Genomic DNA, 41702 nt, shown 5'->3' with positions numbered 1-41702 from the left:
GAGAGGCCGACATAAGAAAGATACAGCCGCTGGCGGGCCGACAGGATGGCTTCCAGAAACAGGTAGCGGTCGTCAAAGCGGCGCGAACGGTCGCCCCGGCGCGGGTGGCGCGCCACCAGGTCGAAGCTGACCGGGCGCTCGTCACGTGGATAAGCCCCGTCATTCATGCCGATCAGGCACAGCACCTTGAAGGGGATGGAACGCATCGGCACCATGGCGCAGAAGGTGACGCCGCCGGACAAGAAGCCCAGCGGCGAGGCCATGGTGAGCTTGCGTTGCAGCCAGTCGCGCAATACCGGCAGGCTGAAGGCCTGGGTAAAACCGGCCATGGCGGCATCGTCCACCAGTTCCTGCAGCGCATCGCGTACCACGCCCAGCGCGGCTTCGCCTTCGTCATCCACGGCAAACAGCCGGTCTATGCCTTCCAGCAGACGCAACGCCCAGTCGGCGGCATTGGCTGGCGTGGCCCAGCTGACCGCCAGCTCATCCAGCACGGCATAACAGTTGGCAAAGCGGGCCAGCACCTCAGAGAGCTGCCCGCCCGCGCCCCCCTGGGGCAGCAAGTCGGCAAACAGGCCGCTGTCATCCCCGGCCATGGCCGGTGGCAGGATGCTGCCCAACAGCAGACGGTCCAGCCCCCAGCGCCAGGTAAACAGCGGGTCGGCCGGCAGGCCCAGTGCCGCCTTGTGCGCGGCATCGCGGCCCCAGCGGATGCCGCTCTGCCGCACCCAGTCCTGGATGAAGGGCAGGTCTTCGGCTTGCAGGCCAAAGCGTTGCAACAGTGCCGGGCTGTCCAGCAAGGCCAGCACCTGATCGGCAGCAAAGCGCGAATCCAGCAACTGCAACAGCGTGCCGATGGCGGCCAGCAAAGGCTCTTCGCGCTCCACCTGACGGTCGGCAATGGCATAGGGCAGGCTGGGTGCATCGTCGCGCTTGCCAAACACCGCGTCGATATACGGGGCATAGCTGTTGATGTCCGGTGTCAGCACGGCAATGTCGGCGCTGCTCAGCGAGGGGTCTTCCGCCAGCATGGCCAGCAGGCGGTCTTTCAGCACTTCCAGTTCGCGCATGGGGCCGTGGGTGGCATGCAACTCCACCGAGCCGTCATCCGCCGCCAGCCACTGGCCATCCTCGCCCGGCATCTGCAATTGCAGGATGTCGCGCTGCAAGCGCGCCAGCAGGCTGTCACCGGCCGGTTCGGCAAACAGGGGCCGGGCGTCCAGCTCGGCATCGGCGGCAATCAGCTCGAAAAAGTCACGCCCCTGCTTGCCCAGCGAAGCCAGCAAGGGGTGACCTTCGGTGGCGAACAGATCGCCCTTTTCACGCAGCTTGAGCTTGCGCCGGTTATCGACAATATCGCCCCAGTAGGCTTCACAGGGATTGAGGGTGAACAGGCAGACATCGGTCAGCTCGGCCAGCCGCTTGATCAGCGCCAGATACATCGGCGCCAGGCTGGCAATGCCGAACAGGGTGATGCGCTCCGGCAGGTGTTCCGGTCGCAAGGCAGCAAAGAATTCATCCAGCATGCGTACACGGTGACGTCCCGGGTCCTGCAAGGCCAATTGCTGCCATAGCGCGGCCTGCCAGGCTTCGTCATCACCCAGGTCCAGCCGTTCTCCTGCTTCCCAGGAGCGGATCCAGTCCGGGCGGAACACCAGGTACTGGTCGAAAATATCAGCCACCTTGCCAGCCAGCTCAAACGCAGCGGCCTCGCCACCGGCAGCATAGCGCTGCAAGGGGGCAAACACCTCGCCTTGCAGGGTGGGCAGCAGTTCCATCAGGCGCCAGCTCAGCACTTCCGGGCTGAACGATGACTTGCGCGGCAAACCGGGAATGGCCTGTTGCATCAGCCGCCAGGCAAAGGCAGCCGGCAAGACAAAGTCGGTATTGGCGGCAATGCCGCATTGCTGCGCCAGGTCCAGCGTCATCCAGCGCCCCATGCCCCGGCTTTGCACGATCACCGTTTCGGCAGCAAACGGGTCGCTCAGCGGCTGTGCCTGCAACATGGCGGCATAAAGCTGGCCCAATTGCTCCAGACGATTGGACTGATAGAGAAAAAGCATGGTCGGGAACGCTGATGAAACGAAGGCTTCAGTGTACCATCAGCCTTTGGCCCCCATCACCCAATGCATAAGGCATAAATGGCAGACACAGGCATGAACACTTACCAGATTCTCAAACACGCCCACATGGGCATGGCCTATCTCACCATCACCCTGTTCGCGCTGCGTGGCGGGCTGATGCTGGCCGACAAACAGCAAATCCTGGCCAGCAAGCTGCTGCGCATCCTGCCGCACGTGATTGATACCGCGCTGCTGGCACTGGGCATCACCCTGGTGGTGGTGGGCGGCTGGCCGCTGCTGCAAACGCCATGGTTGCTGGCCAAGATAGCCGGCCTGCTGGCTTATGTGGCGCTGGGTACCATTGCGCTGAAACGCGGCCGCACCAAGCAGATACGCAGCATCGCCCTGCTCTGTGCGCTGCTGGTGGTGGCGTATATCGTGCTGGTGGCCAAGACCAAGCTGGTGCTGCCGTTCTGACCCGGCCACCCGGATGAGGGATGGCCTGTGCCATCCCGGCCACTCCCCACTCCCCACTCCCCATCCAGCCGCTTGACCCAGAACAAGTCCCGCGCTGCAACGCTCTGCTAATGTCTGGCGGTTTCAATTGCCGACATTTTGCCATCATGCCTGCCACACGCCCCCTGCCGGAGCTGGTTTGTCCGGCGGGCAGCCTGCCTGCCCTCAAGGCAGCCGTGGATAACGGTGCCGACACCGTCTACCTCGGCCTGAAAAACGATACCAATGCCCGTAACTTTGCCGGGCTGAATTTTGACGACCGCACCGCCCGCGAAGGCATCCACTACGCGCACCAGCATGGCCGCAAGGTGCTGCTGGCCATCAACACCTATGCCCAGGGCGGCGACATCAGCCGCTGGCATCGCGCCATCGACGAAGGGGCGGCACTGGGCGTGGACGCCATCATCCTGGCCGACATCGGCCTGATGAAATACGCGCGCGACCGTTACCCGGACCTGCGCCTGCACATGTCGGTGCAAAGCTCCGCCACCAATTACGAAGCCATCAAGCTGGCCCAGGACATGTTCGACATCCGCCGCGCTGTCCTGCCGCGCGTGCTGACGCTGGATCAGGTCAAGCAGGTGATCGACCACACCAATGTGGAAATCGAAGTATTCGGCTTTGGCAGCCTGTGCGTGATGGTGGAAGGCCGCTGCCTGCTGTCCAGCTATGCCACCGGCGAATCACCCAACAGCCATGGCGTGTGCTCGCCAGCCAAGTTCGTGCGCTGGGAACATGGCCAGCAAGCACTGGGAGCAAGGCTGAACGGCATCCTGATTGACGAATACCAGCAGGGCGAACCGGCGGGCTACCCCACCTTGTGCAAAGGCCGCTTTGAAGTGGAAGGCGATACCTATTACGCCCTGGAAGAACCCACCAGCCTGAACGTGATGAGCATGCTGCCGCAGATCATCGACATCGGCGTGGCTGCCATCAAGGTGGAAGGCCGCCAGCGCAGCCCGGCCTACGTGGCCCAGGTCACCCGCACCCTGCGCGAGGCGCTGGATGCAGCAGGCCGGGACAAGCAGCGCTTTGCCGTCAAGCCCGCCTGGACCCAGGCCCTGTCCAAGCTGGCGGAAGGCCAGCAGCAGACGCTGGGTGCCTACAACCGGCCCTGGAAATGACATACCGTGTGCCGGCGGGCAAGCTGCCATGCCGGCCTCACAAGCAGGCCTGATATGAAAAAATTGCAACTGACACTGGGCCCGGTACTGTTTTACTGGTCCCGCGACGATATCCTGCGCTTTTACAGCGAGGCCGCCGACTGGCCGCTGGAAACCATTTATCTGGGCGAGGCGGTCTGTTCGCGCCGCCAGCAATTGCGCGGCCAGGACTGGATCAGCCTGGGACACGAACTGGCCCAGAGCGGACGCCAGGTGGTGCTGTCCAGCCAGGCGCTGATTGAAAGCGAATCCGACTTGCGCCGCCTGCGCAAGCTGGTGGAAAACGGCGAACTGCAGCTGGAAGCCAATGATCTGGGCGCAGCCCGTCTGGCACAACAACAAGGCCAGCCCTTTGTTGCCGGTCATCACCTCAACATCTACAACGCCGACACCCTGGCCTTGATCCGCTCACTGGGCGCGCGGCGCTGGATTCCACCGGTGGAAATGGACCGCGACACCCTGTCTGCCGTGCTGGGCCAGGCGGCGTTCAATGGCGTGCAGATCGAAACCGAGTTGTTTGCCTGGGGCAGGCTGCCACTGGCACTCTCCGCGCGCTGCTTCACCGCGCGGCATTACAACCTGTCCAAGGACGACTGCCAGTTCCGCTGCATGGAGCACCCGGACGGCCTGCGCCTGAACACGCGCGAACAACAGGCCTTCCTCACCATCAACGGCATCCAGACCATGTCCGACGGCTGCCAGTCCCTGCTGCCACACCTGGCCGACATCAGCGCCATGGGCATTACCGCCCTGCGCATCAGCCCGCAGTGGCAACACACGGCCCAGGTAGTACAGGGCTACCAGCAGGCTGTTGCTGCCATCGAATCACGCACTACCAGCGAAGTGGACCTCAGCCCGTATTCCGACAGCCTGCTGGTGGACGGTTACTGGCGCGGCAGTGCCGGCATTAGCGCCATAGGAGAAACCCGCCATGCACATTCCTGACCTGACCCTGCCGGCAAAGCTGGCCAGCATACTGGGCAAACTGCCCAGCACACCGCCCTGCTGGGCGCTGGTCACCACGCTGAACCAACTGAAAAAGCGCGACATCCTGCCGGTAGACATGAGCCTGCTGGCCGGGCACAGCTTTGAAGTCCATATCCTGGATGCCGACATGCGCCTGCGCTTCACCGCAGACGACGCGCGTTTCAGCGTGGACAGCAGCCCATCAGAACCCGACCTGCGCCTGGCGGCCAACCTGGCCGACTTTGCCCGCATGATGCTGCGCGAAGAAGACCCGGACACCCTGTTCTTCAACCGCAAACTGGTGATTGAAGGGGATACCGAGCTGGGGCTGATCGTGAAGAACCTGCTGGACAGCGTGGACTGGAGCGCCACACCGCTGCAACGCTTCATGGCTGTGTAGACGGGTCTGACAGACAAACAGCAAAAAGCCCGGCATATGCCGGGCTTTGTTTATTAGCAAACAGACTGGCATCAGCCCATGAGCTGCGCTGCTGCCTTGCGTTTGGCGGACAAATCCAGCCCCGGCAGATCCGCCATGATATCCGGATGATCCGCCAGCTTCTCCACCACGAAGTCCACAAAGACGCGGGTACGCGGCGCGATGTGGTCGCGATGCGGGAAGCAGATGTAAATGGAACGCTCCAGCGACACCACGTCGGTCAGTACCGGCTCCAGCTCACCGCTGCGGATCAGGTGCACCACCTCGTGCCCAGGCAGCTGTGCCACACCCATGCCCAGACGGGCCAGCTCACACACGGCTTCCATCTCGTTCAGGGTATAAGTACCCGTCACTTCCAGCGGAATGCGCTCACCGCGGCGGTCGAACTCCCACTTGTACAGGCGGCCTGAGGTAGGAAACTGGAAGTTGATGCAATCATGATTGCTCAGTTCTTCGGTGGTTTCCGGGCGGCCATGCTTGTCCCAATACTCGGGTGAAGCCACCACATACTGCGGAATCTGCGCCAGGTTACGCGCCACCATGCGGCTATCCGGCATCATGCCGATACGCACGCCGACATCATAACCATCTTCGATCAAATCGCTGAAATGGTCGTCCAGGCCAAAAAACACCCGCACCTTGGGATAGCGTTCGCAAAATTCGCCCATGATGGGAAGAATGAAACGACGGCCAAAGGAGTTGGGCATGCTCACGCGCAGATGGCCGGCCGGCTCGTCACGACTGGCCTTGAGCTGGTTGATGGCCGAATCCAGATTGTTCACCGGTCCACGGCACTGGGCGTAGAAACGACGACCATCCTCGGTCAGCGTCAACTGCCTGGTGGTCCGGTTGAACAGACGCACCTCCAGCTCCTGCTCCAGTCGGGCAATGCTTTGACTGATAGCCGCCGGCGATACGCCGAGTTTTCTTGCAGCATCCGAGAAACTGCCGTTCTCGGCGGTGGTCATGAAGACCATCAAAGCTTTTAAAGTATCCATAGCAGAAACGTTCCCTGAGCGGCATTAAACCCATACGGCTGCTTTGATGAAGACCATCCCCGCCCCAGCCACATGATTTGCCAGCTTCATTATTAAGTAGTTCTTCTTTAAAAAGCGTACACCAGTTCCAGTGAATAATGAAGTTTGACTTTCCTTTCCGCGCTGAAATACCAGTAATCTGTTTCAAATTTCACAAACCGGTTCGGTCTGCCCATGCAGGCAGCGCAGAATCAGGCTTCACTTTCAAAAATAAACACTCAGTTTCACGTCAAATTTCCAAGCGTACCCATCAAGTGATAGCAGGGAAAACGGGCTTGGCAACAGCCTTTTGATCAAGATTGTGCAATCAGTTACCCAACCCTCTCTCTACGCAATCCTTGATCATGTCATGACTGCGTACCGGCATCTTGCACTCGTCAGCCCTCCACTCACCATGCTTTTGATCAAGAGCGATGCGGGTAGCATTCACCCCCGTGACGCAGGCTGCACGGAAAGAGATGCGACAAGCCATCCAGGAATCGACTTGATTGCCGGAAATTCCGTTCAAAACAGCCAGAAATTTCCTCCAAATCCCAGCAAGTACAGAGAAATTACTTATTCAGCATGCCGATCGCTCTACTTGGCATTCTGCCCACTGGTTTCACTTGCCAAGTGCTTAATACACTCCAGATCAACCAGCAACCATCGCAATGGAGCCAGGCACGATGTCACGGAGCCACCTCTTGATGATTAACGCTGGAACGTTAGAAGCGGACCACCGTCCTGACCACCCGACAATGAAGGTCACGTCATCATGCACAGCAAGCTTCCGTTCACGCAGCCGCTACCGGCCAACCTGACCCCATCCAGCCAGAAAACCCTGCTGGAGTGGATACACGATGCAGGGCAGATAGAAACCGAAAACGAATTCAAACTCTATCTGGACCACCTGCAGACCCAACTGCCCACCAAGCACATGGTGATTACCCTTGGGCGCATCAACCAGCACCAGCAGTTGCAGCGGGTGGAAAAGGTGGTCAATGTCAGTTTTCCCGAAGACTGGGTATCCCATTACATGGATCACAACTACATCAGTTGCGACCCCATCCTGCGCTCGGTCATGGGTCAGGGGCCCATTCACTGGGCGGACAAGTTTTCCCGCGCCAAGGGACAGCAGGAAAAGCAGTTCATCCAGGAACTCAATTCCATCGGCATGGGCAACGGGGTAAGTTTCAGCGCACTGTCCGAGCGCCAGAACCTCGTTTGCGTACTGTCGGTTTCCGGCAGTGAAATCGGCAAGGACAGCCAACTGACAGAAATGCTGAATGCCTTGTTGCTGCATTTGCGCCAGGCAGCAGGCCGGGTGGCCAATCTGGCCCCGGCAGCACCGGCCACCATGCCGCTGTCCCAGCGTGAATTCGACATTTTCCACTGGATGAGCCATGGCAAGACCAACTGGGAAATTGCCACCATTCTGGGCATCAGCGAGCGTACGGTGAAATTCCACGTCGCCAATATCATCCGCAAGCTCAATGCCAACAACCGGACCCACGCCATCGTGATTGGCCTGCAACTTGGCCTGACCTCGGTTGCCGGTGTGACATGAGCATCTGGCAAGTAGGCAGATACCGTCTAAAAGCCAGTAAACATCGCAGCAACTGCTGAGTAGAATCGCCAGACCGATTGCAGTCATGCGCTTGTACAAGCCGGGTGATTGCAGGAGGTGTTTCTATCTGCAAGTCTCTTTTGATTGACCCATGCACTCACCTGAAAGATTCGGCCCCGTCCCCACGGGGCCTTTTTTTGTCTGGATGCATGTGGCGGCGTCCCCTCCCCCGGCCCGCTTGCGCAGTCTGCACTGCAACGCGCAAACATGACAAAACCCTGTCACAAGCCAGGGCGATTTGTTACAGTCCCAGCTCTTGCTGATTCCTTTGCCTGCCGGCCATGAATGCCTTTACCAGCTGTAACCCCGCCACCGCAGAAGTGGTATTTACCCGTCCGGGCTGGAGCCGGGACCAACTCGACCATACCCTGGATCGCCTGAAAGCCGCCCAATCGCGCTGGGCATCGCTCCCGGTGGCGCAACGCGCCGAACACCTGCTGCAGCTGGCAACCCAGCTGGAAGCACATCGCGAGCAACTGGCGGCACTGGTTACACTGGAAGTCGGCAAGCGCACGGCAGAGTGCCTGGCGGAAATCGACAAATCGGCCCAGCTGATCCGCTATTACGCCGAACTGGCGCCCACCCTGCTGGCACCGCAAGCCATTCCTACCCAGGCCAGCCAGAGCGGCGTGGCATTTGAACCCTTGGGCTGTGTGCTGGCCGTGATGCCGTGGAATTATCCGATCTGGCAACTACTGCGTTTTGCCGTGCCGGCCCTGATGGCGGGTAACACCTGCCTGGTCAAACCGGCCCCTTCGGTGCCGCAATGCACACAGTTGCTGCTGGAACTGGTCCGGGCAGCCGGGCTGGATTGCCTGGATATTGCCTGGATCGATCACGAGCTGGTTGAAGAAGCCATCCGGCGCAGCGATGCAGTGGCCTTTACCGGCTCCACCCATACCGGACGCATCATTGCCAGTCTGGCCGGCAAGCATCTGAAAAAAACGGTGCTGGAACTGGGCGGCAGCAATCCTTTCATCGTGCTGGCCGATGCCGATGTGGAAGCCGCGGCGCAAGATGCCGTCAACTCGCGCTTTCGCGATGCCGGGCAAAGCTGCAACGCGGCCAAACGCATGATTGTGGTACCGGAAATTGCTGAAGCCTTTGTCTCCGCCTTTGTCGAGGCTGCCAGCCAGTTGCGCCCCGGCGACCCGCGCCATCCGGCCACTACGCTGTCCCCCCTCACCCGCGGTGACCTGCGCGAAGCCCTGCATGCGCAGGTGATGGATGCCTGTCATCAGGGTGCCAGCCTGTTGCTGGGAGGACAGCTGCCACCTCCGCCGGGCTTTTTCTACCCGGCCACGGTGCTGGACCATGTCAATGCGTCCTGCCGCGTGTATCACGAAGAAGTATTCGGCCCGGTGGCCAGCATCCTGCGTGCACGGGATGAGGCCGATGCCATCCGGCTGGCCAATGACACGCCTTTTGGCCTGGGCGCTTCCATCTACACCGCCGATACCGCCCATGGCTGGGAGCTGGCGCGCCAGCTGGAAGTGGGCAGTGTGTTCATCAACCGCCATACCAGTTCCGATTTGCGCCTGCCATTTGGTGGTGTGAAGGCGTCTGGCTATGGCCGTGAATTGTCCGAATTCGGCCTGTACGAATTCGTCAATGTCAAAACCTACTGGCAAAAATAGTTTCGGCCAGCCGCAGCCCGCTGGCTCGCCGCTGCGTTCAGCTTGTGCGATATCGTTCATGATGAAGTCTTGCATTCTCCGTCCCGGCAGCCTGGCCGTACTGATACTGCTGTGTTGTCTGGGCTACTTTCTGCTCATCGCCTGCGCCCCCGGTCTGTTAGTGGGCAGTGTGGCGGGCTGGCCGCGCAGCATCTTGCTGGCCCTGCTGCTGTTTGCACTGTTTCTGGCCATTACCGTATGGCAGGTTGGTGTCAGCGACCGGAAGCAATCCGAATGACGGCAGCCAGTATGTTTTTTCTGCTGTTTGTCGCCTCCAGCCTGTTGTTGACCCTGTTTGCGGCCAGACGCACCCACTCTTCCGGTGATTTCTATACCGCCGGCGGGCAGCTACCTGCCTGGCAAAACGGTTTGGCACTGGCAGGAGACTATCTGTCGGCCGCCGCCTTTCTGGGTGCCATCGGCATGTATGTGGGCCAGGGCTACGATTCACTGGTTTATGCCGTGGGTACGCTGGCCGGCTGGCCCCTCTTGATGCTGTTGCTGGCCGACAAGCTGCGCGCACTGGGACGTTACAGCGTGGCGGAAGTACTCAACAGCCGCTTTGACGACCCGCGCGTACGCCTGCTGGGCATCATCAGCTCGCTGACAGTGACGGTGTGCTATCTGATCGTGCAACTGGTTGGCGCAGGCAAATTGCTGCAATTGCTGTTTGGCCTGCCCTATCTGTTTTCCGTGGGGCTGGTCATCGTGCTGATGGTGCTGCAGGTGGCGCTGGGCGGCATGCTGGCCACCAGCTGGATCCAGATGGTCAAGGCCGTGCTGATGTTGCTGTGTGCGCTGGTGCTGGCCGGAGGTGTCTTGTCCCGCTTCGGTTTCAGTGCGTCTGCCTTGTTTGCCCGCGTCGCGCAAATCGACCACGGCCAGTTGCTGCTGCCAGGCAAATCACTGGCCAATCCGGTGGAGGCGCTATCGCTGGGGCTGGGGCTCAGCCTCGGCCTGCTGGGGCTGCCGCATGTGCTGATGCGCTTTTTCACCGTAGCCGACAGCAGGGCCGCACGTCGTTCGGCTGGCTGGGCGACCTGCCTGATCGGCCTGTTCTTCTGCCTCAACATCATCATTGGCTATGGTGCGCTGGTCCTGCTGGCTCCGGAAAGCCGCTTTCACGACGCGGCAGGCAAACTGCTGGGCGGCGGCAATATGGCGGCGCTGCATCTGGCCAGCCTGCTGGGTGGCAACTGGTTGCAAGCGCTGATTGCAGGGGTGGCCTTTGCCACCATTCTGGCAGTGGTGGCCGGCCTGGCCATCAGCGGTGCCAGTACCATCAGCCACGACCTGTACGCGCTGTGGCTATGCCATGGCAAGGCCGATCCCAAGCGCGAATGGCAGCTGTCGCGGCTGGCCAGTGTAGTGCTTGGCGTGGTGGCACTGCTGCTGTCCAGCAGCTTCCAGAACCTGAACATTGCCTTTCTGGTAGGGCTGGCCTTTGCCATCGCCGCGTCCAGCAATTTCCCGGTACTGTTGCTGGGCCTGTACTGGCCTGGGCTGCGCGTGGCCGGCGTGCTGGCTGGCGGCTATGGTGGCATGCTGGCCGCCCTGCTTTGCATCCTGACCGGACCTGCAGTCTGGGTGGGCATGCTGGGCCATGCACACCCGCTGTTCCCTTATGCCAATCCGGCCTTGTTTTGCGTCCCTTTCGCCTTTGTTGCCGCTTGGCTGGCCTCCGCAGGCTGGCGGTGGGTGAAGCCCGTTGACGGCAATGGCACAGGCGCAGACACTGCATCTGGCCACGGCAACTGAACAAGCATCATCAACATCACAACAAGACCTCACGACATGACCACTCTTACCCTGTACGGCAACTGTTTTTCCGGACACAGCTACAAAGTCCGCCTGGCGCTGATGCTGGCCGATGTTTCCCATGACTACGTGCATGTGGACCTGGCCTTGCCACGTGCCGAGCGGCCGGAAGACTTCCGCGCCGCCAGCCGCTTCGGCGAAGTACCGGTACTGGTGGCCGATGGCACACCGATGTGCCAGTCCAATGCCATCCTGCAATGGCTGGCCGATAGCTATGGTCGACTGGATGGTGCGCCGGGCGAGCGCCAGCTGGTGCGCGAATGGCTGTGCTGGGAAAGCAACCGCATCGGCTTTTCCCTGCCTAACCTGCGCCTGGCGCGCAAGTTCTTCCCGCAACCGGCCGAGGTCACCACCTGGCTGGAACAAAGGGTGAAGGCAGACCTGAACGAGCTGGAAAGCACGCTGAGCCATCATGCCTACCTGATTGGCAGCACGCTGACCATTGCCGACCTGTCCGCCAGCGCCTATCTGTGGTGGCTGGGCGATGCCGGGCTGGATATCGCAGCCTGGCCGCACGTGGCTGCCTGGCTGGAACGCATCTGCCAGTTGCCCGGCTGGCAGCATCCGGACGAGCTGATGGCCGCGGAAATTCCGGACTGAGACGCACAACACACCATGGCCCACTCCTTGTTTCTTGCTGATGTCAGCGCCATTGTCGGTGCCGCCCATGTACTGACCCGGCCTGAAGATACCGCACCCTACACGCTGGACTACCGTCGCCGCTATCAGGGCCAGCCCCTGGCCGTGGTGTTGCCGGGCAGTACCGCCGAAGTGGCGACCCTGTTGCAGCTGTGCCAGCGCCAGCAGGTAGCCGTGGTGCCGCAAGGCGGCAACACCTCGACTTGCGGTGCGGCCACGCCGGATGGTTCCGGACAGCAACTGGTGGTGGCCATGCAGCGCCTCAACCGCCTGCGCGCCATCGACACCGCCAACAACAGCATCACGGTGGAAGCCGGCATGACGCTGGCCACGCTGCAACAACTGGCCGCCGATGCCGACCGGCTGTTTCCACTGTCGCTGGCCAGTGAGGGCAGCTGCCAGATTGGCGGCAACCTGTCGACCAATGCCGGCGGGCTGGCGGTGCTGCGCTACGGCACCATGCGCGAATTGACGCTGGGGCTGGAAGTGGTGCTGCCCGATGGCCGCGTGCTGCACCAGCTGTCCGGCCTGCGCAAGGACACCAGCGGGCTGGACGTGAAGCAGCTGTTCATCGGCGCAGAAGGTCAGCTGGGGCTGATTACTGCCGCCACGCTCAAGCTGTTCCCTCGGCCCACTGCCCACGCCACCGCCTGGCTGGGCGTGGATGGCAGCCAGGCTGCCATCGACCTGCTGTCCGCCTTGCGCCAGGCCTTTGGCGACCGGCTGACCACCTTTGAAATCATGTCGCAGCCCTGCCAGCAGCTGCTGGAAAAATACCATCCGGGCCAGTTGCCCTTCATCCAGCCGTGGGCGGTGTTAATGGAGCTGTCCGACAGTGGCGACAGTCATCCGCTGCAACAGCAGCTGGTGGAATGGCTGAGCACGCAACAGCTGGTCGATGGCGTACTGGCGCACAGCGAAGCCGAGCGTCAGCAACTGTGGCAGCTGCGCGAAGCCATGTCGGAAACCCAGAAGCGCGACGGTGCCAGCATCAAGCACGATATCGGCGTGCCCAGTTCCGCCATTCCGGCCTTCCTGGCCGAATGCGAAGCGGCACTGCGCGCAGCGTTTCCGGGCGTGCGCATCATCGCCTTTGGCCATGCCGGTGACGGCAACCTGCACTACAACATCAGCTACACCCGGCCTGACAACGCAGAACTGTTCGCCGACGAAGCCAGCGTCAATGCCATTGTTTACGATCTGGTCTACCGCCATCAGGGCACACTGGCAGCAGAGCACGGCGTGGGCCAGCTCAAGGGCCACTGGCTGCAACGCTATCAGGACCCGGTGGCCTTGCAGCTGATGCAAGGGGTCAAGCAGCTGCTGGACCCGCAGGGGCTGATGAACCCGGGCAAGTGGCTGTCGCCCGCCCGTCGCTGAGACATCAGGCTGCAGGCTGTGCCAGCTCGGCAGCAAGACGGCTGATCAGCCCGGCCCAATCCCCTGCAGCCTGCTGACGGCGCAGGCGCATGGCGGGATACCAGACACTGGTTTCGCCCTGCCAGCCCCAGCGCCAGTCGGTGTGGTGCCAGGACAAGAGCAGCCAGGTAGGCAAGCCCAGACTGGCGGCCAGATGCGCCATGGCGGTATCCACCGTCACCAGGCCATCCAGCCCGCTCAGTACCGCCGCGGTGGCGGCCAGATCATGCAGCCCGTTTTCCCCTGCCTGCCAGTTGGCAAACCCCGCCAGCCATTGCTGCTCGGCGGCCTGCACCGGCAATTGCAGGCTGGTCCATTCCACAGCGGGCAAGGTCAGCAAGGGTTCCAGCAGTCGCACATCGGGCAGTGAACGGTGATGGTCGAACGGATGACGGGCATGCCCGCGCCATACCAGACCCAGCTTGCGTGGCCGCGTAGCCGGCTGCGCCCTGCCGGCTGACGGCATCACAAAACGGGCTGGCACCACAGCCGCCGGGTCGGCAGCCAGCCAGTGCGGCAGGCTCATGGCAAATACATGGCAGTCATGCACGGGCAAGTCCATGTCCAGTCGCTGCATGGCTAGCCAGTCCACCGGGTAGTCCAGCTGCAGGGTTTGCAGCAGGCGTAACAATTCGGGACGGCATACCACGGTCAAACGGGCGGGCTGCAGCAAGGGCAGATAGCGACAGAATTGCAGCGCATCACCCAGCCCTTGTTCGAACCACAACAGCAGGTGTTTCCCCGTCAGTGCCTCACCCTGCCAGCGCGGCGAAGCTATCTGCGGCACACCGGCGCTGCCCGGCGTACGTTGCAAGCGGGCTTCCAGCAGCGGCCAGCCTTCGTCCCAGCGTTGTTGCGACAGCAGCAGATAGCCCAGGTTTTGCCGGAAGCGCGGCTGCTGCGGGGCCAGTTGCACTGCCGTACGCAAGGCTTGCTCTGCAGCATTGGCCAGGCGTAATTCGCTGCAGGCCATGCCCAAAGCGTCGTGCAAGGACGCCGCTGCCGGATGGTGTGCAATACCCTGCTGCAGCAGCACATGCGCGGCCTCTGCCTTGCCCTGCAGCAACAGGCCATTGGCCTGATTCAGCCAGATTTCCGCCGGTGGGTCTGGCTGTTGCAAGGCCTGCTGTAGCAGGCTGTCAGCCTGGGGCCAACGGTGTTGCTGCTGGTACAGCAGCGCCAGGTTGTTGAGGGCAACCAGGTGATGCGGGTCTTGCTGCAGCAACTGCTCCCAGCAGGCCTCGGCAGCGGCAGGGTTGCCCAGCTGCTGATGACACTGCGCCAGCCCGGTCAGAGCAGCGCTATCGTGTGGCTGCACGCGCAGCAATGCTTCCCAGCAAGCTTGCGCTGCGTCCGGCCTGCCGCCATCGGCCAGCAGACTGGCCAGATTGCCGAGGCTTGCCGGGTGGTCTGGCTGACGCTGCAATTCGGCGCGGTAATGCTGTTCGGCCCGTTCCGGCTGACCGGTTTCCGCGTACAGGCAGCCCAGGTTGTAATGGGCATCGGCCACGCGGGCATCCAGCTGCAAAGCCTGCTGCCAGCATTGTTCGGCCAGTTCGCCCTGCCCCAGCCGGGCCGCGCAGACACCCAGCAGGTTCCACACCGGTGCATTGTCCGGCTCGGCCTGCAAACAGGCCTGAGCCGCCTGCAAGGCAGCGGGCAGATTGTGTTCCGCCAGCAAGGTGGCGGCCCGCAAGGCCAGCGGGGACAAGTTCATGGCAGCGCTCCTGATCGATGCTGCCATGCATCCGGCACATCAGCAGCCCCGCCATTGTAAAAGCCTACAAGTGGAATTTGGCAAACTGGCCATTCATTTGTCCGGCCTTGTCGGCCAGCCCCTGCAAGGTATGGCTGGCTTGTTGCAGCATGTCATCGTTCTCCAGCACCCGGCTGTTGATCTGCTCGGAGCTTTGCGCAATCAGCGTACTGGCATTGTGCTGCTCCTGGGTGGAATGGGAGATTTCCGACATCTTGCTCACCACGTCCTGCATGGAATGGCGGATGGACTGGATATTGGCCACCGCATCACGCGTCAGTTGCACGCCATCATTCACCACATGCACCGTGCGCTGGACGTCGTCCACCGCCTTGCCGGTTTCGGTACGGATGGCGCTGACCATGCCGGCAATTTCCACCGTGGCCTGGGCGGTGCGTTCCGCCAGTTTGCGCACTTCGTCGGCCACCACGGCAAAGCCACGACCTTGTTCACCGGCACGGGCGGCCTCGATGGCAGCATTGAGCGCCAAAAGATTGGTTTGATCGGCAATATCGCGAATCACCTCGGTAATGCCGGAAATCTGCTGCGAGCGCTGCTCCAGCGCAGCCAGCATGCCTTCCAGCGCGCACACCGACTGGCCGGTGCTTTCCATGCCGCTGGCCAGCTGATGCATGCCGTTGGCCCCGGCATCCAGGCCCTGGCCGGTACGGGTGGCCAGCACCGCGGCTTCACGCGCGTGGTCGGCAATCTGGGCAATGCTGACCGTAATCTGCTCCAGCGTGGCCGCACTGCTGGAGGACATATCGGAAATACCACGCGCCCGCTCGGCCACCTCGCCCACCTGTCCGGATACCTGGCTCACGCCCACCACCACCCCACCCGCATCGTCGCGCAGCCCGCGGAACAGCCTGCCCAGCTGCTCGACAAACTGGTTGAAAGCCGTCGCCGTGGCGGCAATTTCATCCTGACCTGTTATTTTCAGCCGCAGGGTCAGGTCACCTTCGCCGTGGGCAATATCCTGCATGGCCTGTTGCAATGCCACCAGCCCGCCCAGCATGCGTCCCAGCAGCACCCCGGCCAATGGAATCAACAGCACGAAGATCAGCGCACTCAAGCCGGCTACGGTCAGCAACAGGGTATTGAGCGGCGCCAGAATGTCAGCGCGGTGCGTGGCGAGGCCAATCAGCCAGTCACTTCCCGGGATGCGCTGTATCGATAACAGCATGTCCTGACCATCCAGCTCCACCTGCTGCAGGCTTTGGCTGCCCGCCAGCTCGGCCAGCCGGGCAGCATTCAGCGTTGGTGCCAGCGTGCTGATGGGCTTGAGCGTAAGCCCGGCCTGCGGATGCGCCAGGATGGTGCCCTTGCCGTCGGTGATGAAGGCATAGCCATTGCCCCTGACTTTCAAGGACAGTACCGACTGCACCAGGCTATCGACAAACACATCACCACCGGCCACCCCGACTGGCTTGCCCCCTTGCAGGATGGGCGCCGCCACCGTGATGGTGAGCTTCTTGCTGGCTTCATCCACGTAGGGTTCGGTCACCACCGGCTTGCCTGCGGACAATGCCTGCTGATACCAGTCGCGCGTGGTGACCTTGTAGTCGGCAGGTGCCTGCCAGTCATCGGAAAACACCGAGCGGCCATCGGCAAAACCCGCGTAATTGACATTGAAGCCAGCGCGCGCACCTACCTTGAGAAAGCGCAGGGCATCGGCCTGTGTGGCCACCTCGGCCTGGGCGGCGATTTCCTGTTTCTTTTCATCCAGCCAGGTTTTCACCACGCTGCCCTGCCCTTTCAGCGCGGAGTCGAATTCATGGTTCAGGCCATTGAGGATTTCGCCGCGCATCTGGATGAATACGATCAGCACCAGCACCAGCCCGAACACCGCCATCAGCAAGGCATTGAATACAATAAGTTTACTGCGCAAGGATTTCATTTTTTCCCCCTGGCGAAAATGGTGATGCCCCAAGCATGAACGCAAGCGCTTTGTGGCAACGGACACCTGTCTGCCAACAATCTTGACATTAAATTATGAAATACTTATTTACATTTTGATCCAGAACAGCAAAGCGGCTTTGCAGCAGGCGTGCAGAACGCAAGAAAGAGGGGCAGGGAGAACGACAGGCAAAAAAAATCCCCTGAGGGTTCTCAGGGGCCAACACGAGGAAGAAACATCTGGCTGGGGTTGCCAGCTTGATGCTTCGAGGGGCTAACACCACAAAAGGTCTTGCGACCTTCAGTGCGATGCACAATTTAGCGCAAATGCTCTATTCTGTCCATTCAATTCAGCAGCTTAGACCCGCTAACAAAACCTCCGCTCCTGCGTTGCGCCTCCTTGCCGTACTTTTTGTACTGTCTGCGTCGGCGCGCCTGGGCCCGGGTTCTCTACGCGCTTTTGTCAGCAGCTGTCAGCACTCAAGCCCACTGGTAATCCTTGAACATTTCACGCAGTTTCATCTTTTGCAATTTGCCGGTGGCGGTGTGCGGCAGCTCATCCAGGAACACCACATCGTCCGGCGTCCACCACTTGGCGATCTTGCCTTCATAAAAGCCGATCAACTCTTCGCGGGTCGCGCTGGCACCGGGCTTGAGCACCACCACCATCAGCGGGCGTTCGTCCCACTTGGGATGCACCACGCCGATGGCGGCGGCCTCGGCCACCGCCGGGTGTCCCACCAGGATGTTTTCCAGTTCGATGGAGCTGATCCATTCACCGCCGGACTTGATCACGTCCTTGGTGCGGTCGGTAATCTTCATGTAGCCGTCACGGTCGATGGTGACCACGTCGCCGGTATTGAACCAGCCGTCCTCGGTATGGGAATCGTCCAGTTCGCGCTTGAAGTAGCGCGACAGCACCCAGGAACCCTTCACCTGCAAATTGCCGAAGGCCACACCATCGTTGGGCAGCGGCTTGCCTTCGTCATCGACAATGCGGATGGCCACGCCGTAAATGGGACGGCCCTGCTTGGTTTGCAGTGCACGTAGTGTCGGTGTGTCGCAGCCGTTGTGCTTGAATTTGGGCGTACTGGTGGTGCCACAGGGCGACAATTCAGTCATGCCCCACAGCTGGCGCAGTTCGGCACCATGTTCGGCCAGTTGGTCCACCATGCTTTCCGGCGCAGCCGAACCGCCGACAATCACCCGCTTGAGGCTGTGAATCTTGAGGTGGTTCTTCTGGCAGTGCTGCAACAGCATCATCCAGATGGTGGGCACGCCTGCCGCCATGGTGACGCCTTCGGTCTCGATCAGCTCGTACAGATTGACGCCGTCCATCTTGGGGCCGGGCAACACCAGCTTGGCCCCGTTCATGGTGCAGCTGTAGGGCAGGCCCCAGCCATTGACGTGGAACATCGGTACCACCGGCATGATGGCACCCTGGGCCGAGATATCCAGACTGTCCGGCAGCGAACTGGCAAAGGCATGCAGCACGGTGGAGCGGTGCGAATACAGCACACCCTTGGGATTGCCGGTAGTGCCCGAGGTGTAACACAGGCTGGAAGCGGTGTTTTCGTCGAAGTCCGGCCACTGGTAGTGGTCGCTATGGCTGTTGACCAGGTCTTCGTAGCACAACAGGTTGTCCAGTGTGGACTCGCGCGGCATGTGGGCGCGGTCGGTCAGCAGGACAAAGTGCTGCACGGTGGTCAGTTCGGCGGCAATCTGCTCCACCACCGACAGAAAGCTCAGGTCGAACATCAGTACCTTGTCTTCGCCGTGATTGATGATGTAGCTGATCTGCTCGGCAAACAGGCGCGGATTGACCGTGTGACAAATGGCCCCGGAACCGGAGGTGGCAAAGTAGATTTCGTAGTGGCGGTAGCCGTTCCACGCCAGCGTGCCCACGGTATCGCCATGCCCTACTCCAAGGCCAGCCAGCGCATTGGCCAGTTGCCGGCTGCGGCGTGCTGCCTCGCGGTAGGTGTAGCGGTGAATCGGGCCTTCCACGGTACGCGACACGATTTCACTGTCGCCATGATAGGTTTCGGCATGTTGCAGCAAGGCGGAGATCAGCAGCGGCTGCTCCATCATTTGTCCACGCATCTTGTTCCCCTCTATTGTCGTGGTTTGTGAGTCCATCAAAAGACCATATGCATTTCATGGCGAGGGCTCCAATCATTTTTTCTGATGCAATCCGGAAAGAGCTGCTGATGAAAACGGATGTTTCCATTCATGACATTTGAAACATCCGAGCGCTTGCTTGGTTCGTCAATGGAGGAGATGCCGGACAGTAGCGGCATTGCGGCGAATGTGCAGCACAGGACGCGTGCTGCTTGCAGGACTGGCGCAAAGCCAGCTGGAAAGCTTGTTTCCAGCTGGCAGATTTTCAGCTGTCATTTACATGCAACAGCTGATGCGTTTTAGCTTTTCACTGGCCGCTTGGCCAGCATGCGTTGCAAGGTGCGTCGGTGCATGCCCATGGAGCGGGCAGTAGCGGAAATATTGCCATCATGTTCGTTCAGCACCCGTTGCAGATGCTCCCAGGTGACACGACGCAGCGACATGGGCTGCGGGGATAATGGCAACTCCGGGTTGGCTGCCACTTGCTGGAAAGCCGCCAGGATATCCTCCACGCTGGCCGGCTTGGCCAGATACTGCACCGCGCCCAGCTTGGTGGCTTCCACCGCAGTGGCAATGCTGGCATAACCGGTGAGCACCACCACCGCAGCCTGCGGGTAGCGCTGGCGCAAGTCCGGCAACAAGCGCAAGCCGCTTTCCCCTTCCAGATTCAGGTCCAGCACGATGCGCAGCGGCGGCTCATCGCGCAGCTGCAAGGCTTGCGCGCCGTCCGCCGCACATTCCACCCGGAAGCCGCGCCGGCCCAGCGAACGCGCCAGCACGCTGCTGAAGGCCTCGTCATCATCCACCAGCAAAAAATCCAGAGCCATGCTCATTCCTCCAGCCGCAAGGGCAGGCGTACACAGGCGTGCACGCCACCCTCCGGTCGGTTATCCAAGGTCAGCGTACCGTTCAGCCGCGCCAGCGTGGCATGGCTGAGCATCACGCCCAGCCCCATTCCCGCCGGTTTGTCGGATGTCAGCGGTGCCAGGCCGGCGCGTTGCAACTGCGCGGCAGACAGACAGCCAACCGGATTGATGATGTCCAGTTGCAGCCAGTTGCCGGACAGCGCGGCCGTCACCGTCAAGGCACCGCCGCCGGCTTCGGCTGCATTATTGATGAGGTTGAAAAACGCCGGCCAGAACGCGGCATCCAGCCGTACCAGCGGGTCCGGCCCGGCAGCAGCCTGCCATTGCAGCTGGACATCCGGCCGCAAGCTGCGCCAGCCGGACAGCTGCTGGGCCAGCGTGGCAAACAGCGGCTGGGCGTTATCGCTCTGGGCAATACCCTGCTTCAAGCGGCTGAGTGCCTGGGCACAACTGCCCAGCTGGGCGCGCATCAGGCGCAGATCCTCTTGCAGGTTCGCATCCGCCGCATATTGTTGCAGCATGTCATCCACCAGCAGGCTGAGGGTGTTGATGGGGGTGGACAGGGAGTGGGCGGCACCGGCCGCCTGCATGCCCACTGCCAGCAGTTGTTCATCGCGCAACTGGGTTTCCCGTGCAGCGGCCAGCGCGGCCTCCCGTACTGCCAGTTGACGGGCCAGCCAGGACACAAAGCTGGTGATCAGCAGCGCTGACAGGGCAAAAGTCAGCCACATCCCCACCAGATGCAGGGAAAAGGCATAGGCGGCATCACTGCCCTGCAAGGGCCAGGGCAAATGCCAGGCAAACAGCAAGGCATAGGCCAGCATGCTGAGCAGTGACAGTCCCCAGGCAAACAGCCCCGGCGACAACAAGGCGGCAAACAGCACCGGCGGCAAATACAGGGAGGCCAGCGGATTGGCCGCACCGCCGCTGAAGGCCAGACACTCGGTCAGCGCCAGCACGTCGGCCAGCAGGCCCAGGCGCAGCATCAGCAAGGGCGAGCCATGACGCGTCACATTGCGGCCAAGGATGAAGTTGAACCCTGCCAGGGTGGCCAGCGCCTGCAACAGCAGCAGCCAGGGCAAACTCAGGCCGCTGGCCGCGCACAGCAGCAGCAAGACAAGGCCGGCAGCCAGCATCAGCCAGCGCAAACGGGCAATCAGGCGCACCGCATCGGGCAGGTCGGCCACCAGGCGCGCAGAAGAAGATAATAATTGGGCCAGCATGGCCGACACTTTAGCATTCCGCCGCCGGATTGGTGGCTGCGACATAATGCCGCACCACCGTCTGCGCATGGCTCGTCGCCATCGCGACAGTCTGCTAGTCTTGCAACACTTTTTGTCGAACGCGTGCGGATGAAACATTTGAAACTTGCAGGCTGCGGCCTGACCCTGTTTATTGCGCTGGGGCCGCTGGTGGGCTTGCTGGCGACCGGCGTCATGCCCATGCTCGCCTACATGCTGGGTGCCTTACCCGCGGCCTTGGCCGGTGTGTTACTGGTGCTGTTGCGACTGTCGCTGGAGGCCAGCATCAGCCAGTGGCAAACGCGCTGGCCGCGCTGGCGTCTGCTGTTGCTGGCTGCATTGCCCGGCGCACTGATAGGCGGGGTCATCACCCTGTATTACAGCCGCTGGCTGCAACCTGCCTTGTACGACCCGGTGTTCAACTATTATGTTGGCGCAGTGGCCGGCGCGGTGTGCAATGCACTGTACTGGCACTTGCCTGCCACCAGCACGGGTGGCAAGCCTGCCTGAACAACTGGCTGCGACAAAAAGAAAGCCCGCCTGGTCGGGGCGGGCCATCACACCTTGGAGTGTGCCGTTGCAGGGGGCAAAACCTGTCATCCGGCATTGCTTGCTACCTTAAAGCCCTTGACGGCCCATGACAATGCGACAGATTGTCGCAGCGACTCACCCCTGCTGCCGCAGCGTGACACGCAATCCGCCCTCATCCCGGTTGCTCAGTTGCATGTGCAGCCCGTGCAAGCTGGCAATGCGCTCGACAATCGACAAACCCAGCCCGCTACCGGGCATTTCCTGCCCCGGCGGGCGGAAAAAACGCTCGTGCACCCGTGAAAGCCACTGGGCTTCAATACCCGGTCCATTGTCCTGCACCACCACTTCATCCGCCGACAGCAGCAGTTCGACCCGGCTGCCCGCCGGGCAGTAGCGCACTGCATTGTCCAGCAGATTGCGCAATAACAGCGTCAGCAAGGTGGCATCGCCGCTCAATGGCAATACCGCTTCCGGGCGTGTCTGCCAGTGGGTTTCCAGCACCGTGTCTTTTGTGGCAGCCGCAGCAGTCACGTCGCTTAGCGCATCACGGCTGACTTGCTGCCAGTCCACCGGCTGACGGCTTGGCAATCCCTGCATGGGGTCCAGCCGGGAGAGTGCCAGCAGCTGCGCCAGCAGGCGGGTGGCGCGCTGTATGCCCAGCTGCAATTGCTGCAGGGCATGTTGTCGTCCGGCTTCGTCCGGCATCAGTGCCATCACCTCGGCCTGCACCTGCAGGGCAGCCAGCGGGGTACGCAACTCATGGGCGGCATCGGCGGTGAAACGCCGTTCATGCTCCATGGCCTCGGCAATGCGGGCAAACAGGGCATTGAGTGCCTGCACCATGGGCAGCACTTCACCGGGCACGTTTTCCGACAATGGCGTGCTGTCCAGCGCACTGCGCCGGCCCAGTTCGCCTGCCACCTGCTGCAAGGGCCGCAAGCCTTTGCGCACCGCCCACAAAATCAGCAACAACAGCACCGGCAGCCCAAGCAACCAGGGCAGAAGCTGCCCTTCTATTACCTTGATGACCACCTCGTGGCGCAGCTTCTGCCGCTGACCGACGGCTACCAGTCGCGTGCCATCCGGCGCAGGCAGATAAAACAGACGCCATTCATCCTTGCCGTCATCACCGCGCACGCTGTAAAAGCCACGCCGGCCGGCATCAAAGGTAAAGCGCCGCCCCTTGCCATCGCTCAGCAGCAGGTTGCCGTCGGCATTCCACACGGCAAGGCCGATGTCGTCGTCCTCGGCTTCACCGCGATCACCGCCACGGATCAGCTTTTTGGTTTTGGGCAGCAAGGGCAGGTCGTCACCATGCTCGCCCATGTTCACGATCAGCAACTGACGAGCAAACAAGGTCAGTTGCGTGTCGTACAGTTCGTCCACTTCGTGGTGCGCCACATAGGCCGCCACCCCGGTGGACACCAGCCAGATCAGGGGCACGGTCACCAGCAGCAGAATGGCCAGGCGCCGTTGCAAGGTAGGCTGGCGTGTCATGCCGGTTCACCCAGTGCATAACCCACCCCGCGCTGGGTGCGGATGAATGCCGCGCCCAGTTTCTTGCGCAGGTGGTGCACATACACTTCCACCGCATTGCTTTCCAGCTCCTGCCCCCAGCCATACAGTTTTTCTTCGATCAGCTCGCGTGGCAGCACCCGGTCCTTGCTGGACAGCAGCAGCTCCAGCAAGGCCAGCTCACGGGCGGTCAGCTCCAATGGCACCTCGCCCAGCCAGGCCGTGCGCGCCACCGGGTCCATGCTCACCCGGCCATGACTCAGGCGATTGCTGGTCTGGCCGTGGCGGCGGCGGATCAAGGCGCGCAGCCGGGCAGCCACTTCACTGAGCGCAAAGGGTTTGACCAGATAGTCATCGGCACCGGCATCCAGCCCCTTGAGCCGGTCGTCCAGCGCATCACGCGCCGTCAATACCAGCACCGGCACGTCCTGCCCGGCCTTGCGCCAGGTGGTCAGGATATCCATGCCGTCCATGCCCGGCAGGCCCAGGTCCAGCACCACGGCATCAAACGGCGCAGCCGTCAGCGCCGCCAGTCCGTCACGCCCCTGACGAAACCAGTCCACTGCGAAGCCCAGCTGGCTCAGTCCCATTTTCAGGCCATCGCCAATCAGCGGGTCATCTTCCACCACCAGTATGCGCATGTTGATTTCCTTGTCTCTAACGCCACCACAGCCGACTGGCTGCCCTATTGCAACACGATCCCCGCCCCCAAAACCATGGCGCTGATCAAGCGAGCCCCAGCCAGGCTTGCGCCAGTAAAGCACAACTGCCTTAAACCCGACTTAAACCGCCTGCGTCATGCAGCCGTCACCAAAGCCTCATCGCCCCGTCATCTGTCCCATGCAGCATGGCGCTGTACACCACGGTAGAACGGACCCGATATGCAGCCCGCCACCGACACTGTCAAACCGCGCCACTACCGCGCCATCTGGATTTCCGACGTCCATCTGGGCACTGCCGGCTGTCGCGCCGACCATCTGCTGGACTTTCTCAAGCACAACGAATCCGACCACCTCTATCTGGTGGGCGATATCGTTGACGGCTGGCAGCTGAAGAAATCCTGGTACTGGAAGCAAAGCCACAACGATGTGGTGCAGAAAGTACTACGCAAGGCGCGCAAGGGCTGTCAGGTGGTATACGTACCGGGCAACCATGACGAAGCCGCCCGTCATTACACCGGGCTGGATTTCGGCGGCATTGCCATCCGGCGCGAAGCAGAGCACATCACCGCCGACGGCAAACGTCTGCTCATCATCCACGGCGACGAATTCGATGGCGTCATCCAGCACATCAAGTGGCTGGCCTATGTGGGCGACTCGCTCTACACCGTCATCCTGCAACTGAATCGCGGCTTCAACTGGCTGCGCAAACAGCTGGATCTGCCTTACTGGTCGCTGTCGCAATACCTCAAGCACAAGGTGAAGAACGCGGTGAACTTCATCAGTGACTTTGAAAAAATCCTGGCCGGAGAAGCACGCCGCCGCCATTACGACGGGGTGATCTGCGGTCACATCCACAAGGCAGAAATCCGCGACATCGACGGGGTACTGTACGGCAACAGTGGCGACTGGGTGGAAAGCCTGTCAGCCCTGGTTGAACATGCCGATGGCCGACTGGAAGTGGTGTACTGGACCACACTGCTGAGCCAGCCGGAGAAAACCAGCCGGAAAGCACGCGCGTCCCAGAACGAACCACACAGCGGCATTGAACACACACCGCCAGGCCAGCCCGGCATTCCCGCACCGCAACCTGTGCAATACCACGGCAACACCTCTTCCCATTCCGACCCCAGCCAGGAGACCCCATGCGCATCCTGATCGTGACCGACGCCTGGCAGCCCCAGGTCAACGGCGTAGTCCGCACCCTGACCGAAACCTGCCGCGAACTGACTGCCTTCGGGCATCAGGTTGAAATGATCACCCCGCTGGAATTCCACACTCTGCCCTGCCCCACCTACCCGGACATCCGGCTGTCCATATTGCCTTACCGCCAGGTGGCACAACGCATCGCCGCACTGGCGCCGCATGCCATCCACATCGCCACGGAAGGCCCGCTTGGTCTGGCCGCCCGCCGTTACTGCCTGCGCCACAAGCTACAGTTCACCACGGCTTATCACACCCGTTTTCCGGAATACATCGCCGCCCGCACCCGCCTGCCGCTATCCATCAGCTATGCCTGGATGCGTCGCTTCCACAATGCAGGCGCTGCCACCATGGTGCCCACCCAGTCCATTGCCGACGACCTGCGTGCCCGCGGCTTTGACAAGGTAGTGCTGTGGAGCCGCGGCGTGGACATCGGCATGTTCAGTCCGGGTGAACGTGACCGGCTGGAAGAAAGCCGTGCGCCGCGCTTTGTCTATATCGGGCGCGTGGCGGTGGAAAAAAACATCGAGGCTTTCCTGAAACTGGACCTGCCCGGCAGCAAATGGGTGGTGGGGGATGGCCCGCTGCTGTCCCGGCTGCAACGCGAATACCCGGAAGTCCACTTTGCCGGTGTGTTTCCCCAGCCCGAGCTGGCACGCTTCTACCGCGCCGCGGATGTCTTTGTTTTCCCCAGCCTGACCGACACCTTTGGCTTGGTACTGCTGGAAGCCATGGCCTGTGGCACACCGGTAGCCGCTTATCCGGTAGCCGGACCGCGCGATGTGGTGGGCCACAGCGGAGCTGGCGTATTGCACGACGATCTGCGTCATGCTTGCCTGGAAGCGCTCAAACTGGACCGTGAGCATGTGCGGACCGTGGCCGAGCGATATTCCTGGGCTGCCGCCACCCGTCAGTTCGAGCGACACCTGCATCCCAATCAGCCAGCACAAGTGGCCAGGCTGGAAGCGCAGACCGGCTGAGTCGCCAGCCTGGCCTGCGTTGCAAAATCGCAGCGCTGGCCAAGCCTTCACTGGCAAACTGCCAGAACAATGGCATAGAAAAAACAACGCCGGGGCCGAAAAAAAACTTGAGTCCGCCAATGTCAGGCCTATACTGAAATCATTCAGTAACAGGGAGGGTTTGGGATGAGTCATTGGCCGGATTCCGACAACCTTGTTCACACCGGCGTTCAGAACCCATCACCTTTTCAGGTTTGATGGCGGGCAGTTCAAGCTTGCCCGGGAGCGCAGCAAGCGTCCATTGCGGATGCATCAGACGACAGGTAGTCGGTACGCCAGACACGAAACAACAGACTTTGCTAAAGCATGATGAGTAAACCGGGAAGAAATTCCCCTCTGCGCCGCCGTAACAGGTAGCGAGCATGATGTTACCGCCCAGACGAAACCGGGCAGCACTACCGTAACATCAGTTGTTTGAGGCTTATCTTGTGCTGTGCATACAGCCTGTTCTTTGGTAGACCTGCAAGGCTGCAGTCAAGAGCATCGTTGGCAGACATGTTCGGGGCCAGGCAGGGTGAAGACTTGTATGTGATGTTTGCGTTATCCCGCAAATCCTTCTTTTCAAGCATGCAGTGACACACCACAGAGGGCGGCCGGTCAAGCCGCCCTCTTTCTATTCCTGCTTCTCTATCCCTGCGCCTGCTTCAACCTGTCGATCACCGCCCGCGCCAGATGCTGCGTACTCACCCCCGGCGAAATCACATCCGGTGTGGCAATACCATCCTGCAAGGTCGCCAGAACCGCCTGTTCCACTCTCATGGCCAAGTCGGCACGCTGCCACCAGATGCGCAGCAGCATGGCAGCACTGAGAATGGCCGCCAGCGGATTGGCAATGCCCTGTCCGGCAATATCCGGGGCAGAACCATGCACCGGCTCGGCAATGGCGGCCGTCACGCCCAGATTCAGCGATGGTGCCAGCCCCAAACCACCGGCAAAAGCGGCGACCAGGTCTGACAGGATATCGCCGTACAGATTGGGAGCCAGCAGCATGTCAAAACTTTCCGGAGACTGCGCCAGACGCATGGCCGCGGTATCCACCAGCATTTCATCCACGACAATTTCCGGATATTCCCGCGCCACCTCGCGGGCACAGTCGCGAAACAAGCCATCGGTGCGTGGCAGGATGTTCGCCTTGTGGATGATGGTGATGCGCTGACGGCCGGCATGTCTGGCCAGTTCAAACGCACTTCTGGCAACACGGAGTGATGCAGTACGCGTGATGCGCTTGATGGCAACCGCCACTTCGCCATCGGACTGCTCGTCCCCAACGTAAAGGTCTTCGGTATTTTCCCGGACGATGATCAGGTCGATTCCCTGCCGGCACACCGTCAGCGGCAGGCTGAGCGTGGGACGGATATTGGCATGACAGCCCAGCTCGCGCCGCAACTGGACAATGGGGGAGCGATACCCTTCAACCAGTTGCATGGGAGAACTCACCGCCCCGAAAAACACGGCACCACACTCGCGCGCAGCCTCCAGCGTCTTGTCCGGCAAGGCCCTGCCCTGGCGCCGGAAGGTTTCCCAGCCGGCATCGGCAAACACCAGTTGCAAACCTGGCAGCACCGCTTGCAGCACACCCACGGCAACGGGAACCACCTCGTGGCCGATCCCGTCTCCGGGAATCACACACAGCTTCATTGCTTGCTCCGCTTTCTGTCAGCAGGACAGCAGATTGTACGCGTCCAGCTTTGCACCATACAAAAAAGATGACATCAGAATGGCAAATCGGCATCTGGCTGTACACTGTCTGACAACAGCCGCCTGGATACAGTTTTATGCACTAGCGCAGCGCGCGATACAATTCGCTGATCTAAATCAACGCATTGCTAAGAACAAACAGGAATAAACACAGCGGAAAGAAATCGTTAGGGCTGCCCCACTCTTTAAGGTAACATCCTGTTCCAGTTGACTTTCCCGCCGTATGCCCGCCATAGCATGCCAAAAGCTGTTGCAGGCTTTGCGTCGTGGCGATTTGATCATTATGTTTTATGACATAGTGAGAACAGCTAGCAATGTTTAGTCAAGCGTCCCTGAAAAGGGTAAAATCGCCGCAACCACTCATTCCTTGATTTCTATTGGATAGCGAGCAGCAATTTATATGTCCTCCCCCAATTTGACCGCTGAAAAGGTTTTGTCGGTTCACCACTGGAACGACACCCTGTTCACCTTCACCTGCACCCGCGATGCCGGCCTGCGCTTCATCAACGGCCAATTCGTCATGATCGGCCTGGAAGTAAACGGCAAGCCGCTGATGCGCGCCTACTCCATTGTCAGCTCCAACTACGAAGAGCATCTGGAGTTTTACAGCATCAAGGTACAAGACGGCCCGCTGACCTCCAAACTGCAACACCTGCAAGTTGGCGACACCGTGCTGATCAGCAAAAAGCCCACCGGCACCCTGGTACAAGACAACCTGCTGCCGGGCAAGAACCTGTATCTGTTGTCCACCGGTACCGGCCTGGCACCGTTCATGTCCATCATCAAGGACCCGGAAGTCTACGAACGCTACGACAAAGTCATCCTGACCCACGGCGTACGCTGGGTGAATGAGCTGGGCTATCACGACTACATCACCAAAGAACTGCCGGAAAACGAGTTCTTTGGCGACATCGTGAAAGAAAAGCTGATTTACTATCCGACCGTTACCCGCGAACCGTTCCGCAATCAGGGCCGCCTGACCGACCTGATCACCAACGGCAAGATGTGCGCCGACATCGGCCTGCCGCAGCTGAACCCGGAAAACGACCGCGTGCTGATCTGCGGTAGCCCGTCCATGCTGCACGACCTGTGCGAAATCCTGAATGGCATGGGTTTCAAGGAATCGCCGCGTATGGGCGAACCGGGCGACTACGCCATCGAACGTGCTTTTGTGGAAAAGTGATTCCGCTTTTTCCTGGGAAATGACAAAACGCCATCCAGCCGGATGGCGTTTTTCTTTGCCGGTACACCAAGGCAGTGGCATCAGCGGAAATGGCAGATGCAAAAAAGGGAGGCCGAAGCCTCCCTTTTCTTATTGCGAGCCAGACGCTGACGTCTGATTAGTTTGCTGCGGAAGCCGGAGCGGCTTTCTTGGCAGCGTGCTTTTTAGCGTGATGTTTTTTGGCAGCGTGCTTCTTGGCCGGAGCGGAAGCGTCAGCAGCCTGGGCTTTCTGAGCGGAAGCTTCTACTTTCTTGGCAGCATGCTTTTTGGCGTGGTGCTTTTTGGCAGCCTTTTTAGCCGGTGCGGAAGCGTCAGCAGCCTGGGCTTTTTGAGCGGAAGCTTCTACTTTCTTGGCAGCATGCTTTTTGGCGTGGTGCTTTTTGGCAGCCTTTTTAGCCGGTGCGGAAGCGTCAGCAGCCTGGGCTTTCTGAGCGGAAGCGTCTACTTTCTTGGCAGCATGCTTTTTGGCGTGGTGCTTTTTGGCAGCCTTTTTAGCCGGTGCGGAAGCGTCAGCAGCCTGGGCCTTCTGAGCGGAAGCGTCTACTTTCTTGGCAGCGTGCTTTTTGGCGTGGTGCTTTTTCACAGCCTTTTTAGCTGGTGCGGAAGCGTCAGCAGCCTGGGCTTTCTGAGCGGAAGCGTCTACTTTCTTGGCAGCGTGCTTTTTGGCGTGATGCTTTTTCACAGCCTTCTTAGCCGGTGCGGAAGCATCAGCAGCCTGGGCTTTCTGAGCGGAAGCGTCTACTTTCTTGGCAGCGTGCTTTTTGGCGTGATGCTTTTTCACAGCCTTTTTAGCCGGTGCGGAAGCATCAGCAGCCTGGGCTTTCTGAGCGGAAGCGTCTACTTTCTTGGCAGCGTGCTTTTTGGCGTGATGCTTTTTGGCAGCCTTTTTAGCCGGAGCGGAAGCGTCAGCAGCCTGGGCTTTCTGAGCGGAAGCTTCTACCTTCTTCACGCCTTTCTTGGCGTGGTGAATCTTGGCAGCTTTGGCTTTCGGTGCGGAAGCAGCAGCCGGAGCGGAAGCGTTGGTGGCGGCGAAACCAGCAGCGGAGCTCAGACCGAAGGCGGCAGACAAAACGAGCAGGGTCAGTTTTTTCATGTTGCGTTCTCCAATATCAAGTGGGGAGTGTTCTTTCCGAGACACCGCAGTGGTGTTTCCATGAGTCGTATCCTAGCCCTGCCCAATCTGGCCGTCTGTGAGTGCTATGTAAGGTCATGTAACGCTACGTACAGGATTAGCGCCGCGTGACGGTGAGTACCTGATATACACCGCCGAACAGCGTCTCCTTGTGCCAGTCAAAAGCCTCGGCATCACTGGCATAACTGGAAATTTCATTGCGCCACAGCGCCTCGGCAAAGGGTTCCAGCACGCGGTTGACCCACTTGAGCAACCAGCCGACAGGCTGCCAGGGCGCGGGCTTGTGATAGTCGACAAACACGGCCTTGCCGCCAGCAGGCAGCTGGGAAAGCATGTTGTCGACAATGCGGTGCTTGAGATCGTCCGGCACTTCATGCAGTAAAAAGAAGCTGCAGATCAGGTCTGCCGGCTGCTCCAGACGGTAGTTTGCCGCATCGGCGCGCTCCACGCGTGCCTGCGGGTAGCAGGCGAGCTTGTGCACACCGTGCTCAACCTGCACCGGGGTGATATCGGTCAGAATGAATTCGCCATGCTTGCGCACCTTGGCCGCCGCTTTTTGCACCAGATCCCCATAGACATGCGCCACCTGCCACACCCGCATGCCGGGGCGGATTTGCTGCAAGTAGCGCTGCATCAGGCGCTGGTCATTGAGAAACAGCAGTGTGCTGACGACCAGGTTACGGTCCAGCAGCGCTGCGCGGCGCGGATTGACATAGGCCCAGTCGTAGACTTCGGTCATGTAGTCCGGCACCCCTTCGTAGTAGGGGTTGCACGGAAGCGGTGGGTGGTTGCGGCTCATGATGGCACCTCGGATTAGCTATTTGGCAAGAAATTTTAGCAAACGCTAATATTCTTTCATTTGAGCTAGACCAAGCTTTGCCTTCATCCGCCAAGTACTGAAATGCAAAACGGCCCTGTCGGGCCGTTCAAGCAAGTGACTGATTCCGCAGCGTTCCCATCTGCTCATCAACCCCTTTCACTTTCCATCCGGCAAGCAAGAGGGGTCTGTCAGTAATCGGCTCGGGATACGGTTAATCTGCCAGCGTGAGCACCACGGGCGTATGGTCGGACGGGCGTTCCCATTTGCGCGGCGTCTTGTCGATGACGCACTCCACCGCCCGCGCCTGCAGCGCCGGCGTAATCAGGATGTGGTCGATACGCACGCCCTTGTTGCGGCGGAACATCATGGCGCGGTAATCCCACCAGCTGTACTGCTTGTCCTCCTGGTTGAACAGGCGGAAGCTGTCGGCCAGTCCAAGATCGACCAACGCACGAAATGCCGCGCGCTCCGGTGTGCTGCACAGTACTTGCTCGTGCCAGCTTTCCGGGTCGTACACATCACGGTCTTCCGGGGCGATATTGTAGTCGCCCAGCAGCGCCAGTTGCGGATGACGCGTCAGCTCATCGGCAATGTAGTCATGCAGTTTGCCCAGCCATTCCAGCTTGTACGGATACTTCGGTGAATCAACGGCCTCGCCATTGACGAAGTAGCCACAAATCACGCGCACACCGTTTACCGTGGCAGCAATCACCCGGCGTTGCGGGTCGTCGTAGCCCGGAATGCCTTGCACCACGTCGTCCAGCTGCAAGGGCGCGCGTACCAGAATGGCCACGCCGTTATAGGTTTTCTGGCCGAACCAGGCGGCACGGTAACCGGCGGCCTCGATTTCGGCCAGCGGGAATACGTCCTGATCCATTTTCAATTCTTGCAGGCACAGTACGTCGACCGGGCTTTGCGCAAGCCATTCCAGCACCTGAGGCAGACGGACCTTGAGTGAGTTGACGTTCCACGTGGCTAATTGCATATCTTCAGTTCTCGTTTACTTAGGGCAGCCGCTCGTAGCGGCGGCTGCATCTGAATCAGAAATCACGACGACTGCCGGCAAGGCGCAAACATGTCCAGTTGCTTGTTGTAAACACTGGTGTGCACGCCCAGCACACCCAGCAGCGAGTGGAACAGGTTGTCGTGGGAATACGGCTCGGCCTTGCGACCTTCCAGACAGCGCTGGTTCAGCCCGACTTCCTGCTGGAAGCTGTCGGAAAACCACATCATCGCACCAATATGCTTTTGCGCCTCCGGCGCCAGCAGATACGGCGTACCGTGCAGATACATGCCGTTTTCGCCCAGCGATTCGCCATGGTCGGACATGTACAGCATGCCAGTGTTATAACGCTGCTGGTTGGCCCGCAGGAAATCAATCAGGCCGGACAGCACCGTGTCGGTATACAGGATGGTGTTGTCAAAGCCGTTGACGATCTGCTCGCGCGGGCAGCGTGACAGCTCGCTGGTCTGGCATACCGGTTTGAACTGCTCCATGGCCGGTGGGTAACGCTTGTAATAGGCCGGGCCATGGCTGCCCATCTGGTGCAGCACCAGCACGATGTCGCGGTCGGACTGGTCAATCTTCTGTTGCAGGTTCTGCAGCAGGATTTCATCCCAGCACTCGCCAGTGCTGCACAGCTTGTCGTCCTTGCTGGTGGTGACATCTTCCAGCGTCACCCGGTTGCACACATCCTTGCAGCCGGATTGGTTATCCCGCCAGATCACGTTATAACCGGCGCGCTTGAGCACATCCAGCACGTTTTCCTGACGTGCTGCCTTGTCCCCGCTGTAATTGTCACGCCCGATACCAGAGAACATGCAAGGCACCGAGACAGCGGTTTCGGTACCGCAGGAATGGACATTGGGCAGGTTGATCAAACCCGGCTGCGCCGACAGTTTCGGATTGGTGTTGCGCGGATAACCGTTGAGCGAAAAATGGTCGGCACGGGCGGTTTCCCCCACCACCAGCACAAACACCGTCTTGCGCTTGTGCTGCTGCCAGCTGGCATCGCGCTTGGCATCTTCGCCCAGCGGGCTGATCACCACCGGGCCACTATTGTAATGGTCCTGCACATAGCCATTGGTGGCCTGGATATAGTTGAAAGGTGTCAGGTAATGACGCAACTGGCGGTTGTTGCGGAACAGCGAGGCGAAATCCTGATAAGCAGCAAAGGCGATACCCAGCAGCACTGCGGCAGAAATCAGGATGGTCAGCAGACGTGCACCACTCTCGCGCAGCGGCGAACGCCATTGTATCTGGCGCCGGCACAGCCACCAGGCGGGCAGTATGCCCAGCACGATGACAAACAGCGCCATCTTGCCAGTCAGCAGGTCGCGCACTTCCTTGTTATCAGTCTGGACTGCGTTTTGCACCATGTGTACATCAATCATCACCCCATACTGGTTCATGAAGTAGGTGATGAAAGAGGTAATCAGCAGCAACAGCGCCATCACCGGCTTGCCGATATACGGCCAGTTGAACAGCGACAGCACCAGGTTGTAAAACGCCGTCACCAGCAGGAAGGATTCCAGCAGCAGCTTGATGCCGTGGCCATCCAGCGGCCCGACAATACGCAACATTTCCTGCCAGAATGGCAGGTTGTAAAACAGCACCAGCCCCAGCGACACCAACAAGGTGAGACGCTCTGGCCGGATGGAACGGTTGAAGATCATCATGTCCCCATCAACTTCATGAACCAGGAAAGCTTGCACGCAGAGCATGCTCCACGACACATAAACAGCATGGCCAGCGCAATGTCACTCATGCGGCAACGACAAGCAGGCCACGCAAGCAGTGCGGCCGGACTGCGCCGCCGCATGCGTGTTTGAAAAATCGACGCCATCTTACCCGATTAACTTCGCAACAGTATGGCGATACGCGGTTCACTGCTTGCCAGCGGCTGGCCGGAGGCTTACAGCCCCCTTGTTGCAGCCGGCTTGACCTTGTTTTTCAAATGGTTAATCTGGCAAATAAACAACAGATATTTGATCAAATTTGTCATTGCACGGCAGCGCAGCTAGAATGGTCCTGTGTTCATCACCGGAGAAACAAATTGTCCAGACAATCCAAACCCCTGCATTCCCAGCAACATCCCCTCTGCCCGACCAAAAATCCTCACCGCTCTACCCTGCGCCCTTTCAGCGATGCCTTTACCCTGCGCACTCCGGGCTTTGCCCAGCGCCATCGCCTCGGCCAGACAGAGAAGACGGAAAACGGCCCCGGCAACTGATTTTAGTGAAATGGCGATTCCCGTTTGATGGCAGCACGCCGTGCCAGCCACCATCGGCAAGAATCCCGGAGACGTCATCTCACTGAAAGCATCAAGCAACACCGCCATCAGGCGGTGTTTTCATTTGCGCTTGCGACAGCCAAAAAAATACCCCCAAGGGGGATTGGGGGCAGGAAAAGACACAATATCGATGTCCTTGGGGGCAGGGATAAGCGTCTGGCTCGCTTGCTGCTCTTGGAGATAACCCGTTGAGCAAAGATTAGAGCCAGCGCCAATCAGGGGAGTTCCCTCCCCCGTGCAAATATTTGTCAGCGCGTCAGGCGGCTTCATCCACCATGCCGGAATGGCGCAACAGCGCGTCAATCTGCGGGTCGCGGCCACGGAAGGCACGGAAGGATTCCAGCGCAGAACGGCTGCCGCCCACTGCCAGAATCTCATCCCAGAAGCGCTTCCCAGTGGCGGCATTGGCACCACCGGCTTCTTCGAAGGCGGCATAGGCATCTGCCGACAGTACTTCCGCCCACTTGTAGCTGTAATAGCCTGCCGAATAACCACCGGCAAAGATATGGCTGAAGCTGTTGGGGAAGCGGTTGTAAGACGGCGGGAAGTTCACCGCCACTTCCTGACGCACGGTATCGAGCAGCGCCAGCCAGTCGCCGGTGCTGGCATCAAAATCGGTGTACAGCAGCATGTCGAACAAGGAAAACTCCAGCTGACGCACCGTCATCATGCCGCTCTGGAAGTTCTTGGCGGCCAGCATCTTGTCGAACAGCGCACGCGGCAGGGTTTCGCCGGTTTCGGCATGGGCGGTCATGCCTTGCAACACCTCCCATTCCCAGCAGAAGTTTTCCATGAACTGGCTGGGCAACTCCACCGCATCCCATTCCACGCCATTGATGCCGGAAACACCCAGCTCCTCTACCTGCGTCAGCATGTGGTGCAGGCCGTGACCAAACTCATGGAACAGGGTGATCACTTCGTCGTGGGTGAACAGCGCCGGCTTGTCACCGACCGGGCGGGTGAAATTGCAGGTGAGGTAAGCCACCGGGGTTTGCATGGTGTCGCCCTTCTTGCGACGGCCACGGGCGTCATCCATCCAGGCTCCGGGGCGCTTGCCTTCGCGCGAGTACAGATCGAAGTAAAAGCTGCCTACCAGCTGGCCATCCTTGATGATGTCGTAGAAGCGCACATCGTCATGCCATACCGGAGCGCTGCTATCTCGCACTTCCACGCCATACAGGGTGTTGACCACCCCGAACAGGCCGGGCAGCACCTTACTTTCCGGGAAGTACTGTTTCACTTCCTGCTCGGAGAAGGCATAGCGTGCCACGCGCAGTTTTTCGGCAGCGTAAGCAATGTCCCAGGCTTGCAGGTCGGAGAGACCCAGCTCCTTGCTGGCAAAGGCTTCCAGTTCGGCGCGGTCTTTCAGTGCAAAAGGCTTGGCACGGGTCGCCAGGTCGCGCAGGAAGGCAATGACTTGCGCCGGGCTTTCCGCCATCTTGGTGAACAAGGACAGCTCGGCATAATTGGCAAAACCCAGCAGTTGGGCTTCTTCACGGGTGAGCTGCAATTTTTCGCGGATGATTTCGGTATTGTCGTGCTCGGGCAGGCCGAACTCCGACGCGCGCTTCACATAGGCGTCGTACAGCTTCTGGCGCAGCGCACGGTTATGCGCGTACTGCATTACCGGGAAGTAAAACGGGAACTGCAGGGTGATCTTGTAACCGGTTTTTTCATCGGCCTGAGCAGCAGCGGCAAACAGGGCCAGCGCGTCTTCCGGCACACCGTCCAGCTCGCTGGCGTCTTCCAGATACAGGCTGAAGGCGTCGGTGGCGTCCATCACGTTCTGTTCGAAGCGGGCGGACAACTCGGCCAGACGGCTCTGGATGGCGGCATAGCGCTGGCGCTGTGCTTCCGGCAGCTCGGCACCGGACAGGCGGAAATCACGCAAATCGTTCTGGATGATTTTCTGGCGTGCCGCATTGTAGCCGGCATAGTCCGGGCTGGCTTCAATGGCCTTGAACTGGCCGAGCAGAGCCAGGTTCTGTCCCAGTTCGGTCCAGAATTCGGAAATCGGCGCGATATTGGCATTGTAGGCATCACGCAGTTCCGGGGTATTCACCACCGCATTCAGGTGTCCTACTACGCCCCAGGCGCGTGACAGGCGTTCGGTGGCGTCGGTAAGCGGGTCGACAAAGTTTTCCCAGTTCGGGCTATCCACATGGGCGGTCAGCTGCGCCACGGTGTGACGGGCCTCGCTCAGCAATTGCGCGATGGCCGGGCTGATGTGTTCCGGACGGATCTCGGCAAAACGTGGCAGTCCGGTAAAGTCGAGGAGCGGATTCAGGCTCATTGTTCACTTTCTGTGGCAAATGGCAGCCGCTGGCGGGGAACGGTGCCGGTATCGGAATAGACGGTAGCAGGCCAACAGGCTACCGCCATTGCTATATGATAGGGAATCTCGAACCCGTTAGATGAGGACGTTCTGATGAATCGCAATATCCGCCCCTACGATGGCAGCACGCCGCAGATTGCCGACTCCTGCTACATCGACCCTGCAGCCGTGGTGATTGGCGATGTCACGCTGGCGGAGAATGCCTCGGTTTGGCCCTTTGCCGTGATCCGCGGTGATGTCAACGCCATTCATATCGGTGAAGGCAGCAATATCCAGGACTTTGCCATGCTGCATGTCACCCACAAGCGCGATAGCGACCCTGTCGGCGCACCGCTAAACATCGGCAAGCATGTCACCATCGGCCATCACGTCACCCTGCACGGCTGTACCATTGGCGATGAAGTGCTGGTAGGCATTGGCAGTATCATTCTGGACCGCGCCATTATCGAAGACCGGGTACTGATTGGCGCCGGTAGCCTGGTGCCGCCGGGCAAGCGGCTGGAGTCGGGTTATCTGTACCTGGGCAATCCGGTAAAACAGGCCCGCAAGCTGACCGAACAGGAGTTGGCCTACTTCAAGTATTCCGCCGAGCACTACATCCGCGTAGCCAACAAGCACAAACCGAATCTGGAATGAATTCCCGCAGGAGATAAAGCCATGCCGCCACGGTTGCGTAATGCCAAAGAGAGTGACGCAGCAGCCATTGCCGCGCTGATGTTGCCCGAAAGCAGCAGCCAGGGTGGTAGCCTGCATGGCGATTTCCCGCTGGAAAAAATCAGCCACTGGCTGACACAGGCCTTGGCCGATGGCATGCCGATAGTGCTGGCGGAAGACGCCGCCAGCCTGCTGGGAGTAGTGTTTACCAGTAGCAGCCGGCATCTGGACAGCCCGGTGGCGGTGCAAATGGCCAGGCTGCATCATGCCACCGGGCCATTCTATTTCTATGGCCCGGTTTGCCTTGCGGCTCGGGCACGCGGCCAGGGCTTGCTGAGCGCCATGTGGCAGCAGCTACAGCAGCAACTACCCGGCCAGCAGGCCGTGCTGTTCATACATGCCGACAACCAGGCATCGCTCAAAGCCCACACACGGCTGGGCATGGTGGTGGATGCGCAATTCGAACTTGATGGCCAACCCTGCGTATTACTGAGCAGCCGCTGATTACCATGGCCTGCCACCTGGGAGGGCATCTCCCTTCTTCATCTCCGTCTGCTCCGCTTGTCTGATCAAGCATCATGCCGGCGACGGGGGAATAGATTCTTGCCAGCTGGCGGTAACAACTTGAACTTGTCCACCGCCCCCCTTCCAGCCTTGCAAGGGCTCACGGCCATTGCGCGCCACTCCCGACGCAGTCCAATCGCTACCAACCATTCTTTAGACAAGGCTGACCGGTAAAACTGGCTGAGTGGACATTGCTGATGCAAATGTCACGCAGTTTAATCCCCGATCCATAGTCCCAAGCGACGGGTCACCACGGCATGCAGGCATCCGAAAACCAACTACGGCAAGAGGCCAAACCGGGCAAACCCCGCTGGCCGCGCTATGTCATGTTGATTGTTGCCTGCACCATCCTCTCGACGCTGCTCAGCCTCTACACCACCGCGGTCAACAGCACCAAGGACGCTCCGCTGACCGGCTTCTGGCTCAAGGCTGCCGCGCCCGGCTTCATGCTTTCCTGCTTCTGGACACTGTTGCGCTACAGCGGCTGGCTGCTGGCAGGCTGGATTGTTGATCACCGCAATGCCTTGCATCTTGCCGCGTATCACCAGGAAGAACAGCGTCGCCAAGAACGGCTTTATATCCCGCATGTCGCCTTGCTTGGCCCGGCCTGCATGCACGCGGGGGATTGCCAGGTTCTGCTCCGGCAACAAAGGGAAAAACCGGTGCCCTTCTGCAATCTGTTAGCAGTACCGCAGTTCGAATCCGCGGCACCGCCCTATCTGGCAGAGCCGGAATCCACCACCGAAGCAGAAGATGGCCAGCAGGATACAGACGCAGCCATATGGCAGGCTTATGCGGCTGACGACGAGGTAGTTGCCGATGATGAAACCGGCGAAGAAGTCGACATCCTGCTAGCGGACGATGCAACAGCATCCGACATGCCATCCGGTGAAGAAGAACAGGAACAACCCCTTCCCGCTGCCCAATACCTCCCCGCCAGACTGGCTGCCATGATGGCTGATTGGCCGCCAGCGGTGTGGCACGCAACAGTCGCGGTTTCCTGGCATGGCAGCGAAGACGCGTGGTTACGCTTTCGTCAGCATGCCAGCGAACTGGGCATCTTGCTGACGTCCCAGCCTCAGCGCTTGCACAGCCCGGAGGACATCGATCTGGTGATTGATGCACTCCATGCCCGGCAACACAGCGGCTATCACCTGCTGGCAGGCATCGTCACGCCTGCGGCCAGCTTCGGGGCAAGCCATGGCCCACCCGCTGCCGAAGCCGCCTTTGCCATGCTGGCAAGCAATATGCCGGAGGGCGGCAGCCTGTCCCGGCCGGTGCTGTTCCGCGCGGCCGACCATCTGGCCTTGGCACAGCGCAATGCTGCACTGGCCAGTCCACCCACCTCCTTTTTCAGCCTGAACCGTGACAGCCCGGAAGAACTGTCCGCAGCAGGCTGGCAAATCGACGCCGTGGAACATGAGCCTTACTGGGGGAATCCCGGCGCATTGGGCTGCTGGATCATGGCAGCAATGGCCATGGAAGCCGCCACCCTGCGGCAACACGCCATTGGCTGGCATGGCCAGCAAAACAATCAACACTGGGCTGGTATTGCGCTGCCGCCCATCACCGCAACAGCAGGAGCCACCCCATGAGATATGTCATCCGTCAGGGCTGCCGCATCACCGGGTGCGGTGAAGTGCTGGAAGGCATGAGCGACGGGCCCCACTTGCGGGGTGTGCCGGTTTCCTTCATCGGGGCCAAGGTGCGTTGTGACGTCTGCAACAGCATCGGCGTCATCGCCATGGCCGGGCCGCGCGGTTCGCTGGGACAAAACAATATCAAGGATAAAACCCTGGCGCTCAACAATGATCTGGTGCTGTGCCGCTGCCCTGTTCATCCACGCCTCATTCACGACTGCCAGGAATGGCAGGTCACCATCTGACCCACCCCAGGCCCCAGACCATGCGTAACCCCTACCAGCTCACCTTCCCCTCCCGTTTCCAGATCGCACCGTCCGTGCATTCCTTTCAGCTTGAAGAAGCACTGGATAGCCCTTACCACCTCAGCGTGGCAGTGACATTGCCAGAGCGCGACCTGCTCCTCGCCCCGCTGATCGGCCAGCCGGTCACCTTCACCATCACCCCGCAATCCACCGCACCGCCGCTGCTCATTCCCGGCATCCCGCCACTGCCGGACGCGCAGGCAGGACAGCGCAGCTGGCACGGGGTGGTGCGTCAGGCGCAACGCGGCCGCAGCAGCCGGGAAGAAACGCTGTACACCTTCGACATCGGCCCGCGCCTGGCCTTGCTGCAGGATAGTCGCACCACCCGCCTGTTCCAGAACATGACGGTAGCGCAGGTGATGCAAGCCTTGCTGCGCCAGCATGGGCTGGATGGCAGCGATTTCCGTTTCACCCTGACCGGCACACAAGCCGTGTACGAGCACCTCACCCAGTTCCGCGAAACCGATCTGGCCTTTCTCTCCCGCCTGGCCGCCCATGCCGGCATCTTCTTCCAGTTCAGCCAGTCCAGCGACGGCAAGGATGTCATCCTGTTTGGCAACGACCTGGAGCACTACAACCGCAGCAATCTGCACCCGGTCGCCCTGCGCGAGCAGGCCGGGCTGGAAAGTGTCGGCACCGAGGCGGTCACCGCCTTCAACATCCGGCACCGTTCTATGCTGCAGGCTACGCGGCGGCGCAACTTCAACGACATGGCCGCCAGTCCACTGCCCGATGGCCGTGCCGGGTTTGCCGGGGAGGTGCCCGCCGCGCATGGCGAGGACTACGACTGGGGCGATGACAATCGCGATGACGAGGAATCCACCCGGCTGGCGCAGATCCGTCACCAACTGTCGGTCAGCCGGCAATGCATGGCCAGTGGCGACAGCAATGTCAGCTGGCTGCAGCCCGGTGCCGTGCTGAAACTGACGCAGGCTTTTGCCGACGCCCCGCACGGCTGGCTGATCAGCCGAGTCAGCCACCACGGCAGCTGCGACAGCGCCTACCAGAACAGCTTCCACGCCATTCCGGCGGATCGCGTCTGGCGGCCCGCCCTGCTTCCCAAGCCGCGCATTCACGGCACCTTGCCCGCCATGGTGGTGAGCCCGGGCAATAACAGCTACCACTATCCTTTCATCGACGAGCATGGCCGCTACCGCGTGCGCTTCCTGTTCGACCTCGATAGCTGGAGCCCCGGCGGGGACTCGCGCGCGGTACGGCTGGCCAAACCGTTTGCCGGACGGCAATTCGGCTTCCACATGCCCATCCACGCCGGCACCATCGTCCACCTCGCCTTCAGCGATGGCGACCCGGATGCACCCTATATCGCCGCCATCACCCATGACAACGAGCGGCCAGACCACATCACCAGCCAATGGCACAGCCGCAATGTCATCCGCACCAAGGCTAACAACAAGCTGCGCATGGAGGATTTGCAGGGCAAGGAACACATCAAGCTGGCCAGCGAATACGGCAAAAGCCAGCTGAATATCGGCCACCTGGTGGATGCCGCCCGCGCGCCACGCGGCGAAGGGTTTGAACTGCGCACCGACCACTGGGGTGCCATCCGCGCCGGCAAAGGCTTGCTCATCAGTGCCGAAGCCAGCCCCGTCGCTGCCACGCCACAACTGGACATGACCGACGCGCTGCACCAGCTGGAACAGGCCAACCGGCTGGCCAAAGCCCTGGCCGATGCCGCAAGCACCGCCACCGCCCTGCCGCCGGACGTCCAGGCCCAGGTCGACCTGCTGCAACAGTCGCTTAAACAGCTGGCACAGGCCGGCATTCTGATCAGCGCCCCGGCCGGCATCGGCCTCACCACCCCGCACACCATCCAGCAATCGGCAGGCAGCACCTACGCCGTCACCGCCGGGCAGCACATCAGCCAGG

The 41702-nt window shown here is 60.5% G+C and carries 35 protein-coding genes; 19 read left to right on the top strand and 16 right to left on the bottom strand.

Annotated elements, in window-relative coordinates; genetic code table 11:
- A partial coding sequence (recC, locus tag JHD62_RS12905) for an exodeoxyribonuclease V subunit gamma (RefSeq protein WP_199103248.1) occupies window positions 1–2063 on the bottom strand: 2063 nt, incomplete at its 3' end.
- A 93-nt stretch (window positions 2064–2156) separates the two neighbouring features.
- Between recC and JHD62_RS12900 the strand changes: the two genes are divergently transcribed.
- The 4 genes from JHD62_RS12900 (at window position 2157) to JHD62_RS12885 (ending at window position 5108) form a co-directional block, all read left to right on the top strand.
- Window positions 2157–2540, top strand: coding sequence for a SirB2 family protein (locus JHD62_RS12900; protein WP_131357607.1), 384 nt, complete (start codon window positions 2157–2159; stop codon window positions 2538–2540).
- A 146-nt stretch (window positions 2541–2686) separates the two neighbouring features.
- Window positions 2687–3703, top strand: coding sequence for a peptidase U32 family protein (locus JHD62_RS12895; RefSeq protein ID WP_045846743.1), 1017 nt, complete (start codon window positions 2687–2689; stop codon window positions 3701–3703).
- A 54-nt stretch (window positions 3704–3757) separates the two neighbouring features.
- The gene (locus tag JHD62_RS12890) at window positions 3758–4687 is read left to right on the top strand and encodes a U32 family peptidase (protein ID WP_199103247.1); all 930 of its coding nucleotides are present in this window, start codon (window positions 3758–3760) and stop codon (window positions 4685–4687) included.
- Entirely contained in the window at window positions 4674–5108 is a 435-nt protein-coding gene (locus tag JHD62_RS12885) for an SCP2 domain-containing protein (RefSeq protein WP_199103246.1), read from the top strand. Before JHD62_RS12890 ends, JHD62_RS12885 begins: the two co-directional genes overlap by 14 nt.
- A 71-nt stretch (window positions 5109–5179) precedes the next feature.
- On the opposite strand, the gene JHD62_RS12880 is transcribed toward JHD62_RS12885, so the two are convergent.
- Window positions 5180–6145 (bottom strand): LysR family transcriptional regulator, encoded by a 966-nt coding sequence (locus JHD62_RS12880; RefSeq protein WP_178972076.1) that lies wholly within the window; start codon window positions 6143–6145, stop codon window positions 5180–5182.
- 793 nt (window positions 6146–6938) lie between these two features.
- On the opposite strand from JHD62_RS12880, the gene JHD62_RS12875 reads away from it, so the two are divergent.
- The 6 genes from JHD62_RS12875 (at window position 6939) to JHD62_RS12850 (ending at window position 13303) form a co-directional block, all read left to right on the top strand.
- Entirely contained in the window at window positions 6939–7730 is a 792-nt protein-coding gene (locus JHD62_RS12875) for a LuxR family transcriptional regulator (RefSeq protein ID WP_199103245.1), read from the top strand.
- Window positions 7731–8071: 341 nt separating this feature from the next.
- A complete protein-coding gene (locus JHD62_RS12870; protein WP_199103244.1) occupies window positions 8072–9427 on the top strand; it encodes an NAD-dependent succinate-semialdehyde dehydrogenase in 1356 nt (451 codons plus the stop codon).
- Between the two features lie 58 nt (window positions 9428–9485).
- Complete coding sequence (locus JHD62_RS12865) at window positions 9486–9704, top strand: hypothetical protein (RefSeq protein ID WP_131357598.1); 219 nt, start codon at window positions 9486–9488, stop codon at window positions 9702–9704.
- Window positions 9701–11224 carry a cation/acetate symporter ActP gene (locus tag JHD62_RS12860; RefSeq protein ID WP_199103243.1) on the top strand — a complete coding sequence of 508 codons (1524 nt, stop codon included), beginning with the start codon at window positions 9701–9703 and terminating at the stop codon, window positions 11222–11224. The genes JHD62_RS12865 and JHD62_RS12860 overlap by 4 nt, the downstream gene beginning before the upstream one ends.
- Window positions 11225–11260: 36 nt before the next feature.
- Window positions 11261–11884, top strand: a complete 624-nt coding sequence (locus tag JHD62_RS12855) for a glutathione S-transferase family protein (protein WP_199103242.1) — start codon at window positions 11261–11263, stop codon at window positions 11882–11884.
- 15 nt (window positions 11885–11899) lie between these two features.
- Window positions 11900–13303 (top strand): FAD-binding oxidoreductase, encoded by a 1404-nt coding sequence (locus tag JHD62_RS12850; protein ID WP_199103241.1) that lies wholly within the window; start codon window positions 11900–11902, stop codon window positions 13301–13303.
- A 4-nt stretch (window positions 13304–13307) separates the two neighbouring features.
- Here the strand turns inward: JHD62_RS12850 and JHD62_RS12845 are convergent, their stop codons facing one another.
- From JHD62_RS12845 to JHD62_RS12825, 5 genes are all read right to left on the bottom strand, one after another.
- Entirely contained in the window at window positions 13308–15059 is a 1752-nt protein-coding gene (locus JHD62_RS12845) for a lipopolysaccharide assembly protein LapB (protein ID WP_199103240.1), read from the bottom strand.
- Between the two features lie 64 nt (window positions 15060–15123).
- A complete protein-coding gene (locus JHD62_RS12840; RefSeq protein WP_199103239.1) occupies window positions 15124–16998 on the bottom strand; it encodes a methyl-accepting chemotaxis protein in 1875 nt (624 codons plus the stop codon).
- A 479-nt stretch (window positions 16999–17477) separates the two neighbouring features.
- Window positions 17478–19100 (bottom strand): 3-(methylthio)propionyl-CoA ligase, encoded by a 1623-nt coding sequence (locus JHD62_RS12835; protein WP_062788875.1) that lies wholly within the window; start codon window positions 19098–19100, stop codon window positions 17478–17480.
- A gap of 317 nt (window positions 19101–19417) precedes the next feature.
- Window positions 19418–19945 carry a response regulator transcription factor gene (locus JHD62_RS12830; protein WP_062788876.1) on the bottom strand — a complete coding sequence of 176 codons (528 nt, stop codon included), beginning with the start codon at window positions 19943–19945 and terminating at the stop codon, window positions 19418–19420.
- Window positions 19946–19947: 2 nt separating this feature from the next.
- Window positions 19948–21207 carry a HAMP domain-containing sensor histidine kinase gene (locus tag JHD62_RS12825; RefSeq protein ID WP_233160910.1) on the bottom strand — a complete coding sequence of 420 codons (1260 nt, stop codon included), beginning with the start codon at window positions 21205–21207 and terminating at the stop codon, window positions 19948–19950.
- A gap of 129 nt (window positions 21208–21336) precedes the next feature.
- Between JHD62_RS12825 and JHD62_RS12820 the strand changes: the two genes are divergently transcribed.
- Window positions 21337–21735, top strand: a complete 399-nt coding sequence (locus JHD62_RS12820) for a hypothetical protein (protein WP_199103238.1) — start codon at window positions 21337–21339, stop codon at window positions 21733–21735.
- Between the two features lie 156 nt (window positions 21736–21891).
- On the opposite strand, the gene JHD62_RS12815 is transcribed toward JHD62_RS12820, so the two are convergent.
- Both JHD62_RS12815 and JHD62_RS12810 read right to left on the bottom strand, forming a co-directional pair.
- Window positions 21892–23253 carry an ATP-binding protein gene (locus JHD62_RS12815; protein WP_199103237.1) on the bottom strand — a complete coding sequence of 454 codons (1362 nt, stop codon included), beginning with the start codon at window positions 23251–23253 and terminating at the stop codon, window positions 21892–21894.
- A complete protein-coding gene (locus JHD62_RS12810; RefSeq protein WP_199103236.1) occupies window positions 23250–23912 on the bottom strand; it encodes a response regulator in 663 nt (220 codons plus the stop codon). The genes JHD62_RS12815 and JHD62_RS12810 overlap by 4 nt, the downstream gene beginning before the upstream one ends.
- Before the next feature lie 240 nt (window positions 23913–24152).
- Here JHD62_RS12810 and JHD62_RS12805 point away from each other — a divergent pair, with 240 nt between their 5' ends.
- Together JHD62_RS12805 and JHD62_RS12800 are read left to right on the top strand one after the other, a co-directional pair.
- Window positions 24153–25088: a UDP-2,3-diacylglucosamine diphosphatase gene (locus tag JHD62_RS12805; RefSeq protein ID WP_199103235.1), complete on the top strand. Its 936-nt coding sequence runs from the start codon at window positions 24153–24155 to the stop codon at window positions 25086–25088.
- The gene (locus JHD62_RS12800) at window positions 25076–26113 is read left to right on the top strand and encodes a glycosyltransferase family 1 protein (protein WP_199103234.1); all 1038 of its coding nucleotides are present in this window, start codon (window positions 25076–25078) and stop codon (window positions 26111–26113) included. Before JHD62_RS12805 ends, JHD62_RS12800 begins: the two co-directional genes overlap by 13 nt.
- A gap of 666 nt (window positions 26114–26779) precedes the next feature.
- Here the strand turns inward: JHD62_RS12800 and JHD62_RS12795 are convergent.
- Window positions 26780–27790: an isocitrate/isopropylmalate dehydrogenase family protein gene (locus JHD62_RS12795; protein ID WP_199103233.1), complete on the bottom strand. Its 1011-nt coding sequence runs from the start codon at window positions 27788–27790 to the stop codon at window positions 26780–26782.
- A gap of 460 nt (window positions 27791–28250) precedes the next feature.
- On the opposite strand from JHD62_RS12795, the gene JHD62_RS12790 reads away from it, so the two are divergent.
- The gene (locus tag JHD62_RS12790; protein ID WP_045846727.1) at window positions 28251–29033 is read left to right on the top strand and encodes a ferredoxin--NADP reductase; all 783 of its coding nucleotides are present in this window, start codon (window positions 28251–28253) and stop codon (window positions 29031–29033) included.
- Window positions 29034–29190: 157 nt separating this feature from the next.
- On the opposite strand, the gene JHD62_RS12785 is transcribed toward JHD62_RS12790, so the two are convergent.
- The 6 genes from JHD62_RS12785 to JHD62_RS12760 form a co-directional block, all read right to left on the bottom strand.
- Window positions 29191–30165 carry a hypothetical protein gene (locus tag JHD62_RS12785; RefSeq protein ID WP_199103232.1) on the bottom strand — a complete coding sequence of 325 codons (975 nt, stop codon included), beginning with the start codon at window positions 30163–30165 and terminating at the stop codon, window positions 29191–29193.
- 136 nt (window positions 30166–30301) lie between these two features.
- Window positions 30302–31003 (bottom strand): rhodoquinone biosynthesis methyltransferase RquA, encoded by a 702-nt coding sequence (gene rquA, locus JHD62_RS12780; protein ID WP_199103231.1) that lies wholly within the window; start codon window positions 31001–31003, stop codon window positions 30302–30304.
- Between the two features lie 232 nt (window positions 31004–31235).
- The gene (gene xth / locus JHD62_RS12775; RefSeq protein WP_199103230.1) at window positions 31236–32009 is read right to left on the bottom strand and encodes an exodeoxyribonuclease III; all 774 of its coding nucleotides are present in this window, start codon (window positions 32007–32009) and stop codon (window positions 31236–31238) included.
- 62 nt (window positions 32010–32071) lie between these two features.
- Window positions 32072–33703: a phosphoethanolamine transferase gene (locus JHD62_RS12770; protein WP_199103229.1), complete on the bottom strand. Its 1632-nt coding sequence runs from the start codon at window positions 33701–33703 to the stop codon at window positions 32072–32074.
- 341 nt (window positions 33704–34044) lie between these two features.
- Window positions 34045–34365: a hypothetical protein gene (locus tag JHD62_RS12765; protein WP_199103228.1), complete on the bottom strand. Its 321-nt coding sequence runs from the start codon at window positions 34363–34365 to the stop codon at window positions 34045–34047.
- A gap of 208 nt (window positions 34366–34573) precedes the next feature.
- Complete coding sequence (locus JHD62_RS12760; RefSeq protein ID WP_199103227.1) at window positions 34574–36610, bottom strand: M3 family metallopeptidase; 2037 nt, start codon at window positions 36608–36610, stop codon at window positions 34574–34576.
- A 135-nt stretch (window positions 36611–36745) separates the two neighbouring features.
- Between JHD62_RS12760 and JHD62_RS12755 the strand changes: the two genes are divergently transcribed.
- From JHD62_RS12755 to JHD62_RS12735, 5 genes are all read left to right on the top strand, one after another.
- Entirely contained in the window at window positions 36746–37288 is a 543-nt protein-coding gene (locus tag JHD62_RS12755; protein WP_045848946.1) for a gamma carbonic anhydrase family protein, read from the top strand.
- A gap of 21 nt (window positions 37289–37309) precedes the next feature.
- Window positions 37310–37810, top strand: coding sequence for a GNAT family N-acetyltransferase (locus tag JHD62_RS12750; protein ID WP_199103226.1), 501 nt, complete (start codon window positions 37310–37312; stop codon window positions 37808–37810).
- A 317-nt stretch (window positions 37811–38127) separates the two neighbouring features.
- A complete protein-coding gene (locus JHD62_RS12745) occupies window positions 38128–39465 on the top strand; it encodes a hypothetical protein (protein ID WP_199103225.1) in 1338 nt (445 codons plus the stop codon).
- Window positions 39462–39755: a PAAR domain-containing protein gene (locus tag JHD62_RS12740; protein WP_199103224.1), complete on the top strand. Its 294-nt coding sequence runs from the start codon at window positions 39462–39464 to the stop codon at window positions 39753–39755. The genes JHD62_RS12745 and JHD62_RS12740 overlap by 4 nt, the downstream gene beginning before the upstream one ends.
- Before the next feature lie 20 nt (window positions 39756–39775).
- On the top strand, window positions 39776–41702 hold a 1927-nt coding region (locus JHD62_RS12735), incomplete at its 3' end, for a type VI secretion system Vgr family protein (protein WP_199103223.1).

This window comes from Aquitalea sp. ASV11 (genome assembly GCF_016429185.1).
Classification (GTDB): Bacteria; Pseudomonadota; Gammaproteobacteria; order Burkholderiales; family Chromobacteriaceae; genus Aquitalea; species Aquitalea pelogenes.
This window is presented reverse-complemented; position numbering and strand designations above follow the sequence as displayed.

Bases quoted from the DNA above. Each gene is read 5' to 3' on its own strand.
- JHD62_RS12790 (WP_045846727.1), top strand. From the start codon at position 28,251: ATGTCCTCCCCCAATTTGACCGCTGAAAAGGTTTTGTCGGTTCACCAC.
- JHD62_RS12900 (WP_131357607.1), top strand. From the start codon at position 2,157: ATGAACACTTACCAGATTCTCAAACACGCCCACATGGGCATGGCCTAT.
- JHD62_RS12795 (WP_199103233.1), bottom strand. From the start codon at position 27,790: ATGAAGCTGTGTGTGATTCCCGGAGACGGGATCGGCCACGAGGTGGTT.
- JHD62_RS12845 (WP_199103240.1), bottom strand. From the start codon at position 15,059: ATGAACTTGTCCCCGCTGGCCTTGCGGGCCGCCACCTTGCTGGCGGAA.
- JHD62_RS12850 (WP_199103241.1), top strand. From the start codon at position 11,900: ATGGCCCACTCCTTGTTTCTTGCTGATGTCAGCGCCATTGTCGGTGCC.
- JHD62_RS12740 (WP_199103224.1), top strand. From the start codon at position 39,462: ATGAGATATGTCATCCGTCAGGGCTGCCGCATCACCGGGTGCGGTGAA.
- JHD62_RS12875 (WP_199103245.1), top strand. From the start codon at position 6,939: ATGCACAGCAAGCTTCCGTTCACGCAGCCGCTACCGGCCAACCTGACC.
- JHD62_RS12830 (WP_062788876.1), bottom strand. From the start codon at position 19,945: ATGGCTCTGGATTTTTTGCTGGTGGATGATGACGAGGCCTTCAGCAGC.
- JHD62_RS12865 (WP_131357598.1), top strand. From the start codon at position 9,486: ATGATGAAGTCTTGCATTCTCCGTCCCGGCAGCCTGGCCGTACTGATA.
- JHD62_RS12750 (WP_199103226.1), top strand. From the start codon at position 37,310: ATGCCGCCACGGTTGCGTAATGCCAAAGAGAGTGACGCAGCAGCCATT.
- JHD62_RS12890 (WP_199103247.1), top strand. From the start codon at position 3,758: ATGAAAAAATTGCAACTGACACTGGGCCCGGTACTGTTTTACTGGTCC.
- JHD62_RS12800 (WP_199103234.1), top strand. From the start codon at position 25,076: ATGCGCATCCTGATCGTGACCGACGCCTGGCAGCCCCAGGTCAACGGC.
- JHD62_RS12810 (WP_199103236.1), bottom strand. From the start codon at position 23,912: ATGCGCATACTGGTGGTGGAAGATGACCCGCTGATTGGCGATGGCCTG.
- JHD62_RS12815 (WP_199103237.1), bottom strand. From the start codon at position 23,253: ATGACACGCCAGCCTACCTTGCAACGGCGCCTGGCCATTCTGCTGCTG.
- JHD62_RS12760 (WP_199103227.1), bottom strand. From the start codon at position 36,610: ATGAGCCTGAATCCGCTCCTCGACTTTACCGGACTGCCACGTTTTGCC.
- JHD62_RS12825 (WP_233160910.1), bottom strand. From the start codon at position 21,207: ATGCTGGCCCAATTATTATCTTCTTCTGCGCGCCTGGTGGCCGACCTG.
- JHD62_RS12820 (WP_199103238.1), top strand. From the start codon at position 21,337: ATGAAACATTTGAAACTTGCAGGCTGCGGCCTGACCCTGTTTATTGCG.
- JHD62_RS12745 (WP_199103225.1), top strand. From the start codon at position 38,128: ATGCAGGCATCCGAAAACCAACTACGGCAAGAGGCCAAACCGGGCAAA.
- JHD62_RS12805 (WP_199103235.1), top strand. From the start codon at position 24,153: ATGCAGCCCGCCACCGACACTGTCAAACCGCGCCACTACCGCGCCATC.
- JHD62_RS12840 (WP_199103239.1), bottom strand. From the start codon at position 16,998: ATGAAATCCTTGCGCAGTAAACTTATTGTATTCAATGCCTTGCTGATG.
- JHD62_RS12880 (WP_178972076.1), bottom strand. From the start codon at position 6,145: ATGGATACTTTAAAAGCTTTGATGGTCTTCATGACCACCGCCGAGAAC.
- JHD62_RS12855 (WP_199103242.1), top strand. From the start codon at position 11,261: ATGACCACTCTTACCCTGTACGGCAACTGTTTTTCCGGACACAGCTAC.
- JHD62_RS12835 (WP_062788875.1), bottom strand. From the start codon at position 19,100: ATGCGTGGACAAATGATGGAGCAGCCGCTGCTGATCTCCGCCTTGCTG.
- JHD62_RS12870 (WP_199103244.1), top strand. From the start codon at position 8,072: ATGAATGCCTTTACCAGCTGTAACCCCGCCACCGCAGAAGTGGTATTT.
- JHD62_RS12895 (WP_045846743.1), top strand. From the start codon at position 2,687: ATGCCTGCCACACGCCCCCTGCCGGAGCTGGTTTGTCCGGCGGGCAGC.
- JHD62_RS12860 (WP_199103243.1), top strand. From the start codon at position 9,701: ATGACGGCAGCCAGTATGTTTTTTCTGCTGTTTGTCGCCTCCAGCCTG.
- JHD62_RS12765 (WP_199103228.1), bottom strand. From the start codon at position 34,365: ATGGCGGTGTTGCTTGATGCTTTCAGTGAGATGACGTCTCCGGGATTC.
- rquA (WP_199103231.1), bottom strand. From the start codon at position 31,003: ATGAGCCGCAACCACCCACCGCTTCCGTGCAACCCCTACTACGAAGGG.
- JHD62_RS12770 (WP_199103229.1), bottom strand. From the start codon at position 33,703: ATGATGATCTTCAACCGTTCCATCCGGCCAGAGCGTCTCACCTTGTTG.
- JHD62_RS12755 (WP_045848946.1), top strand. From the start codon at position 36,746: ATGAATCGCAATATCCGCCCCTACGATGGCAGCACGCCGCAGATTGCC.
- JHD62_RS12785 (WP_199103232.1), bottom strand. From the start codon at position 30,165: ATGAAAAAACTGACCCTGCTCGTTTTGTCTGCCGCCTTCGGTCTGAGC.
- JHD62_RS12885 (WP_199103246.1), top strand. From the start codon at position 4,674: ATGCACATTCCTGACCTGACCCTGCCGGCAAAGCTGGCCAGCATACTG.
- xth (WP_199103230.1), bottom strand. From the start codon at position 32,009: ATGCAATTAGCCACGTGGAACGTCAACTCACTCAAGGTCCGTCTGCCT.